We start from the raw sequence: 57,671 nt of genomic DNA on the forward strand, positions 1-57,671 counted from the left end.
GTTCACTCGAGTCCACGAAAGCGGTTCAGCAGAATTTCGGCGCGTGGCGGCGGGGATGGAAGCTGATGCTGCAGCTATATGTGAGGCAATCAGTAGCCGCTGGAGTAATGGTGTTGTCGAAGGTCATGTAAATCGCCTGAAGATGCTAAAACGCCAGATGTATGGTAGAGCCGGATTTGAACTACTCAGGCAGAGGGTCATGAGTCCACTGGCATGAAAATCTCCACCCAAGTTGCGGAAGAGCCACTTTTCATCCGTCGTTGACAAATAGCCGTTCAAAGTTGCACGAGGAATCTTTATGGATTTGTGGTTGCTCGCGAATGACGAAAGCTGTCTGCGCCATCAGGCCTTCTGGCATAGCTGGCAGGGGCCGCTTGTTGAAAGGCAACAAAGTAACAACATCACTCTGACTGATGTGTTGGAAGGCGTACATGCATATCTGCAAGGGCATCTTGATGACTTTGAAATACAGGAAGCCTTTGTCACCAAAGAATTACCGCTAAAGCTCGCACAGTTGCGTGAACGCTGGGAGCGTTACGTGGTACTCAATGCTGAATTGGCAGCAAGAGGGCGCGGGGGATTTGAACGTAATCGCCGTGATGATTAGCCTCCTTTGGGCTGAAAGATTTGCGCATGTGCAAATCACCGGAGCACACGCTAATAAGTCGTTCAGAAAGTGAGCTCCAAGCCACTCTGAAAATTACCCGTACCATGCTGCAGAACGGCATTGACCGTAATAGCGTCATAAAGACTGAAGACGACCTGGCGCAGATCCACCACTAATCCCCCTCTCCTGGACTCCTTGTCCGGCCATCACCGAATATTGGAGGGGCAGGGAGGTACCATATTCTGGGGCTCAGCCTACCCCCAATATCTTTATTCCCCCGCAACGTTCCCCGTCACTGTCAGCTCTCATAACCATCGAGATAAACCGCTGAAATGGTGTCAGCCAGCAGCCTGGATTTTTTTGGGGTAAGGTCTTTGCTGCGGTAATCGGTACCCGCAAATTGAGTTGTGCCCCGGAGTGAGTTTAAAAATTCCTGGCTGTGAAACTGCTGAAGGCGTTGTTGCACATCACTCCATGATTTTCCTGTCGCTTTATCTTTAGCTCCCATATCCCAGAACTGCCGAAAAAAAGCACCATCATTCGTGTTGTGTCGGCCTTCTGGGTGGAAAAGTTAGGATCAAAACCGTCATCTGATGCATAAACGTAATGCCGGGTATGTTGTTCCATACTGCCCTTTGGCGTGCAGGCTGTCAGGACCGTTGCCGCTGTCAGCAGGGCGATAAGATACAGTGTGCTACCGGAACGACTCATGAGTGTCTCCTTACCTTTATATCTTTTTACTCAGTGAGTTATATAACCGCTGACTATCTTATCATCAGTTTCCAACTGTGTTTAGTGGCTGAGCCGTACCAGAATCACCTGTTTTTCTGCTGTAGTGCCGGTCTCATCCTGCAGTGACTCCCGTTCTGCCTGCATTCCTTATTTACCGTATGTCCGGCTCAGTTAACCGGATTCAAATTCCCGGTATCCCTCTCGTCCGGACCGGTAGCAGACAAGCCCTGGCCTCCTGTAACAATAAAACGGTGAACTCAATCTGACCGTCATTTTCAGCAACTCCATACCCTCCCCAACGGGGCTCATATCATGGTCCCGGAAAACGGTAACGTCTGGCCGGTTTTGCGGTATCTGGCGGGACTGTCGAATTGTGAGTAGTTGTTTTTTGATCGTTTTCACAAAAATGAAAATCCACAGGGTTGACAGGGAAAACGCAGCGGCGTAATTTTTATGCTGTATATAAAACCAGTAATTATATATGCAGTACTTATTTTTAACTGATTGTTTTTAATGTCAAAGAGGATTTTATAATGGAAACAGCTGTAGCGTACTATAAAGATGGTGTTCCTTATGATGATAAGGGGCAGGTAATCATTACTCTTTTGAATGATAATCCAGACGGGAGTGGCTCTGGCAGCGGTGGTGGAACTGGAGGTAGCAACAGTGAAAGTTCTGCAGCCATTCATGCCACAGCTAAATGGTCTACTGCTCAATTGAAGAAAACGCAGGCAGAACAAGCTGCCCGGCCGTGCTTGCTGGAACTACATTAGGTATCTGGGGGATTGCTATTTATTGATATATTTACGTCTGGATAACGTAAATGATTGCGGTATACAGGCCAGGCAGTCAGGTTTTCAGCCGTGCCTGTTCCTGCAGCAGTTCCAGATGATATGCAGCAATAGCGTTTACCACCCCTGCCGTCATCCGTGCGTCAGCGATCGCTGAGTGTGCCTGCCCTTCCCAGTTCAGTCCGGTCTGGCTGGCAGCACAGGCCAGTGAAATAGTGCCATAGCGGTTGGAGGCTCCATAATATCCTGCAGCCAGCTCCATCACACAATATACCGTCAGTTCTTCCAGCCAGTCAGCCGGATCGCTATGTGCGGCAGCAGTCTTTTTCAGAATGCGGATGTCGAACCGGGCATTAAAGATAATTACTGGTCGGTCCCCGATTGCATGACGCAGTTGCCGCACCACATCAGTCCATGATGGTGCTCCGCAGAGTGCCTGCTCACTGATACCATGCACGGCGGCGGCCTGCGTCCCGATGACGACCGTGGGCTTCAGTCTGGTTTCAAATACCACCTGACCGACCGCATATCTCGGCCATGAAGGCTGGTATCTCAGTCCATTCTGGTCGTCGGATCGAAAAAGGAGAGTGGGAAAACAACAGTGTTCGGCACTGGCGCACACGCAAAGCTTCCTCTGGAAGCTATGTGGGACAGCATGCTTGTTCCTCTGTTGAAAGAGAGGCCGGCTCTGACACCAACAACTCTGCTGGAGATGCTACAGGATAAATATCCCGGCCAGTATCCCAACAGCCTTCGAAGAACAATGCAACGGCGGGTTCGCGAATGGAAGCTACAGTATAGTGCAGAGCAGGAGGTCATGTTCCGCCAGCGACATCAGCCCGGTCTGCGAGGCCTGTCGGACTTTACTGAACTGAAAGGTGTAGTTGTCACCATCGTCGGTAAGTTGTATCACTTCCGTCTGGAATGGAGCCACTGGAGCTGGATGCGGGTTGTGCTGGGTGGTAAGAGCTTCTCTGCTCTGGCTGAAGGTCTGCAGGAAGCCCTCGGACAACTGGGCGGAGATGGACGCCGCGAGCTGACTGAGCGTTATACTGCTATCTGTCAGCACTACGGAATGCAGGGCGTACATAATAATTCCGGTCGGGGCCACGAAAATGGCTCGGTTGAAAGTGCCCACGGGCATCTGAAAAGGCGTATCTGTCAGGCGCTGATACTGCGGGGCAGTAACGACTTCAGCACCATAGAAGAATATCAGGCCTTCATCACTCAGCAGGTTATGCGGCACAACCGTAACAATCATGATCTGATCAAGGAAGAACGTCTTCATCTGAAACCGCTGCCGCTTCGTCGCAGTGCTGACTGTGAGGGTTAGCCGCAGCAGTACCATCAATGTGAAGCACATCGTCTACAGCGTACCTTCCCGGCTTGTAGGTCAACTGTTACGGGTCCGGTTATGGGACGATCGTCTGAGCCGTTACGTTGGCAGCAGCGAGGTCATGAGCTGCCCTCGTGTCAGACCAGAAAAAGGGAAGACGCGGGCCCGTCGTATCGACTTCCGACATGTGATCGACAGTCTGGCAAAAAAGCCCGGTGCGTTCTGCCATGCAACGCTGAGAAATGACATCCTGCCAGACGATGAATTGCGGAGGCTGTGGCGTCGCTTATGTAATCATCTGGAGTCCGACATGGCAGGAAGGCTGATGGTACATGCCCTGAAACTGGCTGCAGGATACGACGATATCTCAGTCGTGGCAAAAGGTATGGAGCAGATGTTGAATCCCCCGGGAAACGTGGATCTGCACCGGCTGATGCGCTTCCTGGGTATAAAGGAAAAGGCGTTGCCAGTAGTCAATGTGATACAGCATAACCTGAGCAGTTATGAGCAACTACTGCGTGGCAAGGGAGGTTCGCAGTGAGCAATATCCATCACCTTGAACGCAGCCTGCGTAAACTACGCCTGACACGAGTTGGAGCTGAATGGCACGCTCTGGAAAAACGAGCGCTGGCAGAAGGCCATACGCATCAGCGTATTGCTGGCTGTATTTCGAGTTATAAGGGCCATCTTCGTACCCTTCTTTCGACGCAATAACTTTCAGCCTTGCGCTAGCACACGCTGAACTACCCGCATTACCATTACTGCAGGCAGCAATAACCTCCTTATCACTGGCAATATCTTTTTCAAGCAATGCATCATATTTCTGCTGTACCTTTTCACGTTCTGCCGGATCTTTACTGTTTTTAAGCGTCTGTTTTGCTATCTCAAGTTCTGTCTTTTCAGACACGCTCAGGTAGTTATTCTCAACTAAAGCCCTTTGCCCTAAAAAGATATAACAAAACCCAACAAAAACCTAATATGCCCCCCCCCCAGACCACCCAACTGAGCAGCATAAACAATATCGCTCCACAAAACTTCAAAAATCCCGCTTTGAAACCATGCTAACGCTACAAACGTTAGTTTAGTTATTATGGCCGCTAAGATCATGCCAATAAAACACAATAAGAGAATTGAACTGCATATAATAAACTTACCTATTACCACTCGAAAAGAATATTTCATTTCTTGAGTTCCTCAGATACTTTATCTGTTACTTTTCCACCTAGCTCGGATCCTATAGAACCGCCAATATCTCCAGCAGTTCCAGGAATATTGCTCGGTTTCATGCCTTCTCGAATGATATCGTTACGATTTACTTCAGCATATTTTATCCATGTTGGATCGTACTTAGGATCCCAGCCATTTGTCACCCATTTTCCTACAGCATTCGTAATCTTATCTGTCCCCTAAGTAATACCTTTACCGATACCATACCCAGCAGCAGAACCGATACCATTTGAAATTGCACCAGACAGAGGATCTTTGTTGCCGATCCAGTTACCCAGCGCACCACCTGCAGCATTCCAGCCCACAGTCCCCGCCAGGCCATTACCCATGCTGAACACATTCCCCCAGCCTGCAATGGCTGCGTTTGCCGGATCTACAGTACCATCAGCCAGATAACTGATACCAGCATTCGCACTTGCTCCAAGTCCCCACATTACCTGAGCACTACCGGGGAGTAGTGCCACAGTACCTGTTGCCAAAGCCAGCCCTACAGCATCCCTCTCATTCATTGCTTTCTGGCAGGCGGCACCGGAAGAGTTTTCTGTACATGTCGCCATGTCGATACCATGCTGGCGTATCCACGCAGCATGAGCATATTCACTACCGCCAAGTAAATTATTCTCAACAACAAATCAACGATAAAAACGATTTAATATCAATATGATGAATAATAATCGTGACAACCATAAAAATATTAACCTTAGTTTTATTTTTAGGTTGAAAAAAAGCTCTCTTACAAAAATAATTTTTGTCTTACCATATTCCAGATTAGAAAAAAAACGACAGTGTATAAAAAATAAAACAACACCTAAAAACCATACTATATCGACCAAGTAATTCTTAACAAGTGGATTACGATTATGATCAAAAGCCAATCCAAATATAAAAACACAGATAACCGATAGTGCAGAGGCATTTGCTCTCATGTCAGAACTAAAAAATATATAATCAAAAAACAAAAAAGAGTCCCGGGCAAATTTTACACCACCGAGATCTTTATATATAAACAAAGCAAATAGCACTGTGAAGGAAAATATTGACAGCGCAAGCATCAATAAAAATAGTAAACTATAAAAATTATTTAAAATCATATCGATAAACCTCACTTGTTGAAGTGCCATTAACGTCAACGCCTTTAATTTCAGTTGCACTCCAACCCCAACTTGGGCCAAAACCAAAAGTGAAACTAACACCATCTTTACCCGTAGAAAGCCCCACTGCACCAACGCCAAAACCACCATTTATCGAATAATCGTTATCATTTGAATTTATTAATCCCGGGAAATACGGGCCAAAGGATAATCCGATCGAGGCTCCGCCATGAGCACCTATACTATAAATATCCCCTTGATTAACTGAAATATGATTGTCATCTATAGTTCCGCTTAAAGTATAACCCCGGATAAAGCTAACATCACCGCCAGCCTGAACTACCGGGTGTACTTTATATGTTGTCCCCCAAGAAGGCCCTTCACCAATAGCTATACGATTCATCCCTTCTTGAACCTGCTCCGGTGTCAGATTATTGTCCTGAGCATACTGATTCCACGAGGCTACGGCCTGTCCGTAATCCTGTGTTCCTGATGGCAGGATATTGTTCCAGCCATCACTGAGTGAGTTATTCTCAACAGCATTCTTCCCGCTTTGTGCTCCCACTGCTGCTGATGCGGTGCTGTTTCCGGTAAGACCGCAGGCCAGCCCTGCTGACACAGTTGCCAGCGTACTTATCGTCTGCTTCTGCTCTTCACTGAGGTCTGACTGCTTCACGCCAGGATACAGCATTCCGGTAATCGCTCTGGCTGCCAGCTCTCCCGTTGCTGCGCCTGCTGCACCGGCAGCGACATTATTACCCTGCATTGCCGCCACTGCGCCGCCCAGAATGGCGTGAGCAATGGCGTTTACTGCCGGGTCTTTTTCTGTTGATTTCAGCAGATGTGCCAGTTCCGGTGCTGAAGCTCCGGCCAGAGCACCTGCTAAATTACCCCCCGCCAGCCCCTGAAGCGCCGCTGTCGCGGCCTGGATACCCCGCTGAATTTCACTGCCGGTACCATACTTCGCCATTTCATTCCTGTAAGCCTGCGTGTCACGCAGTTTCGCAAGATATTCCTGGCGTTGTTTCTCTGTTGCATTAGCAGGAAGTGTTTCGCTGGTTGCTTCCTTCGCGGCCTTCAACGCATTCAGTTCTCCCTGTGTACGCGCAATATCCGCCACCTGACTGCCTATGTCACTGATAAGCCCCACTGTCTGCAGACGCCTCTGCTCCTTCTCCTTGTCAAATATCGGGCTGATACTGTCATTAGCGTGCGCAGGGTCACGGCTCAGGTTCGCCAGATTCTGCTTCTGATTGTCCCTGTCCCGGATGGTGATTGTGCCATCTGCCACTGCGGCCTGAGTCGTTCCTTCCGCATGTCCGCTGTGACCTCCGGCGGATATCATGCCACCCGGCATGTTACCCTGAAATTTATCCCCGAAGCTGCCACCACCGCTCAGACTGATTCCACTGTGACTGACTTTATAATCCGCTTCGTTGTGAAGGTCACTGAACCCCAGCGTTCCGGTATCCAGGTGGTTTTTATCCGGTGTGGCAGTGGAGGCAATCACCGCACCATCCAGTTGGGTATGTCTGCCCACTGTAATGTCGAAGCCACCATCACCGGCAAACATTCCGGTTTGTTCAGCAACGGAGTCAAAGCGGCTCTTCATCTTATCCCGGGAGGCAGCGATGTAACCTGAGCCGGTCATGGAGCCAAAGGTAAAACTGCCGCCGGCAGCCACGCTGGTCTGTTTACTGTCGTACTTACTGGTGTCCTGCTGGCTGCTTATCAGCAGGTCGTGGCCCACATCGGCGATAATCCTGTTGCCGTTGACCTGAGCACCGTTCAGTACCGTATCCCGACCACTGTTGATGGTGACGGTTTTACCGCTGTCTGTTGTGGTTTCAGTCCACTCAGTACCGTTACCTTTCTCGCTGCCTTTTGCCGCATTAACGCCGGCAAAGACGCTGATACCGGCACCGTTACCACCGGCACCGATACTGACACCCACGCCACCGCCACTGCTGCTGTTCCTGCCCGTTGTTTTTTGTGTGTTTGCGGCGCCACTCAACAGAATATCATTCGCGGCATCCAGGCTTGTGTTACCACCGGCCTTAAGCTGGCTTCCGGCAATCACAATATCTCCGCGGTTATCGCCCCTGTTTTTACCGGTTGCGACAACAGACAGATTATTCCCGGCATTCAGCGTACTGCCGGATACTGTGTCACTTTCAGAATGTTGTTGTGATTTCGATTTCTGGGTGGTGAGCGACAGGCTGACTCCCATCGCATTCGGGTCACCGGTTGCGGAGGCCATTGTCGCAGCCTGTCCGGCCTGCACACCAGACAGCGCTGTCTTTGTGGCCTGCAGGGCTTTCAGACGGCTGTCACTGCTCTCCTTCGTCTCCTGTGCACTGGTAACCGCATTATTGATGGCACTGCCCACCGTGCCGGAAAGGGCAACCGTCAGCCCGCTTTTCTTCTGCTCAAATTTTTCGTCCACAGTACGACGGTCATGCCCCGGGTCAACCACCACACTGTCACCGGTAATGCTGATATCCCGGTTCGCAATCACATCCGAACCGCTGATATGAGCCTGTTTGCCCGCGGTAATACTGACATTACCGGCAGTGGAGCCGATGGTACTGGCACTCTGACTCTGCGTTGTCCCGGCTTCGCGGCGGTCGTGCGATGTCTTACTGCTGCCAATGGTGAAACCAATACCGCCGGTACCCGTCAGACCGGATTTCTTCGTTTCCTTAAAGCGCCAGGACGTATCTGTACTGGTGGCAGCAAGAACATCAACATGATTACCCGCCGCCAGTGACACATCCCGGCTCAGCCACCACATCCGAACCCTCTACCGTCAGGTTATCGCCGGCGTTAACGGTCACGCGATTCCCCGACAGCAGAGAGCCCTTCTCACGGGTGACGCTGTCTTCCGTGATGGTCCGGGTGGTCTGATGGCTGAGGAGACGGTTGCGGGTTTCCCCTGATTCACTGTAGTGATAATCACTTTCCGTGGCAGTACCCAGTACGATGTCATGACCGGCATTCACACGGATATCGCCCTTTGCCGTTACAGCAGTCGCAACTGAGGTGATATCCCGTCCGGCAGTAACCGTGATGTCACCGCCACTGGTCATGTCTGTTCCCTGCTGCCGGACCGAATCATGAACCGTCTTCATGCTGAAAGTGCTGTCGTGGTCACCTGCGCCTGTGGACTCCGCAGCCATGTTCACATCCCGTCCGGCGCGGATATCCATACTGTTTTCAGCCGTAATACCGGCAGCCTGGCTGTTCACATCACGACCGGCGGAAAGCATCAGACTGTTCCCGGCAGTGACCGTGGGGGCCACGGCATGAGTTTCATACCACCCGGACCCGCCATAGCGACGACGTTCTCCGGCCTGTATCGCGTTCATGTTCAGGTCATTACCGGCGGACAGTAACACGCTGTCACCGGCAGAAACGGCGGCACCGGTGATACTGATATCCCCGGCTGCGCCCATAAACAGTGAGTCCGTTGCCCTGACAGCAGCCAGCGGACCGGTATCCGTTCCGCTGAAATGGTTATATCCGTTGTTCATCGCCCACTGTTCTGTCCGGGTTAGGTTACTGATGTTTCCGGTGGCGCTTTCCAGGGATACGGTTTTACCGCTGATGACTGAGCTGATATTGCTGATATCCCCGATGGCCTTCAGGTTCAGTGCACCACCGGCGTTTATCAGTCCGGCATTCAGGTTGTCGATACTACCTGTGCTGTCGAGCAGGAGGTCATTCTGTGCGTTGATGCTGCCGCCGCTGTTGGTAATATTGCCACCCGCAAGCTGCACGTTGTTCCCGCTGATAACGCTGCCATTATGAAGGGTGATATCTTCCGGAGACAGATACAGTTTCGGAACCATGACTGTCTGTCCGTTGATGGTGACGGACTCCCACCACAGTATGCTTCTGGTCAGTTGTGCAACCTGCCCGGCGGTCAGCGACACACCAAAGGTCAGTCCGAGCGCTTTCTGTTGTGCTGCCGCGCTGTCCATCAGGTATTTCATCTGCGTCAGGTCAGAGCCTGTGCCGTTGATATAACGTGAGCCCGTCTGGTTCAGTATGACGTTACTGACATACCGGGTATCAAAAGCCGCATCCCCCAGAAAGCGGTAATCTTTTTCCGGTTTCAGGCCAAGACGGTCAAGAATGTACGATGAGCCCAGAAACTGTTTTTCATCGATATACACCGGGTCTGTTTCACGTGGTGCCTCTCCGGGTTGCATCCTGAGCAGGTCATAAAGTCCGGCAAACAGACTGCTGTCCACCTTTCCGAAACCATCCAGTTTCGGGTTCACCGTAATCAGATACGGACTGTCCGGGTCCGTGGACGGGACAAAATAACCATTGTTACCGGATGGCAGGGGATAGCTGCTTACACTTGCCCCGTACAGCGACAGCGCACCCGGGATATCCTTCAGCGTATCCGGCAGCGCGTCATTCCATACAGGGCCGGTTATCCCGGTACCGCTTTCATTCAGCAGGGCTTCACCGCTCACCCCCTGACTGACCGTCGGTGGTGTCAGGGAGTTCAGCGAAGGCACCGTTATCGTGTTACCTGAACCACCTGCCCGGGGCATGACAGTGGTATTACCGGTGTCAGTGGCAAAGCTGGCAGACACATCACCGGCAGCGCTGATAACCGCACGGTACTGACCTACCGGAGAGGTGCCACTGGCTTCTGTCGCATCCGGCGAGACCTGGCGATAGACCCTGTACCATGGCTCAGTAAACCACGCTTTGGGGAGTGAGTCGGAGGCAAGCCGCCAGACCGTTTCCTTTCCGGTGGTCCCCTCCTGCCAGCCCTGATTGTTCAGTGTGTCGCCACTCAGGGTCATACTGCCACCGGCGAGAATAAACGATGCCTCATTATCCAGTCGTCCTGCACGGATATGCATATCAGCGCCGCCGGATATCCTGGCAGCATGGCCGGTGGCACTGACTGTCACCGTATCCGTATCTCCCGTACGGATACGGTATTCATCAGGTACCGTGGCACCCTTACCCCAGTACACGGCCAGATATTCCACACCATCATGCCGGACAACACCCCACCACCGGTTATTTTCCGGAACCGGTGAAATCACCCCGCGGCTGCTGCCCGGAATGACCTCATGGCTGGCCGAAATGGCATCCCATGAATTCAGCAGATGCGCCGTATTCATGGTGATATCGCCACGCATGGTTTCAATATTACCGGAACGGTTAATGATTTCGCTGTTTGCCGTCCCGCTGCTGTCCTTCTGTACCCACAGACTGTTGTCGGCCAGGATATCACCATGCTGGTTATGCAGACGGTCTGTAAACAGCTTCAGGTTATTCCCCGCATAAATCAGCGCACTGTTCAGCAGGGTACCGGCCACCCGGAGACAGCATGGCTGCCGGAGACGAAAATGCGGGGATAAAAAAACCAGAAAAAACGGAGAGGGAGAGATAGCATATCCACGGAGAGCCGCGCCGGAACATATCACAACAGGGGACAGACAACGCACGGGATAAAAGGGACGTTTTCGTCAGAATGTTGTTCTGCCGGCGCTGCATGTTCTCCCCGTATTCTGGCCTGTGTGATGCCAGTGTAAATTCATGTCAAAAAGTGTCAGCGAGAAAATTTACACCTGAAAAAGTCTGTCATGAAACAGTTTTATGACAAGACATCAAAAAAATGTCAAAAACGTGATCTTTCTTCAGCTTTTCAGAATATTGAGTACCAGGAAGTCAATATCAATTCTGGGACACATATGCATTTACCATTAAAACCGGGCACAACAAGCTGTTCAGTCTCAATCCATACCCCGTGTTTTATCAATATCAGAATAAGAATATCTGCGGATAAATAAAAAAGGAATGTCGAGGGAGCTTACCGCAGAGGGCTCTCCACCTCACAAGCCATTTACAAAAATGATACCGGCATATCTTTGGTCCCTGTCACAACCAGACATTGACAATCCAATATAACCCCAAATATATTTCGGGTAAGAAGTCTGGGATTTATACAGATATACTGTCTGTTATTACTATTTAATTATATAATTGTATTGCATACATAAGAGGCACTAATGAAACGTTATATAAAATGGTTTGCCATCACAATTTTTATCAGTATGTTGAGTGCCTGTGTCCGTACGGCCCCAGTGCAACAGATAAGCACCACTGTCAGTGTGGGTCATACTCAGGAGCAGGTTAAAAATGCCATTTTGAAAGCAGGTGCGCAGCGCAAGTGGATTATGACGCAAGTGTCCCCTGGAGTTATTAAAGCTCGCTATCAAACACGAAATCACGTTGCAGAGGTTCGTATTACATATACAGCTACCTACTATAACATCAAATATGACAGTAGCCTGAATCTGCAGGCTTCTGATGGAAAAATTCATAAAAACTATAACCGCTGGGTGCGTAACCTGGATAAAGATATACAGGTTAACTTATCTACAGGAGCAACGTTATAGTGATGCTGATATCGGGCTGGAATGGCCCGATAGTATTTAACTTTCTCTATAAGAATGGTTATATATGTACGAACAGGACACGCTCAGCGCACTGGATGCCATCACCGAAGCACAGCGGATTGCCTTTGCTCCTATGCTTTTCCAGGCAGCTTTGTGCCTGCGCAATGCAGGAATATTAGATTATTTGGATCAACAGGGTAAACAGGGAGCTCCCCTTAATGCGATTACTGAGCACACAGTCCTGAATGAATATGCCGTGGGTGTGTTACTGGATATGGGCTTAAGCGGGCGAATTATTACCTGTAAAGAGGGAATTTATTACCTGGCGAAAATCGGTCATTACCTCCTGCATGACACTATGACTCGCGTGAATATGGATTTCACCCAGGATGTCTGTTACCAGGGGCTCTTCTTCCTTGCCGATTCACTCAATGAAGGAAAACCTTCCGGGTTAAAAGTATTTGGCGACTGGCCGACGATATATCCGGCACTTTCGCAATTACCAGACGCCGCACGTGATAGCTGGTTTGCGTTTGATCATTACTATTCAGATGGCGCATTTAACGCCGCACTGCCTTATGTATTCGCCAACAACCCCACAACCTTGTACGATGTGGGTGGCAATACGGGTAAGTGGGCTTTGCGCTGCTGCAAATTCAATGAAAACATCGCCGTTACGTTATTAGATCTGCCACAACAAATCGTACTGGCGAAAGAAAATATCGCGAATGCAGGTTTTTCTGATCGCATAGATTTCCATGCGGTGGATATGCTAAGCGATGCACCATTACCAGGCGAGGCTGATATCTGGTGGATGAGCCAATTTTTAGACTGTTTTTCACCCGAACAAATAATTAGCATACTCAGCAAAATTGCCAGCGTAATGAAGCCTGGCGCAAAACTTTGCATCATGGAGTTGTTCTGGGATGCACAGCGGTTTGAAGCGACATCGTTTAGCCTGAATGCATCCTCACTTTATTTTACCTGCATGGCAAACGGTAACAGCCGTTTCTATAGTGCAGAGAAATTTTACGACTATCTGAATAAAGCAGGATTCCAGGTAGCAGAGCGTCACAATAATTTAGGCGTTGGGCATACACTTTTGATATGCCAAAAGAAATAATCGTCACTTAATAATTTTGGTTTACCGCGGGCGCGCGTTGATGAAATTTGCATTAAATATTACCAACTGGCAGGCACTGGCGCCTGGACTTAGCGATGTGCAGCAATGGCAAGCATGGTCGCGCCAGCCGTGGGCGATTGACCCTGCCGCGCCGTTGGCAAAATTAAGTGAACTGCCAATGATGACCGCTCGTCGTCTCAGTTCAGGCAGCAAACTGGCTGTTGAATGCGGTCTGACAATGCTACGCCGCCATCAGCCAGACGCTGTTTTGTATACCAGTCGTCATGGCGAACTGGAGCGCAATTACCGCATTGTTCATGCACTGGCAACCGAACAGGCGCTTTCTCCGACGGACTTCGCGCTTTCCGTACACAACTCTTCCGTGGGTAACCTGACCATTGTGGCCAAACAGCCGATCGTTTCGTCATCGCTTTCGGCTGGTCGCGACAGTTTCCAGCAAGGTTTGTGTGAAGTGCTTAGCCTGCTACAAGCGGGATACCAGCGCGTGTTGATGGTCGATTTTGATGGCTTTCTACCTGAGTTTTATCACCCGCAACTGCCCGCAGAAATGCCTACCTGGCCGTACGCCGTCGCGCTGGTGATTGAAGCTGGCGATGACTGGCAATGTGAAACGCAGCAAGCCATTGCGGTAAATGAAACAACACTGCCGCAAAGCATGTTGTTTTTACAGCACTATTTACAAAATGCAGATGCTTTTTCACTGCCTGGCGAGCGCGTGCAATGGCGCTGGAGCCGCAGATGAGTAAGCTGATGTCGCGCCTGGGATGGGCATGGCGACTGGTCATGACCGGGTTATGTTTTGTCCTGTTTGGTCTCGGCGGCCTGCTGCTTTCAGTCGTGTGGTTTAACATATTGTTAGTTTTAGTGTGGGATACTTCCCGCCGCCGTCGTTTGGCACGTCGCAGCATTGCCGCCAGTTTTCGCCTGTTTTTAACTGTCGCGAAAGGGCTTGGCGTGCTGGATTATCGTATTGATGGCGCTGAAATTTTACGTCAGGAACGCGGTTGCCTCGTCGTAGCCAATCATCCCACGCTGATCGATTACGTGCTGCTGGCATCAGTCATGCCAGAAACTGACTGCCTGGTGAAAAGCGCGCTGTTAAAAAATCCTTTTCTTGGCGGCGTCGTGCGAGCGGCAGATTATTTAATCAACAGCGAAGCAGAAACCCTGTTACCCCGCTGCCAACAGCGACTGGCACAGGGTGACACTATCCTGATTTTCCCCGAAGGCACACGAACGAAGCCCGGTGAAAAAATGACGTTACAGCGCGGTGCAGCGAATATTGCCGTGCGCTGCACCAGCGATTTACGCATCGTGACGATCGGCTGTAGCGAGCATCTGCTGGATAAACAAAGTAAGTGGTATGACGTCCCGCCTGCCAGGCCGTTTTTTACGGTTGAAGTCCATGGGCGGGTAGAAATCAATAAATTTTACGATGCAACTTCACAAGAGCCGACGCTGGCTGCAAGACAGTTAAACCGGCATCTTTTGCTTCAATTACAGCAAGGTTGTTTACCTCTATCAGGAATAAATAATGCAAGCGCTTTATCTGGAAATTAAAAACCTCATCATCAGCACCCTCAATCTGGACGACTTGACTCCTGATGATATTGATATCAATGCGCCACTGTTTGGCGACGGTTTAGGGCTGGACTCTATCGATGCACTGGAACTGGGACTGGCAGTAAAAAATGAGTACGGCATCGTGCTCTCTGCGGAAAGCGAAGAAATGCGTCAGCACTTTTTCTCCGTCGCCACTCTGGCCTCTTTCATTGCTGCGCAACGTGCCTGAGGAAAACCATCATGACAGACCAACAAACCATTTATCAGGAAGTCTCAGCCCTGCTGGTTAAGCTGTTTGAAATCGATCCGCAGGACATCAAACCTGAAGCGCGACTGTACGAAGATCTGGAACTGGACAGCATCGACGCCGTTGACATGATTGTGCACCTGCAAAAGAAAACCGGTAAGAAAATCAAGCCGGAAGAGTTTAAAGCAGTGCGTACAGTCCAGGATGTTGTCGAGGCTGTAGAACGCCTGCTACAAGAAGGCTAATTTGATGTCGGGCATTCGCTCGCTACCGATGATTAAGTTGCTGACCGGATTATTGCTGCTCGTCTGGCCTTTTTTAATCTGGCTAGGTTTGGTGCATAACAGCCTGCACTGGCTGTTGCCGCTGATGGCGCTGTTGCTTTTATTGCGCCTGCGCCAGCCCCGTCGCCAGACGGGGCCGCTCCAGGTCGTCACAAAAATCGTTGCTGTTGTGGGCATTGTATTGTGTGTCTCCAGTTTTCTGTTGAAAACGTACCAGTTACTGCTGTTTTACCCGGTAGTGGTTAACGCAGTCATGCTGGCGGTTTTTGGCGGTTCGCTGCGGTCGACAATGCCGATAGTTGAGCGGCTGGCACGTTTGCAGGAGCCAGACCTCCCGGAAAAGGCCGTGCGATATACCCGCCGCGTAACGCAGGTCTGGTGCCTGTTTTTTATTTTCAATGGCAGTATTGCGTTATTTACCACCTTGTATGGCAACATGCCCTTGTGGACAGCCTGGAACGGTATCATTGCTTACCTTCTGATAGGTTTCCTGACTGCAGGGGAATGGCTGATACGTCGTAAGATGATCAAACGGAAAACACCATGAATCAGACTCTCTCTCTTTCACAGTGGTTGACAGCCTCTCGCCCTGTAACAACTCCTGTTGCCTGGCTTGGGGAATATACCTGGACACTGGGGCATCTGCGGCATGATGTAGCGCTTTTGATCGACCATTTACGCGACCAGCCAGGCAATCGCTGGGCACTTTGTTTTGAAAACAGCTATCTTTTTATTGTAGCGTTGTTGGCCACGCTACACTCAGGTAAAATCCCGGTAATCCCGGGCCATAATCGCGCCGCTTTGTTAAATGTACAACGCTCCTTGTTTGATTGCGTCCTGAGTGATAAAAGGCTGGGCTGGAACGGTCCACAGTTTGTTGTAAGCACATCTCACCAGATGACGACCAGCACGATAGCCTTTGATGATATTGCTTCTGACGCGTTTATTGAACTTTTCACATCGGGTTCAACCGGACAACCAAAACAAATTGCAAAACCTCTTATCAGCCTTGATCAAGAAGCAAACATGCTGGCAACTCACTTTGCAGACCGACTACTGGGCTGTCGTTTTGTAGCATCCGTGATGCCTCAGCACCTGTATGGGCTGACTTTCCGTATTTTTTTACCCATGGCACTTGGCCTGCCATTGCATGCCGCAATGCTCTGGTATTCTGAGCAACTTGCCGCATTAAGCCATACCTACCGCTATGCCTTTGTCAGCAGCCCGGCGTTCCTTAAGCGACTCGACCTTCATCTGACGCCTCCCCCAGTGGAAATGATTCTCTCTGCCGGCGGTATGCTACCATGGCAGGATGTAGAGAAAACTTCCACCTGGCTGAATATATGGCCCGATGAAATCTATGGTAGTACCGAAACAGGTATTCTCGCATGGCGTTACCGTCAACAGGATAATATCCCCTGGTTTACTTTTTCTGATGTTCATCTTTCACAGGAAAGTGAGGGGGTTCGTGTCTTTTCGCCACTAATCCCTGCTGAAGGATTGGTGCTTGACGATATGTTGCAATTCAATGAAAACGGTCAGTTCCACCTGATCGGACGACGTGGTCGAGTGGTAAAAATAGAGGAGAAGCGGATATCACTGGTTGAAATCGAACAACGACTTCTGGCACTTGACGGTATTATGGATGTCGCTGCAATACCATTAATACGCAATGGTCGCCAGGCTATCGGTGTCGTGGTTGTACCAAATAAAGAGGCCCGTCAAATATGGCAATGCTCCGGAGGGAAAACTCTGGAGTTGTCCTGGCGCAAAGCACTATTACCATGGCTTGAACCTGTTGCAGTACCTCGTTACTGGCGCATTATTGATGAAATACCAGTAAACAATATGAATAAGCGTGTCTATGCGCAATTACAGGAGTTATTTCATGATACGCCATGAAATTGAGCGCCATCTGGTTCAACCGCAGGAGATGGAAATCGTTCTATACCTTGACCCGATGCTCTACTGGTTTAATGGTCATTTTGCCGTACAGCCTCTGTTACCAGGCGTGGCCCAGTTGGACTGGGTAATGCATTATGCTACCACGCTGCTTGCTCCGGGCTGGCGTTTTCGTAGTATCCAGAATGTTAAATTTCTGGCGCCACTTATACCTGAGACGACTGTTACCCTGCAATTAACATGGCAGGAAACAAGTCAGGTACTCACTTTCTGCTATCAGCGTCACGACGGTGACGCCCGCCACACCGCCAGTAGCGGGAAGATCCGCCTATGTCGGTAAACTTTTCTCCCTGCGTGTTGATCCCCTGCTACAACCACGGCGCGATGATGCCGGGCGTGCTGGCGCGTCTTAAGCCATTTAATCTGCCCTGTATTGTGGTGGATGACGGCAGCGATGCCGCCACGCAACAGCAACTGGATAATCTGGTTAGCGAACAGCCTGGCGTGACCTTAATTCGCCTGGCAGAAAACGCAGGTAAAGGCGCAGCGGTGATGCGTGGCTTGCAGGCAGCGGCAGACGCAGGGTTCAGCCATGCGGTGCAAGTGGATGCTGACGGTCAACATGCGATTGAAGATATCCCCAAACTGCTGGCACTCGCTGAACAACACCCTGCGGCGCTGATCTCCGGTCAGCCAATTTACGATGACTCCATTCCCCGCTCACGGCTGTACGGGCGCTGGATCACCCACGTCTGGGTATGGATCGAAACGCTCTCCCTGCAACTGAAAGACAGCATGTGCGGTTTTCGCGTTTATCCGGTTGCGCCGACGCTGCAACTGGCAAAACGCGCCACCATCGGCAAGCGGATGGATTTCGACACCGAAGTGATGGTGCGCCTCTACTGGCAGGGAAATACCAGCTATTTCGTGCCGACCCGCGTCACCTATCCGCTGGACGGGCTTTCGCATTTTGATGCCCTGAAAGATAACGTCCGCATCTCGCTCATGCACACGCGTCTGTTTTTCGGCATGTTGCCGCGTATTCCTTCACTGCTGATGTGCCACTCTTCCAGCCACTGGGCGCGGCAGAGTGAAGTTAAAGGGTTATGGGGAATGCGCCTGATGCTGCTGGTCTGGCGTCTGCTGGGAAGAACGGCGTTTACCGCGCTGCTTTACCCGGTGGTGGGCGTCTACTGGCTCACCGCTGCTCGTGCGCGTAAAGCGTCGCAAGACTGGCTCGCCCGTGTGCGCCAACAACAACCACAGGCAGCAAAAATCAACAGCTATCAGCACTTTCTACGTTTCGGTAATGCCATGCTCGACAAAATCGCCAGCTGGCGCGGCGAGCTACAACTGGGGCGTGATGTGCTGTTTGCGCCAGGCGCAGAAGCGGCGCTTGACGTCCGCGATCCGCGCGGCAAATTGCTGCTGGCCTCGCATCTTGGCGATGTGGAAGTGTGCCGGGCGCTGGCAAAAATTCAGGGCTACAAAACCATTAACGCGCTGGTGTTTAGCGAAAACGCCCAACGCTTTAAACAGATAATGCAGGAGATGGCTCCTCAGGCAGGCATTAACCTGATGCCGGTAACAGATATCGGCCCGGAAACCGCCATCCTGCTGAAAGAGAAGCTGGATAACGGCGAATGGGTGGCGATTGTCGGTGACCGCATCGCCGTCAACCCGCAACGCGGCGGCGACTGGCGCGTCTGCTGGAGTCCGTTTATGGGCCAGCCTGCGCCTTTCCCACAGGGGCCGTTTATTCTCGCGTCTATTTTGCGCTGCCCGGTGAATCTGATTTTCGCCCTACGCCAGCACGGCAAGCTGCATATTCACTGCGAAACCTTTGCCGACCCGCTGCTGTTGCCGCGTGGCGAACGCCAACAGGCGCTGCAAAACGCTATCGACCACTACGCCGCGCGTCTGGAACATTACGCGCTCCAGTCGCCCCTCGACTGGTTTAATTTTTTCGATTTCTGGCAACTGCCGGAAATTCAGGACAAGGAGTAAAGGGTGCTTAACGATCCCCGATTTACCGCTGAAGTCGAGCTGACCATTCCCTTTCACGACGTCGATATGATGGGCGTGGCCTGGCACGGTAACTATTTTCGCTACTTTGAAGTGGCCCGCGAGGCGCTGCTCAACCAGTTCAATTACGGCTATCGGCAGATGAAAGAGTCCGGTTATTTGTGGCCAGTGGTCGATGCGCGGGTGAAATATCGCCACGCCCTCACCTTTGAGCAACGCATCCGCGTGCGTGCGCATATCGAAGAGTTCGAAAACCGTCTGCGGATTGGCTATCAGATTTTCGATGCCGAAACGGGCAAACGCGCCACCACCGGATACACCATTCAGGTCGCGGTCGACGAGCAAAGTCGCGAACTGTGCTTTGTCAGCCCCGATATTCTGTTTGAACGCATGGGAGTCAAACCATGAAATTTTTACCGCTGCTGGCGCTGCTGATTAGCCCGTTTGTGAGCGCCCTGACCCTGGACGATCTTCAGCAACGCTTTACCGAACAACCGGTGATCCGCGCCCATTTTGATCAAACCCGGACGATTAAAGATCTGCCGCAGCCGCTGCGATCTCAGGGTCAGATGTTGATCGCCCGCGACCAGGGGTTATTGTGGGATCAAACCTCACCGTTCCCCATGCAGCTATTGCTGGATGATAAACGCATGGTGCAGGTGATCAACGGTCAGCCGCCGCAAATCATCACGGCAGAAAACAACCCGCAGATGTTCCAGTTTAACCACCTGCTGCGCGCGCTGTTCCAGGCCGATCGCAAAGTGCTGGAACAAAACTTCCGCGTCGAATTTGCTGACAAAGGCGAAGGCCGCTGGACGCTGCGCCTGACGCCGACCACCACGCCGCTGGATAAAATTTTCAACACCATCGATCTCGCCGGGAAAACCTATCTGGAGAGCATTCAACTTAATGATAAACAGGGCGATCGCACCGATATTGCTCTTACCCAACATCAACTGACGCCAGCGCAACTGACCGATGACGAACACCAACGTTTTGCCGCCCAGTAAACGCCCCGCGCTGTTATGGGGGCTAGTCTGCCTGGTCATGGCGGCGGCGTTGCTGATCCTGCTGCCGCAATCACGGCTGAACAGTAGCGTGCTGGCTATGTTACCCAAACAGGTGATGGGCGATATTCCCCCAGCGCTGAATGACGGCTTTATGCAGCGTCTGGACCGCCAACTGGTGTGGCTGGTCAGCCCCGGTAAAGAGGCTAATCCCAGGGTCGCTCAGGAGTGGCTGACGCTGCTGCAAAAATCCGCTGCGCTCGGCGACGTTAAAGGACCAATGGATGCCGCCAGCCAGCAATCGTGGGGAGCGTTTTTCTGGCAGCACCGCAACGGCCTGATTGACCCCGACACCCGCGCCCGCCTGCAAAACGGCGGCGAAGCGCAGGCGCAGTGGATCCTCTCCCAGCTTTATTCCGCATTCTCCGGGGTAAGCGGCAAGGAGCTGCAAAACGATCCGCTGATGTTAATGCGCGGCTCGCAGCTGGCGATGGCGAAAAACGGCCAGCGTTTGCGGCTGATGGACGGCTGGCTGGTGACGCAGGATCCCCAGGGCAACTACTGGTATCTGCTGCACGGTGAACTGGCGGGATCGTCGTTTGATATGCAGCAAACCCACCAGCTCATCACGACCCTGAATACGCTGGAAAAGGATCTGAAAACGCGTTACCCACAGGCGCAGTTGCTCTCGCGCGGCACGGTATTTTACAGCGATTACGCCAGTCAACAGGCGAAGCAGGATATCTCAACCCTGGGCGTGGCAACGCTGCTGGGGGTGATATTACTGATTGTGGCGGTGTTCCGCTCTTTGCGCCCATTGTTGCTTTGCGTGATTTCCATCGGCATCGGCGCGCTGGCGGGAACGGTCGCCACTTTATTGATTTTCGGTGAATTACACCTGATGACGCTGGTGATGAGCATGAGCGTTATCGGCATTTCCGCTGACTACACGCTCTATTATCTCACCGAGCGGATGGTGCACGGCAACGACGTTTCGCCGTGGCAAAGCCTGGCGAAAGTACGCAATGCCCTGCTGCTGGCGCTGCTCACCACCGTGGCGGCATATCTGATTATGATGCTCGCCCCCTTCCCCGGTATCCGCCAGATGGCGATTTTTGCCGCCATCGGGTTGAGCGCCTCCTGTCTGACCGTCCTGTTCTGGCATCCGTGGCTGTGCCGTGGCCTGCCGGTGCGTCCGGTTCCGGCGATGGCGCTGATGCTACGCTGGCTGGCAGCGTGGCGGCGCAATAAAAAACTGTCGCGGGGTCTGTCCGTCGCGCTGGCGCTGTTTTCGCTGGCGGGGATGTCAATGCTACGCGTCGATGACGATATCTCGCAGTTACAGGCGCTGCCGCAGCATATTCTGGCGCAGGAGAAAGCCATTACCGCCCTGACCGGGCAGAGCGTCGATCAAAAATGGTTCGTGGTTTACGGCGACTCCCCACAGCAAACATTACGGCGACTGGAGAAATTTACCACCTCGCTGGAGAAGGCGAAAAAAGACGGGCTTATCAGCAAATACCGCACCATTCCACTGAACTCCCTTGCGCGGCAGGAGGAAGATTTACATCTGCTGACAACAGCGGCCCCGACAGTAACAAAAGCACTGCAAAATGCCGGGCTGACAACAGTGAACCCGGATCTCAACGCCATGCCGGTGAAGGTTGATGAATGGCTGGCAAGCCCCGCCAGTGAAGGCTGGCGTCTGCTGTGGCTGACGCTGGAAAATGGCGCAAGCGGCGTGCTGGTGCCGGTTGAAGGGGTTAAAAATAGCGCGGCGCTACAGGAAATCTCCAGCTATTACCCTTGTGGCATTGCCTGGGTTGATCGCAAAAACACCTTTGATGAATTGTTCGCACTTTACCGTTATGTGTTAACCGGCTTGTTGCTGGTGGCGCTGGCAGTAATTGCCTGCGGCGCAGTGGCCCGCCTCGGCTGGCGCAAAGGGTTTATCAGCCTGGTGCCTTCGGTGCTTTCGCTGGGCTGCGGTCTGGCTGTGCTGGCGATTAGCGGGCAGGCGGTGAATCTCTTTTCGCTGCTGGCGCTGGTGCTGGTGCTTGGCATCGGCATCAATTACACGCTGTTTTTCAGTAATCCGCGCGGTACACCGTTAACTTCCCTACTGGCGATCACGCTGGCAATGCTCACCACCTTGCTGACGCTGGGAATGCTGGTATTCAGCGCCACCCAGGCCATCAGCAGTTTTGGCATTGTGCTGGTGAGCGGTATTTTCACCGCCTTCCTGCTTTCGCCGCTGGCGATGCCCGATAAAAAGAGAACAAAAAAATGATCAAATCCACATTCTGGCGAGCGCTCGCCCTGACCGCTACGCTTATCCTCACTGGCTGTAGCCACTCGCAACCGGAACAGGAAGGCCGCCCGCAGGCGTGGCTGCAACCTGGTACGCTCATCACGCTGCCTGCGCCGGGGATTTCACCCGCAGTCAATTCCCAGCAACTGTTGACCGGCAGCTTCAACGGCAAAACCCAGTCTCTGCTAGTGATGCTTAATGCCGAAGATCAGAAAATCACCCTTGCCGGGCTGTCGTCGGTCGGCATTCGCCTGTTTCTGGTGACCTACGATGCAAAAGGGCTACGCGCCGAGCAATCCATCGTCGTCCCACAGTTACCGCCCGCAAGTCAGGTACTGGCTGACGTGATGCTCAGCCACTGGCCGATTAGCGCCTGGCAACCGCAACTTCCCACAGGCTGGACGCTTCGCGACAACGGCGACAAACGCGAGCTGCGTAACGCCAGCGGCAAACTGGTCACGGAAATCACCTATCTGAATCGCCAGGGAAAACGCGTGCCAATCAGCATTGAGCAGCATGTCTTTAAATACCACATCACCATTCAATACTTAGGTGACTGATATGATTTATATTTCCGCCGTCGGCATGATCAACGCCCTGGGAAATAACCTTGACGAAATCGCAACCAACCTGACTCGCGGTGTTGCTCCCGGAATGCGCCCGCGCGCAGGCTGGTTGCAGGGGCATCCGCAGGCGGTCCTGGCTGGCGTGGATGGCGAGCTTCCGCTTATCCCGGAAAAATTCGCTGCGCACCGCTCGCGCAACAATCAGATCCTGCTGGCGGCGCTGGCGCAGCTCCAGCCGCAGGTTGATGACGCTATAGCGAAATATGGTCGCGAGCGCATCGCGATTGTACTTGGCACCAGCACCTCCGGCCTGCATGAAGGCGACACGCACGTTAACCTGCGCACCCACGGGCAGCCGAGCACCACATGGCACTACGCGCAACAGGAACTCGGCGATCCGTCGCGTTTTCTCAGCCACTGGCTGGCGCTCGACGGCCCGGCCTATACCCTTTCAACCGCCTGCTCTTCCAGCGCCAGAGCGATAATCAGCGGGCGCAGGCTTATCGAAGCGGGGCTGGTCGATGCCGCCATTGTGGGTGGCGCAGACACCCTGAGCCGGATGCCGATTAACGGTTTTCACAGCCTCGAATCGCTGTCGCCAACCTTATGTCAGCCGTTTGGTCGTGACCGCGCAGGTATCACCATTGGTGAAGGGGCGGGGCTAATGCTGCTGACCCGGGAACCGCAGCCCATCGCGTTGCTGGGCGTTGGTGAATCGAGCGACGCTTACCATATTTCAGCCCCGCATCCGCAGGGCGAAGGAGCGATCCGCGCTATTAATCAGGCGCTGACCGATGCGCAGCTTACGCCGGATGACGTCGGCTATATCAACCTGCACGGCACCGCCACACAGCTCAACGACCAGATTGAATCAATGGTGGTTAACGCCCTGTTTGGCGAACGCGTACCGTGCAGCTCCACCAAACATTTGACCGGACACACGCTGGGCGCAGCGGGCATTACCGAGGCAGCAATTAGTATGTTGATTTTACAGCGTGATTTACCGCTGCCCGCTCAGGACTTCAGTCTGTCGCCGCGCGATCCCACGCTGCCACCGTGTGGCATTATCGAAAAACCGCAGCCGCTGGCACGTCCGGTGATCCTGTCCAATTCCTTCGCCTTTGGCGGCAATAACGCCAGCATTCTGCTCGGGAGGGTTTCGTGAGCCACTATTTATCCCCCGGCGCTTATCTGCCCCACGACGCGCCCATGTTACTGCTGGAAGACGTGGTGAGCGTCAGCGATGACAGCGCGGTGTGCCGCGTGACGGTTTCGCCCAGTAGCGTACTGGCACCGTTTCTCGACCCGGACGGCAATCTCCCTGGCTGGTTTGCCCTTGAACTGATGGCGCAAACCGTCGGCGTCTGGTCTGGCTGGCATCGCCACCAGCAGGGCAAAAACAGTATTGAGTTAGGGATGATACTGGGCGCGCGTGAATTGCTTTGCACCGCTGGCATTCTGCCCGCAGGCCAGACGCTGACTATTACCGTCAAGCTGCTGATGCAGGACGATCGCTTCGGCAGTTTTGAGTGCAGCATCAACGACGGCGAGGCGACGGGCCGCATTAACACCTTCCAGCCGACCGCGGAAGAACTTACCACCCTGTTTCAACAAGGAGCGTCCTGATGAGTCGTTCAGTTCTGGTTACCGGTGCCAGCAAAGGCATTGGTCGCGCCATCGCCTGCCAACTGGCGGCAGACGGCTTTAACATTGGCGTTCACTATCACCGTGACGCCGCGGGCGCTCAGGAAACGCTGAACGCCATTGTCGCCAACGGGGGTAACGGGCGTTTGCTCAGTTTCGACGTCGCAAACCGCGAACAGTGTCGGGAAGTGCTGGAGCACGAGATCGCGCAACATGGTGCCTGGTACGGCGTGGTCAGTAACGCCGGGATCGCCCGCGATGCCGCTTTTCCGGCTTTAAGCAATGACGACTGGGATGCGGTGATCCACACCAACCTCGACAGTTTCTACAACGTCATTCAGCCGTGCATTATGCCGATGATCGGCGCACGCCAGGGTGGGCGCATCATCACGCTGTCCTCGGTTTCCGGCGTAATGGGCAATCGCGGCCAGGTGAACTACAGCGCTGCCAAAGCCGGAATTATCGGCGCAACAAAAGCACTGGCTATCGAACTCGCGAAGCGCAAAATCACCGTCAATTGCATCGCGCCAGGGCTTATTGATACCGGGATGATCGAAATGGAAGAGAGCGCTCTGAAAGAGGCAATGTCGATGATCCCCATGAAACGCATGGGCCAAGCGGAAGAAGTTGCCGGGCTTGCCAGCTATTTAATGTCTGATATTGCGGGTTACGTCACCCGCCAGGTTATTTCCATCAATGGAGGGATGTTATGACACGTCGCGTAGTGATTACAGGAATGGGCGGCGTGACTGCCTTTGGTGAAAACTGGCAGGACGTTTCTGCACGCTTACTGGCGTATGAAAATGCGGTGCGCAAAATGCCGGAGTGGCAGGTTTACGACGGCCTGCACACCCTGCTTGGCGCGCCTGTTGATGATTTCACGCTGCCGGAGCACTACACCCGCAAGCGTATCCGTGCGATGGGCCGCGTGTCGCAAATGTCGACCCGTGCCAGCGAGCTGGCGTTAGAGCAGGCAGGGTTGATTGGCGATCCGATATTAACCAGCGGCGAAACGGGCATTGCATACGGCTCATCGACCGGCAGTACCGGCCCGGTAAGCGAGTTCGCCACCATGCTGACGGAAAAGCACACGAACAACATCACTGGCACCACCTATGTGCAGATGATGCCGCACACTACTGCCGTTAACACCGGGCTGTTTTTTGGACTGCGCGGGCGGGTGATTCCGACCTCCAGCGCCTGCACGTCAGGTAGTCAGGCTATCGGCTACGCGTGGGAAGCCATTCGCCATGGTTATCAAACGGTGATGGTTGCCGGTGGTGCCGAAGAGTTATGCCCTTCAGAAGCAGCGGTATTTGATACGCTTTTTGCCACCAGCCAGCACAATGATGCGCCGAAAACCACACCTTCACCGTTCGATGAAAACCGCGACGGGCTGGTGATTGGTGAAGGCGCAGGTACGCTCATCCTCGAAGAACTGGAGCACGCCAAAGCGCGCGGCGCGACCATTTACGGTGAAATCGTCGGCTTTGCGACTAACTGCGACGCGGCACATATTACCCAGCCACAGCGCGAAACCATGCAGTATTGTATGGAGCAATCGCTGAAAATCGCCGGGTTAAGTGCACAAGATATCGGCTATATTTCAGCGCATGGTACGGCGACCGATCGCGGTGATATGGCAGAAAGTCTGGCGACAGCAACCATTTACGGTGATAATGTGCCGGTCTCCTCGCTGAAAAGTTATTTTGGTCATACGCTTGGTGCCTGTGGCGCGCTCGAAGCCTGGATGAGTCTGCAAATGATGCGCGAAGGTTGGTTTGCGCCTACGCTAAACCTGAATAAACCAGACCCGAACTGTGGCGCGCTGGATTACATCATGCATGAAGCCCGAAAGGTTGATTGTGAGTTTTTGCAGAGTAACAACTTTGCCTTTGGCGGCATTAATACATCCATCATCATTAAGCGCTGGCCCTGAGTTATACAACCACATGGACATCCCATGTGGTGATTCTTCAAAAAATCTGAATCAATGAATATGAACCTCATCCACATTCAACCATTCTTTTGTTTACCATCTGGTTGTCGCCCCCCTCCAAAAAGCAAATTCTCTTACGCATACTGGAGAGTATTCCGTATAAAGATTCAGCTGGCAAAACTTTATCAGCCTGTAAAAACTAACGGAAGAGTCGATATTTCTCCCGTCCATCACCGGATGATTGTTGCAATAACCCATAGCATCAGAGACTGAACAGCAGTTTTTAAAGCAACGTATTGCTCTGATGTATCAGGCCGGGCAACCCGAAAAAAAACTTTCCACCCGACATTGTCCGCCAGCACTTATCACCCGCCAGGTCTGTTGCAGTAAATCCACCAGTTGTGAACATGCTTCATCACCTGTCACACTGGCTCGCGGATGGCAAATGCTCGTCTGGCTGAGCAGCAACAGGCATCGTATTGTTGCTCCTCCATGTAGTTGTTCCCGCAACCAGCGTAATACCAGCGGCGATGATGGACTGGTCGTGTGATTACGCTCAGTAATACGTTCATAAAAGGAAGTACAGAATGCATGAATCTGTTGCCCGTTGATATTTCCTTCTGCCGAATGGAGTGTGAAGTGGACTGCCAGCAGATGCGTCCAGTGGTCCACCGCCTGCTGAACAAAACGCCGGATGTCTCCCTGCTCTGAAAATAACGCTTCGGTTATTTGCACGAAATACTACTCCTTCAGACTCTGTTAAGTTTTGTTTGTTAAATCGGTGCAGACCTGCAGGAAAGCACGCAAGCACCGGCACAGTACGATATAAACATCCGGTACCGGGGATACGAATGGAATGACGAATACGCCAGAAAAGGGATAACAACCTTCCTCAGAATGGTGAAATCATTCGCTATGGCGAAGTTATCGGTTACGCGGTACGCGATGTCGCCAAAGGCAGCTGGATCGACAAATCCACGGTCACGCTGCCGAAAGCGCCGCCGCTTAACCCCCTGCCTCGGGCGACCAAAGTGCCGGAGCCGCTGCCGCCGCTGGAAGATTACACCTTTGAAGGTTACCGCAACGCCGACGGCAGCGTGGGCACCAAAAACCTGTTGGGTATTACCACCAGCGTGCACTGCATGGCAGACGTTGTGAACTACGTGGTTAAAATTATCGAACGCAACCTGCTGCCGAAATACCCGAGCATCGACGGAGTGGTCGACTTGAACCACCTCTACGGCTGTGGCGTAGCGATTAATGCACCGACCGCCGTGGTGCCAATTCGCACCATCCATAATATTGCGCTGAACCCAAACTTCGGTGGCGAAGTGATGGTGGTGGGTCTCGGTTGCGAAAAGCTACAGCCATAGCGCCTGCAGAAAGGAACGGAAGATGTGCAGAGCATCCCGGTCGACAGAGCCAGCATCGTACGCCTACAGGACGAACAGCACGTTGGCTTTAAATCAATGGTCGACGATATCCTGCAGGCTGCCGCACACCATCTGGAAAAACTCAACCAGGCCAGCGCGTCACCTGCCCGGCCTCCGAGCTGGTGGTGGGCATGCACTGCGGTGGCAGCGACGCGTTCTCCGGCGTTACCGCTAACCCCGCTGTCGGCTACGCCTCTGACCTGCTGGTGCGCTGCGGCGCAACGGTGATGTTCTCCGAAGTCACTGATGTACACGACGCCATTCATCTGTTAACGCCGCGCGCCATCAATGAAGAAGTGGGCAGGTGTCTGCTCGAAGAGATGGCCTGATACGATAACTATCCCGATATGGGCAAAACCGACCGCAGCGCCAACCCTTCGCGGGGCAACAAAAAGGGCGGCCTCGCCAACGTGGTAAAGAAGGCACTCGGCTCCATTGCTAAATCGGGTAAAACCGCAATTGCTGAAGTGCTGTCGCCCGGTCAACACCCGACTAAACGCGGATTAATTTACGCCGCGACGCCAGCCAGCGATTTTATCTGTGGCACGCAACAGGTGGCTTCGGGTATCACCGTGCAAGTGTTTACGACCGGCCGTGGTACGCCGTACGGCCTGATGGCGGTACCCGTCATTAAAATGGCGACCCGCACCGGGCAGGCGAACCGCTGGTTTGATTTAATGGATATTAACGCGGGCACTATCGCTACCGGCGAAGAGACCATTGAAGAGGTGGGCTGGAAGTTGTTCCACTTTATTCTCGACGTCGCCAGCGGGAAGAAGAAAACCTTCTCGGATCAATGGGGATTGCATAACCAGCTGGCAGTGTTTAACCCGGCACCGGTGGTCTGATATTCTCTTCATACATCAAGTTGTATTATGCCCGATAACGCTTGTTTATCGGGCATAGTGAATCACAGCGAAGACGCGAGCTCCCCGACCAGAATCACTTCAACCCCAGCCTTTCGCAGGCCTTCCAGACTATCCGCAGGAATGCCTTCATCAACAATGATCATGTCGATACGTTGAGTATCAATGATCTTATGTAAACTGGAACGATTGAACTTACTGGAATCGGTGACCACGATGATCCGTTCCGCAACTTCGCACATCCGACGGTTTAAACGGGCTTCATCTTCATTATGCGTGCTGATGCCGCACTCCAGATCGATCGCATCTACACCAAGAAACAGCATATCGAAGTGGTAATTTTGCAGCGATTGCTCAGCCTGATCACCGTAAAAAGATTGCGACTGACGGCGTCGTGCTATCGCAGATCAACGCGCCACCATAGGCACGCACAGCGATCCCCTGCTTTTCCAGAAACGCCAGATCGTTGCGGATCGTCACAGTAGATACGCCATACAATGCCGACAGATCGTTAACCTGCTCACTCCCTTGCTGTCGCAGACGCTGAATGATCTGTTCTCGTCGCTCGCTGGTGCCTGTCACTCGCTTCTCACCTGAAGCGTCGGTATTACTCATAGTAAGTCCTTTCGTAAAACTTTCGTTTCATTTCGTTTTGCCTATTAACGCCTTTCTATTAAGCAAATGCAAGCCCACACTGCCCATTGGCGCAAGCTACTCTCGTTTTAGTGACTTTCATTATGTTTCTTTTGTGAATCAGATCAGAAAACCCGCAACTTTCGTTTTGTTTTTATCTCACCATGACGCAGTATAAACTGAAACAAAACGAAAGATTAATATCGCAGTAATCGGAACTGGAGAGGCAAGTGAAACATCTGACAGAAATGGTGAGGCAGCACAAAGCGGGCAAAACAAATGGGATTTATGCCGTTTGTTCCGCACATCCGCTGGTGCTGGAAGCTGCAATCCGCTACGCCAGTGCAAACCAAACGCCGTTACTGATTGAAGCAACCTCCAATCAGGTGGACCAGTTCAGCGGTTATACCGGAATGACGCCCGCCGATTTTCGCGGCTTTGTTTGTCAGCTCGCCGACTCGTTGAATTTCCCCCAGGATGCGCTGATTCTGGGTGGTGATCATCTGCGACCAAAATCGCTGGTCGATAGCGAAACGCTTATCGTGGTGTACATCTCCAGCCACCCTTACACGCGCCAGTACGACCTGGGTCTGCTGACAGAACTGCGCCGCGATCGTCAGGCAATGCGCGTGATCGCAATTGCGGTGGAAACGGATGCCATCATCGAAGCGGGCCCGCATATCCTGTTGCCTCCTTCCCGTTCGTTTATCGACATGGAACAGGCGTTCTGCTTCCTGATGTACGCCCAGGTCTTTGCGCTGGCTCAGTCGATTCATGTTGGCAATACGCCAGATCTCCCCTCTGCCAGCGGCACGATTAACCGTGTGGTGCAAGGTGTGATTATTCATCCATAGCGGGCTTAAGAGGCTCCCCTTATGAGCATTATCTCAACGAAATATCTTCTGCAGGATGCGCAGGCCAACGCCTACGCCGTACCGACGTTTAACATCCACAACGCCGAAACGATCCAGGCGATCCTCGAAGTGTGCAGCGAAATGCGCTCGCCCGTGCTCCTCGCGGGGCCCCCCCGGCTCGTTCAAACATATTGCCCTGGAAGAGATCTACGCCCTGTGCAGTGCGTATTCGATCACTTACGACATGCCGCTAGCACTGCATCTCGATCATCACGAATCGTTGGATGACATTCGCCGTAAGGTTCACGCCGGCGTACGCAGCGCGATGATCGATGCTTGATGCGCATAGCGTGCAGGTGATCATCGGAGCGCAGGTACAGAGCGTCAAAACCGGCATTGAAGCCTTAATTTAACAGGAGGAGTGATGTTTGATTTCGACAAAATCATTGAGCGTCAAAGTGATAAGTGCCGTAAATGGGACCATGCCTTTGTTTGCTCGCGTTTCGGTGACGTCCCGGAGTCCTTTATCCCCCTGTGGATAGCCGATATGGATTTCACCTCACCGCCTGCGGTGATTGACGGTTTCCGGCGCATCGTGGAGCACGGCACCTTTGGTTATACCTGGTGCTTTGACGAATTCTACGACGCAGTCATCGCCTTCCAGCGCAAACGTCATCAGGTTGAGGTGGAAAAATCGTGGATCACGTTGACCTACGGCACGGTATCCACGCTGCACTACACGATTCAGGCGTACTGCAAACCGGGTGACAGCGTGATGATGAACACGCCGGTCTACGATCCTTTTGCGATGGCGGCACAGCGCCAGGGCGTGCAGGTACTGGCTAACCCGCTGCGCGTGGAGGAAAACCGCTATCAGCTTGATTTTAATCTGATAGAAGAACAGCTCAAAACCTACCGTCCAACGCTGTGGTTCTTCTGCTCGCCGCATAACCCGTCCGGCAGGATCTGGCGCGAGGAAGAAATACGCCAGGTGTCCGATCTCTGTCAACGCTACGGCACGATTCTGGTGGTCGATGAGGTTCACGCTGAACACATTCTGGATGGCAAATTCGTCAGTTGTCTCACCTCTGGCTGTGCCGCCCAGGACAACCTGATCGTGCTCACATCGCCCAACAAAGCGTTAAAGCTGGGCGGGCTGAAAACCTCCTACTCCATGATTCCAGACGACTCGCTGCGCCAGCGCTTCCGCCAGCAGCTTGAGAAGAACTCCATTACCTCGCCCAATTTGTTCGGGGTATGGGGAATCATTCTGGCCTATCAACACGGTCTGCCCTGGCTCGACGCGCTGAACGATTATCTGCAAGGCAACGCCCGGTATCTGGCGGATGCCCTCCAGACCCACTTCCCGGCGTGGAAGATGATGACCCCGGAATCGTCGTATCTGGCGTGGATAGACGTAAGCGCGGATGAGAGTAGCGCAACGCAGCTAACCCAACATTTCGCACGGCAAGCAGGCGTGGTCATAGAAGACGGCAGCCACTATGTACAAAACGGTGAAAACTACCTACAGATTAATTTTGGCTCTCAGCGCTACTGGCTGGAGCGATCCACCAACCGAATGCAGTAACATTACAGATAAGGATCTTACACCAATGAAGAAAGTGCTCACTCTCTCACTACTGGCTCTGTGTGTGTCTCATAGTGCAGTAGCAGCAAACTATACGTTCAATAACGATAATATTGCCCTCTCGTTTGATGATACAAACTCGACGATTGTGCTGAAGGACCGTAGAACTAACCATCCGATCACACCACAGGAATTGTTCTTTCTGACACTACCGGATGAGACAAAAATCCACACCGCAGATTTCAAAATCAAGCACATCAAAAAACAGGACAATGCGATTGTCATCGACTTTACGCGCCCAGATTTTAACGTAACAGTGCAGTTGAACCTTGTGAAGGGAAAATATGCCAGCATCGACTACACTATTGCCGCCGTTGGGCAACCACGAGACGTCGCCAAGATTACCTTCTTCCCGACCAAAAAACAGTTTCAGGCTCCTTACGTAGACGGCGCAATCACTAGCTCACCGATCATTGCGGACTCGTTCTTTATCCTGCCGAATAAACCGATCGTGAATACCTACGCCTATGAAGCAACAACCAATCTCAACGTAGAACTGAAAACTCCAATTCAGCCAGAGACGCCGGTTAGCTTTACCACCTGGTTCGGTACTTTCCCGGAAACCAGCCAGTTGCGACGCAGTGTGAACCAGTTTATTAATGCCGTACGTCCACGTCCGTACAAGCCTTATTTGCATTACAACAGTTGGATGGATATCGGCTTTTTCACTCCGTACACCGAACAGGATGTTCTGGGACGCATGGACGAATGGAACAAGGAATTCATTAGCGGCCGCGGAGTGGCGTTAGACGCTTTTCTGCTGGACGATGGCTGGGACGATCTTACCGGACGCTGGTTATTTGGCCCGGCATTCAGCAACGGTTTTAGCAAAGTACGAGAGAAAGCCGATAGCCTGCACAGCTCCGTTGGGCTATGGCTTTCACCGTGGGGGGGTTACAATAAGCCGCGCGACGTTCGCGTTTCGCATGCAAAAGAGTATGGGTTCGAAACCGTGGACGGCAAGCTGGCGCTTTCGGGAGCGAACTACTTTAAAAACTTCAATGAGCAGATCATTAATCTTATCAAAAATGAACACATTACCTCGTTTAAACTCGACGGAATGGGGAACGCCAGTTCACATATAAAGGGTAGCCCGTTCGCCTCGGATTTTGATGCGTCAATAGCTCTGCTGCACAATATGCGCAGAGCAAACCCGAATCTATTTATCAACCTGACCACCGGCACCAACGCCAGCCCGTCCTGGTTGTTCTATGCTGATTCTATCTGGCGTCAGGGGGATGATATAAACCTGTATGGCCCCGGCACGCCGGTGCAGCAGTGGATAACATATCGTGATGCCGAGACATACCGCTCTATTGTACGTAAAGGCCCGCTATTCCCGCTGAACTCGCTGATGTACCACGGGATAGTCAGCGCCGAGAATGCCTATTACGGGTTAGAGAAGGTGCAAACGGACAGCGACTTTGCCGATCAGGTCTGGAGCTACTTCGCGACCGGCACCCAGCTGCAGGAGCTGTATATTACCCCGTCCATGCTGAACAAGGTGAAGTGGGATACGCTGGCGAAGGCTGCAAAATGGTCGAAGGAAAATGCCAGCGTGCTGGTTGATACCCACTGGATTGGCGGCGACCCAACGGCGCTTGCCGTGTACGGCTGGGCATCCTGGAGCAAAGACAAAGCCATTCTCGGTTTGCGCAACCCATCGGATAAGCCACAGACCTACTATCTGGATTTGGCGAAGGATTTCGAAATACCGGCAGGAAACGCGGCGCAGTTTAGTCTGAAAGCGGTATACGGCAGCAATAAAACAGTGCCCGTTGAGTATAAAAACGCGACGGTGATTACGTTGCAGCCGCTGGAAACGCTGGTGTTTGAGGCGGTGACCATTAACTAAACGCTTGTCCCAATAAGTAGACCGGGTAAGGCGCAAGCGCCACCCGGCAAAACCGGCAGCAGGGGCTTAGTCCCCCTGCTGTTCCTGCGCATACTTATACAACGCATTCTTCTTCACTCCGTGGATTTCTGCTGCCAACGCCGCCGCTTGCTTCAACGGCACCTCAGCCTACAACAGCGCCAGCGTACGCAGCGCATCGGCGGGCAGTTCGTCATCCTGGGCTTTATGGCCTTCAATAATCAGCACCATCTCGCCTTTGCTAGGGTTTTCATCTTCTTTGATCCACGCCAGCAGTTCGCCGACCGACGTGCCGTGGATGGTTCCCAGGCGGGTGTTCATCACATAACGGTACAGGGCATCATTCAGCGGAGCCATTAACTGGCAGCATGCGTCCACCCAGTTGGAGAATAATGCACGGCTCAGCTTGACGCCCTGACGGGCAAAAAAGAGCCAGCCCGTAGTTGTTGTTCAGAACATTACAGCTGAGAACATATCCCTGGCAGGATACTGTTCAGTCGTGGTCGGCCCCGGTTGCTTTTTTCGGAAAGCCTGCTACGCCTCAGAATAATACCGTGTTCTTTCTGATCCTGTTTAGCCAGGTAGCTAAGGGCGTAACGTAAGTCGTCTACCGCAGATTTATCACTATAGTGAATCACGTGATCGATACGCACCGGGTATTTGTCTTTAGCCCGGCAAAGGTGAAAATAACCCTCCCCTTCCGTGATCCGCCTCCAGATATCCCCCAGTTGCCTGGATATCTGATAAGAGTTCTTGTGACGTTGCCCATCCAGATAGCCGATAAAATGAATATGAAGCCCTTTGTCTGGTGTATATTCCATTACCCAGTAATATCCTGCCAACATCGTCTGGGTTTCGCTAAGTAAACGGTATATTTCAATACACATACTGTGCTTACAGGAATGCCCGAAACTGGGCGTGTCTTTCCTGTAGGCAAAATCAATTCTGAAAGGTAACAGTTTAGAAAAACGTTGAAACAGACCTTCCATGTGTTCATTCACATCTTTCAGAATCGTGAAATTCATTTCGTAATTGGGGTTAGCATTATACATTTTATAGTCCTTACTTTATAAAACTCACAGGAAGAGGAAATTACGTAAATGCTGAGGATACAGAAACGTCGTACCACGGCATTAATAAACTGGGTAACCAGTATGCAGACAACCTGATAAAACTGTTTCGTATTACCTCATTACAGTAATGGGGGTAATACTTCAGAATACAGTGAGGCTCTCTTAAACAGAGGACCAGTAAGAATTACAATGGCAAAAACACACCTCAATATAATTGAGTTTAAGAAAGCACCATTCAATCACTTACAGGAAGTAATCTGATCTTCACAAAAGTCAGCTATCGAATAGCCACAGGCAACATCGCTATTAGTATTGCCGTACCATTAAGTAAAAACAGAGACTCTGCAGAGAGAGCCTACAGATATTTAACCTCACAATAAGAAGATTATTTCATACAGAAAAGATTATATTTACCCATACTTATAAACTGTAACGGAGCTATAACGTACGAACTAAAGACAATATACTCTAATAGTGTTCTGGTACGTAACTAGTGTTAAATACAAACCAGACATACATTCAGTGGATTAACTTTTTCAATATTACGCTATGAGTGTAGTAACATAATTTACACATAACTAAACCCCATACACCACCACACTGTAGTATATGGGGATAGACGCATTACGCACATACAGAATACCCAGCATAAAGAGGAGTGACATTACGATAAAAAGAGACAACATAACAGATAACATAACTCCCATTAATAATACTAATTAACCTAAATTATTTATTGAACACGAAAACAATGAAGGTCCCACCTCACCTCAGACTAAAGCCGACAATATCCTGAGCAACACTCTATCCAATAGTAAATAGTGGTTACACCAGTTATATTTACTGACTGACCTGTACCAGAGTTTTCTAATACAACGCTGACATGGTAAAGGCATTAGTCTCCTCCGCAAGTAGCAGAGGAGATTATATGTTACTCAACGATTAAGTCATTAAGAGGTCAAAGTTAGGTGCGACACACAACGTTTTTCCCTCAATAACCGGTACAACTCTGTTTTGTTCATACAGTAAATCCAGTAACCAGTTGATTTTATCCTTTTTCCGGAAACGGTTCGGACCACGCTGTAAAATGTCATTTTTTTTCATACAGGGGATCCCCTTCTCAATGCAATAGCTTTTTATCCAGTTGAAAAGTTCAAGCTCCTCTGGAATGAGTCGCATAGTCTCGTTTTGAGCAGTGTTGTCAAAAGTTAACGGATTAGACAACCGCATATACTCATTACCGTACCATATTGCTAATTCTCTCCCCATTTCTGCAGTGTAAGGGGAAATGTCCCCCTCCTCACTGCTCAAATGGTGAAGAAGTCCTGCCAGTCTTGCCATATACTCTGCATTTTTGGCAGCATATTCCCGACAATGTCTTAAAGGCCCCAATCCCCCCAGCTTCGATTCCACATCGTTGTAATAATCCGTCCAGATTCTGGCAGCCTGAGGAGAAAAGTGAAGGCAACGTCGTTCACCACTCATAGCCAGACTTTCATCAATAAGTTCATTGATCCTCTTATCAAATAACTCCTGATACTGTGATGAATAATTATCTCCGGTTATTATCCTTGTCCCCTGCGTTGATGTTGGTTGACACATCAAAAACCTTGCATGATGTCCTGACGTTTTCACAAGTTCTTTTTTTCGCGTACAAAAACCTTTGTGGTAAACATCAGGCTGAATCATCGCCGACATCGTCAGTCTTGGCTCCTTCAAATTAATTCCGGGAGATGATTTCCTGTCGATGAAAAGAGAACCTCCATCCCACAAAGTGTTAATAATTCCCAGTTTACTCATGGCCCGGCTGTCAAAAATTACCCCCCCTTCACTGGATACAAGAGCAAAAGAACGATTGCTATCGGAGTAATATTTTAACATTCCCTCTATCGTTGTCTCATTAAAAATTGTTCGACGTATCTGCGGCGGAACAGGAGACTTATTCAGATGCGTTTCAAGCTCTGATTCTGTTGCCTTGTAATCTTTACCGGCACGAATCTCTTTATGAAATTTTGATTCCAGCGCTTTTTGTTTTTGCTCCCATATTTCCTTTTCTGTACTGTAATTCTCAACCAGTTTCGCGTATTCTTCCGCCAGGGCTTCATCCCTGAGATAAAATGCTTTCATAAACACTTTATCCACGGTCGTTTTCCTTTCACCGGAATCAGCCAGAATCAGAGAGTAAAGATTAACAGGCCCACGTAAATTTCCAGGTCTGCACACGTCAACCTGATTCTGACAGGCAATTGAGGTCGCTGTTAATGCGGATGTTGCCACCATAGCCAAAGGTGCCTGTGTATTTTTTTGAGTTTCAATTATTGCATTTCTCACCAGCGGTGGTAGTGCATATATCGGATAAGGATTTTCTGGTGCAAGTAAGCACATAAAAGCCTCTCTTTTCATTAATGGGTTAGTAAAATAGCAGCAACTCCCGCTACAATAGCGAAAATAGCTGCTATTCAGACCTGATGCTCTGAGAAATACAGAGCATTTGTAGATCTTATGTTTAATAAACCGATAAGGTTAATTCAGTGCAGACTGTATTATTTACCACGAAATATCATTCATATTTCTCATTCTTAATACCTCCAGAAATTATTTCACTAATACCTTTCCCCCGGTCTTTTCCCTTTCTCCAGAACCATAGTGTAAATATTAACGGCCCCACGTAAATTTCCGGGACTGCATACGTCAACCTGATTCTGACAGGCAATTGACATCGCTGTTAATACTGACATTGCAACCAGAGTCAGAGGTACTTGTTTATTGTATTGAGCTTTAATTATTGCCTTCCCTATCATTGATGGTCACGCATATACTGAATACGGCATATCCGGTTTGATGTAAGACATAAATGCTTCCTTTTTCGTAATACGTTTCGGTTATAGCAGCAATTACCGCTACAATAGCGACAATAGCTGCTCTTTCAACAATGAATGCTGGAAATTCTGTTTATCAATTAAACTTCTGGCTAAATTGTTCTTATGCTTCTTTTTCCTCCTGAGGTGATCACGTGATGACAAAAACTTATCTGCTCATGGTCATATCTGAAGAAAGCGTATGTCGCACTTCGTCATTAACACCTTTGACTGCTGATCTGGCAGGTACAGTATGTAAAGTAAGCCATTCGTCAATAGCTGATGAACGCCAGCCCACAGAACCACTACCAAGACGTACCGGCCTGGGGAAGGTTGCATCGTAGTATTTCGATAACGGATTCATTTTTTCGTAAATTGTCGAACGAGATATACCTAACAATTGGCTCAGTTCAGGCATCCGTAAGATGCGTGAAGGAGTCCAGCAGTATCCGGATTGATCTGGCATTTTATCCCCCATAGTGTGGTGAACTGTCGTTACAGTTTGTATTCCCCGGGTAAATTTGTCTGCGTAAAAAAGTGGGCTGAGCAAAAAGACAATAAATAATTAAAAATCAATACGATAGAAAACAACAGCATTATTGTTATTTTACTTTCCCCTTATCGCTGTCGATTCTCATTATCATTCATTGGTAAAAAAACAGCAAAAGAGGCCCTGGTAATGACTCCAGTCAGTAGTACAGTGTTTTCGATAAATGAACCAATGGCTTTTCGTGAATTTCCAGGGAGCGTGAAAAGCAAATCGTTTTCCGGGCTGGTCGTTTGATGTGAGTACGAAGTGTCAGATTGTTGCGCTCAATGCGCCGGGTAAATATCTTGCCGACAAGATGCTTATCCTGTGGCATTTCTCTGGTATAACTGCTCCGGTTGTCTCTGGTTATCATGCCTGTGGAGAATGGCTTCAGGAGTTCCGGCAACTCACGACATGTTTCATCAGTGCGAGGACCAAAAGTGTAAGCCAGCACACCTCCAGATTTGGTGGTATACGCATACCAGTGCCACTGCTGACGAGCTTTGTTTTCGACAAAACTCCATTGTTCATCAAGTTCGCAGATAAGCGTCACATCGGCACTGGCGACTGGAGATGTGGTTACTTTGCGTGGTGAGCGTTTTATAAAGTGAGAATGACGGTGTTGATATCCACCTTCAGCGTTCTGGAGCTATCGCGAACCCCGGCTCCGTTATGAACCATTTCAACAATTTGCTCTTTAATGCCTGGTTTTCGGGTTTCGTAGATGTAATTCAGTTGAAATACACACGTTTGCAGGATTAGCACTGGAAACGCTCATGATCTGAGGTGCTGTGATCATAATGGTACACTTTATAGGAATTACAGCGGGGAGAATGTACTGTAACTGTTGCCATATGGTCTCCAGATACCAATAGAATACCACATTAATCTATCGTCAGAAGGCATCACCGGGGCCTTCTGACATAATCTGTTAATACGTGTACTATTACCCTGTTCAGAAAATATTGATTCAAAAATGAAAACCAGTTAACAGAAAAGCAAAATGATATAATGTTAAAATTTTATATAGTGCAATAAAAGGAGAATGTTATGTATAATTTTATCACTATAATGTATGATGTCTTTTCATATTTTGGTGTTCTGGCTAAAAACCAGAATACCCGTGACATCCGAAATATTAAAAATTTTTCCTCACATCAACATTCACTGGGCGACATGTTTGATGAATTAATAAACATTATTGATAAAGAACAAGTATTGAGTACAGAACAACGAAAAGTTATATTTAGGAGATATGAAGATCTCTATGTTAAGCTAATGCACTATTCTGTTTTTACAGACAAAACACATCAAATAATAAAACAAAAATATTTTAATGACATTGTACCAATGATTCTCGCACTCGACATCAGGAACACATATCGCCCGGATAATGAGATGGCATTTTACTATCATATTCATTCTTTTCTCACTCAGATACCGGATAATGAGGATGATATATATCATGCTGCAAGGACATATCAGCGAAATTACGTTAAGTTATGTTTATCCGGATACACACCAGCGAATGCGCATTTCAAATATATCTTTGATGGCGTATATGAATTCATTCGTAATATTCGCAAAAACAGTACACCAGGAAAAACAAAACTTACCGCAACTATCAACACATGCAAAGAAACCTGTAAACATCTGCTTTATTTAAGTAATGAAGACAAGGAAAAAATAATTTCTGACTTAGATAAAATTCAAGTTGCATGTTATTATCTCACTATATTACTGGCTTTCGAAAGACGAACTTCATTAACAAGCGCCCTGGCAACTTTATATAAAATGCTGATAAGCGAAAGAGAAGTTTCAGAATATGAATGCCAGTTATTATATTTAACCAACCCAATAGATGTAATGAATACACTGAACAAATACATATATTACTTTCCTAATGAGAACTCACCATTTTATACACTGAAAATTGACAGTGCATTATCGTGGGAGGCCATTGACGCAATACGAGACTATAGTATTTCTGATATTTATCTTTATCCTGAACAAAAAACAATAAATTGTGTCGTTGAGATTGAAAACATTGTCTTTGGCGGTTACATTTATACATTGAACAACGGCGTCACATTACAAAACATAGAAAACACTTTAAAAGATTCTTCATGCCATTATGTCTTAAATGGCTATACGGAATTTGTTAACTGTTTGATACAACTTACTTCAGGAAAGACTGAAAGTGTTCATCGCACCATCAATAAACTGAACTATGAGAAATTACCTTTTGGATTTATCATTGCCGCGTTTGCTATACTAAAGATAGCATTTAAAATAAAATTCAGTAAAAATCATGTAAATATCCGAGCATTATTAAATGACATCAATTATTTTATGACTTATCAGGGCGAGTCCATTAACCTTATTTCACTGGATCACGAATACCCAGAGTCCTGTCTTCAAAATGACACAAACACATATTTATTAGGAAGAGTAATATTTCTGTATAACTCAATGATTTATAAGTTCATAAACTGTCAGGAACATGAAACCAATAACATTCACTCAGCTATGATAAATAACCTATTACAGGAAGTTGATATAGCCCTTGGTAAAATAAATAACATTATAGACAGCAGAAACATATCAGCCCCCCATGAACTGGCAAATATTCTTACCCGCGAAAAAATACTTACAGCACGGGAAAAAAAAGGAAACCTGATAAGCCTGTTTGATGGATTCACTTTATTCCATTGTGTTGGAATGATAACCTTTCTTATCCATTATCTCAGAACACCTGAAGAAAAAGTTGAAAATATATTTATGTTATATGGTGCAGATAAAAACAATAAACTACGCAGAAGACTGATTTATGACGCACTAGGAATAATTCAGTCTCAGCAGGAGTGAAACGTTAAAACAGGCAAATTGTTTTTTATAAACAGGAGATTGTTGAGTAATCCCCTGTTTATAAAAATACGCTTTCCTGACGATCTGATAATTATCAGCTCAATACATTTGACATAAAAGCGGTTCCTTAATTACTACTGCCACGATCACATATCAAATCATGATCGTACAATATACATTTTCACTATTATTTATTCACAATTTGAGACATCACATAATCCGCCCATGCCTGCATCATCGGTACACGCTGCTCCAGTAGATCAGTACGATGATATGCCGCCTCAACCTTATTTTTCAGCGTATGAGCGAGCGCCCTTTCCGCCAGATCCCGCGAATACCCCTGTTCACTACACCAGTCCCTGAATGTTGAGCGAAAACCATGTGCTGTGGCAACTCGCCCCGGAATGTCACTGACGGCTTTCTTTTTACGCAGAAAACTTGTCAACACCATATCGGAAAGGATCTGCTGCTTTCTGGGTGAAGGGAACACCAGTTCATCATGCAGGCCACGTATATTTTCCAGAATGTAAATAGCCTGCCGGGATAAAGGAACACGATGCTGTAGCCTAGCTTTCATTCTTTCTGCAGGTATAGTCCATACCCGCTTATGAAAATCAATTTCAGCCCAGCGCATTCCCCTGGCTTCGCCCGAGCGAGTTGCTGTAAGTATCACCATTAATAACAGTGCGCGGGTAACATTATAAGGTTCATCACTATACACACTGGTCGCCACAAAAAGCGGTAACTGCCTCCAGGGCATTGCGGGTTGGTGTTCATCACGTCCTCTTGTCTGCTGAGGAAGCAAATGGTCAACCACATCAACAGGATTTGCCACACAAAAACCGTGCGCCCATCCCCACTGCATAACAACATGAATGCGCTGTTTAACCCGGCTTGCCGTTTCTGACAAGGTTAACCAGACTGGACGCAGTGTTTCTGCCACGTCCGCAGCCGTAATCGAATCCAGCGTTTTTGCTCCCAGTTGAGGAAACGCGTAATTCTCAAGCGTCGATAACCACTGCCTTACATGCTTTGGATTTTCCCATCCAGGAGACAGTTCTGCATGTACACGCCTGGCTGCATCGGCAAATGTTGGGATAACGACTTTCTCAGATTCAGCCTTTTTAATCTCCAGAGGATCATCACCTGCAGCAAGTTGCTCTCGCATTATCCGGGCAGTACGTGCAGCTTCAGCAATACTGACCTCTGGGTAAGTTCCCAATCCAGCATTACGTCTTTTTTGTGTCACCGGACTTACATAACGAAAAACCCATTTCCCCCGCCCCTTTACTGAAGAAGGATGAAGGGTCAGTCCGGTAATTCCCCCATGGGGCAATGGTTTGTCATCAGGTTTGATATGTCTTGCTTTCGTATCCGTCAATACTGCCATACGCTAATTCCCGTCACTCTGGTATGCCATCCAGTATGCCATTAGTCTCTCGCTTCACTAAGAATACATTAGATAATATCGGACAACAAAAAGTGTAATACATTGTTTATAATGAAATTATATAACCCCCCTGGATTAAGTCAGATTTATTTCAGGCGGTCCCCCTCACCGCCATATTTAAAGAAGAGCTCGTACGAAAGTACGAGCTTTTTTTTCGTATATTGCATAGACCGGGGGGATGAGAAGCCCCAGGCGGAGGTCGACAACTAGCGACAGACTCATTCATCATCCTTGCGGTTGATAAGAATTTCTGCCTCTTTTACTACCACCTTATTACGCCCGGTCTCTTTCGCCTCGTAAAGTGCGTTATCAGCCAGTTGATAGATCTCCTTAGGGTTTAACTCATTTTTCTGCGTTACAACAGCGCCAATACTAATCGTCACTTTTTGTGGTATGGCGTATTCAGGATTATCACCAGTTAAACGCTCAACATTTTCCCGAATCCTTTCCGCTAAAGCTTTCGCACGTTCAGTATCGATGTCCGTCAGCAAGACGCCAAACTCTTCGCCGCCGACGCGCGCAAAAAGGTCATCTGGCCGTATGCTTTTCCCAATGATACTCACCACTGTTTTTATCACCTGATCGCCAACCGGATGCCCCCAGGTGTCGTTGACTTTTTTGAAGTGGTCGATATCCATAATCATGACGCAATAAGGCGTTTTTTTGGCCGATGCTGATTGAACTGTCAGTTCATTAAAAAAATAATTTCTGTTAAATATATTGGTTAAGGAATCGCGATGTGCAATGTCCTTTGTTACTCGTAGCGCACTGAATATATGGCACATAAATATTACCATAACGGTTAACTTACTGACTACTTCAATAGTGCGACTAATATACCAAATGGACACGCTATACCTGCTCATAAATAAAAGAGAGACATTGTACAGTACGGCACAAAAAGCAATCACCGTCACTCCATTCCAGATATCACAGCGTAAACCATTAAAGTATAGATTAACTGAAAGCAAGGTTAACCACATGAAAATCATTATGGTAACATATGAGGCTTTCCAAACCACCTGATCATTTTCATTGGTTAACTCGGCAATGTGTAAATTGTAGCTCTCATAATGACTAGAAAGTATGTGAGCAACTATCGGCCCCCCAACAACAAAAAACAAACTTATGCACAAAGTCATTTTTTTGGAAAATAAATTGCGCTGTTTTGTGTTTTCACTAACTTTATTCACCAATGCCAGAAATATTAATATGCACAAACTCATCTGACGAAACAAATAATAGATTGCAATGTCATTTTGAACAACACTGCTTGTCAAACGCCCCTCAATAATTTGCTGAATGATAATGACGGTTTTAATAAAGTAAATCAAACAACTTAGAAAAGCCAAACTAAGTATACAGTTTGAAAATTGCCTACGGTCATAAATGAAATACAACTGCATAAAAATAAATGCAACAGTATCGATAAAAAATAAAGCAATCATAACCATCAGATAGGTTGATCGTGGAACAACTTCCTCAACGGTTGGCTGATTGAACCAACTATTAACCAAAACCAATGCAAGCCCAAACAATAAGCTCACTAATACAGTACTACTAATTCCCAAATAGTCTTTTTCCATAAAGCTACACCAACCTGTAGGTTGTAGATCCCTTTTTATTATTAATAGATATAAGAACTGTACTGTTGTCAATATGAAAATCCACCCACAAACAATACCGATGATGATAGTTGCAGAATGCAATTATTATCACTTTAATGCTTTATATATTTTTTGCTGCAAGGCAGGCTTGCAAATACTTATAAAGGATTATAATAAAATCATTATAAAGCATTAATTAATAGATACATTAGGAATAACAATTAAATTCGTGAGTGCAGTAGCGCTGCCTTTCATCAGGACTTTCGAAAAATCCGAAATTATGCATCGGAATTTACTGATTTAATTATTTTAATCCTAATTTATTTTGAAAAAGGCATTGGGATTTATGCCGTATTCCTGAAGATCCTCATCATTGGAATGGATTTTCGGGCGAGAAAAGGATTTTATATGGACAATCTGCTCATCATTTCTTCTTCTCATCATCAACAATTCACGTGTCTCTTCCGCGTTTAATAACGGATTATGAGATGCAAAAATATCTTTCTTTTCAGTTACCTGTAATTAGATATAGAGAGAGATTTTGGCAATACATGGAGTAATACAGGATGTATTCAAGTAGCAGAAAAAGGTGCCCGAAAACCAAATGGGCTTTGAAACTTCTTACTGCCGCATTTTTAGCAGCGAGTCCCGCGGCGAAGAGTGCTGTTAATAACGCCTATGATGCATTAATTATCGAAGCTCGCAAGGGAAATACTCAGCCAGCTTTGTTATGGTTTGCACAAAAATCAGCACTCAGTAATAACCAAATTGCTGACTGGTTACAGATTGCCTTATGGGCCGGGCAAGATAAACAGGTTATTACCGTTTACAACCGCTACCGTCATCAGCAATTACCAGCGCGTGGTTATGCAGCTGTCGCCGTCGCTTATCGTAACCTGCAACAATGGCAAAACTCGCTTACACTGTGGCAAAAGGCACTCTCTCTGGAGTCGCAAAATAAGGATTATCAACGGGGACAAATTTTAACCCTGGCAGATGCGGGTCACTATGATTCTGCGCTGGTTAAACTTAAGCAGCTTAACTCTGGAGCACCGGACAAAGCTAATTTACTCGCAGAAGCCTATATCTATAAACTGGCGGGGCGGCATGAGGATGAATTACGGGCGATGACAGGGTCATTACCTGAAAATGCCTTAACGCAACAATATCCCACAGAATACGTGCAGGCATTACGGAATAATCAACTTGCTGCCGCGATTGACGATGCCAATTTAACGCCAGATATTCGCGCTGATATTCATGCCGAACTGGTCAGACTGTCGTTTATGCCTACGCGCAGTGAAAGTGAACGTTATGCCATTGCCGATCGCGCCCTCGCCCAATACGCTGCATTAGAAATTCTGTGGCATGATAACTCAGACCGCACTGCCCAGTACCAGCGTATTCAGGTTGATCATCTTGGCGCGTTATTAACTCGCGATCGTTATAAAGACGTTATTTCTCACTATCAGCGTTTAAAAAATACGAGGCAAATTATTCCGCCCTGGGCGCAATATTGGGTTGCGTCGGCTTATCTCAAAGAACAGCAGCCAAAAAAAGCACAGTCAATAATGACAGAGCTCTTTTATCACAAGGAGACCATTGCCCCGGATTTATCCGATGAAGAACTTGCGGATCTCTTTTACAGCCACCTGGAGAGTGAAAATTATCCCGGCGCGCTAACTGTCACCCAACATACCATTAATACTTCGCCGCCTTTCCTTCGGTTAATGGGCACGCCTACGAGCATCCCGAATGATACCTGGTTACAGGGGCATTCGTTTCTCTCAACCGTAGCAAAATATAGTAATGATCTTCCTCAGGCTGAAATGATAGCCAGAGAGCTTGCTTATAACGCACCAGGAAATCAGGGACTGCGCATTGATTACGCGAGTGTGTTACAAGCCCGCGGTTGGCATCGTGCAGCAGAAAATGAATTAAAAAAAGCAGAAGTGATCGAGCCACGTAATATTAATCTGGAGGTTGAACAAGCATGGACAGCATTAACGTTACAAGAATGGCAGCAGGCAGCTGTCTTAACGCACGATGTTGTCGAACGTGAACCGCAAGATCCCGGCGTTGTACGTTTAAAACGTGCGGTTGATGTACATAATCTTGCAGAGCTTCGTATAGCTGGTTCAACAGGAATTGATGCCGAAGGCCCGGATAGTGGTAAACATGATGTCGACTTAACCACCATCGTTTATTCACCACCGCTGAAGGATAACTGGCGCGGTTTTGCTGGATTCGGTTATGCCGATGGACAATTTAGCGAAGGAAAAGGGATTGTTCGCGACTGGCTGGCGGGTGTTGAGTGGCGGTCACGTAATATCTGGCTCGAGGCGGAGTACGCTGAACGCGTTTTCAATCATGAGCATAAACCCGGCGCGCGCCTGTCTGGCTGGTATGATTTTAATGATAACTGGCGTATTGGTTCGCAACTGGAACGCCTCTCTCACCGCGTTCCATTACGGGCAATGAAAAATGGTGTTACAGGCAACAGTGCTCAGGCTTATGTTCGCTGGTATCAAAATGAGCGGCGTAAGTACGGTGTCTCCTGGGCTTTCACTGATTTTTCCGACAGTAACCAGCGTCAGGAAGTCTCACTTGAGGGTCAGGAACGCATCTGGTCTTCACCATATTTGATTGTCGATTTCCTACCCAATCTGTATTACGAACAAAATACAGAACACGACACTCCATACTACAACCCTATAAAAACGTTCGATATTGTTCCGGCATTTGAGGCAAGTCATTTGTTATGGCGAAGCTATGAAAATAGCTGGGAGCAAATCTTCAGCGCAGGTGTTGGTGCCTCCTGGCAAAAACATTATGGCACGGATGTCGTCACCCAACTCGGCTACGGGCAACGTATTAGCTGGAATGACGTGATTGATGCTGGCGCAACGCTACGCTGGGAAAAACGACCTTATGACGGTGACAGAGAACACAACTTATACGTTGAATTCGATATGACATTCAGATTTTAAGGATAAATATGTTACGTAATGGAAATAAATATATCCTGATGCTGGTGAGTATAATTATGCTCACTGCGTGCATTAGCCAGTCAAGAACATCATTTATACCGCCACAGGATCGCGAATCTTTACTCGCCGAGCAACCGTGGCCGCATAATGGTTTTGTGGCGATTTCATGGCATAACGTTGAAGACGAAGCTGCCGACCAGCGTTTTATGTCAGTGCGGACATCAGCACTGCGTGAACAATTTGCCTGGCTGCGCGAGAACGGTTATCAACCGGTCAGTATTGCTCAAATTCGTGAAGCACATCGAGGAGGAAAACCGCTACCGGAAAAAGCAGTAGTGCTGACTTTTGATGACGGCTACCAGAGTTTTTATACCCGCGTCTTCCCAATTCTTCAGGCCTTCCAGTGGCCTGCTGTATGGGCCCCCGTCGGCAGTTGGGTCGATACGCCAGCGGATGAACAAGTAAAATTTGGCGATGAGATGGTCGATCGAGAATATTTTGCCACGTGGCAACAAGTGCGAGAAGTTGCGCGTTCCCGGCTCGTTGAGGTCGCTTCTCATACATGGAATTCTCACTACGGTATTCAGGCTAATGCCACCGGCAGCTTATTGCCTGTATATGTAAATCGTGCATATTTTACTGACCACGCACGGTATGAAACCGCAGCAGAATACCGGGAAAGAATTCGTCTGGATGCTGTAAAAATGACGGAATACCTGCGTACAAAGGCTAAGGTAAATCCACACGTTTTTGTTTGGCCTTATGGCGAAGCGAATGGCATAGCGATAGAGGAATTAAAAAAACTCGGTTATGACATGTTCTTCACCCTTGAATCAGGTTTGGCAAATGCGTCACAATTGGATTCCATTCCGCGAGTATTAATCGCCAATAATCCCTCATTAAAAGAGTTTGCCCAGCAAATTATTACCGTACAGGAAAAATCACCACAACGGATAATGCATATCGATCTTGATTACGTTTATGACGAAAACCACCAGCAAATGGATCGCAATATTGATGTGCTAATTCAGCGGGTGAAAGATATGCAAATATCAACCGTGTATTTGCAGGCATTTGCTGATCCCGATGGTGATGGGCTGGTCAAAGAGGTCTGGTTTCCAAATCGTTTGCTACCAATGAAAGCAGATATTTTTAGTCGGGTTGCCTGGCAATTACGTACCCGCTCAGGTGTAAACATCTATGCGTGGATGCCGGTATTAAGCTGGGATTTAGATCCCACATTAACGCGAGTAAAATACTTACCGACTGGGGAGAAAAAAGCACAAATTCATCCTGAACAATATCGCCGTCTCTCTCCTTTCGATGACAGAGTCAGAGCACAAGTTGGCATGTTATATGAAGATCTTGCCGGACATGCTGCTTTTGATGGCATATTGTTCCACGATGATGCTTTGCTTTCAGATTATGAAGATGCCAGTGCACCGGCTATCACGGCTTATCAGCAAGCAGGCTTTAGCGGGAGTCTGAGCGAAATTCGACAAAACCCGGAGCAATTTAAACAGTGGACCCGTTTTAAAAGTCGTGCGTTAACTGACTTCACTTTAGAACTTAGTGCGCGCGTAAAAGCCATTCGCGGTCCACATGTTAAAACTGCACGAAATATTTTTGCACTTCCGGTAATACAACCTGAAAGTGAAGCGTGGTTTGCACAGAATTATGCTGATTTCCTAAAAAGCTATGACTGGACCGCTATTATGGCTATGCCTTATATGGAAGGTGTCGCAGAAAAATCGGCTGACCAATGGTTAATACAATTGACCAATCAAATTAAAAACATCCCTCAGGCTAAAGACAAATCTATTTTAGAATTACAGGCACAAAACTGGCAGAAAAATGGTCAGCATCAGGCTATTTCTTCGCAACAACTCGCTCACTGGATGAGCCTATTACAACTGAATGGAGGGAAAAACTATGGTTATTATCCCGACAATTTTCTGCATAACCAACCTGAAATAGACGTTATTCGTCCTGAGTTTTCAACAGCCTGGTATCCGAAAAATGATTAATCGCATCGTATCGTTTTTTATATTATGTCTGGTGTTATGCATCCCCCTATGCGTAGCGTACTTTCACTCTGGTGAACTGATGATGAGGTTCGTTTTCTTCTGGCCGTTTTTTATGTCTATTATGTGGATTGTTGGCGGCGTCTATTTCTGGGTCTATCGTGAACGCCACTGGCCGTGGGGAGAAAACGCACCAGCCCCCCAGTTGAAAGATAATCCGTCTATCTCCATTATCATTCCCTGTTTTAATGAGGAGAAAAACGTTGAGGAAACCATACACGCCGCTTTAGCACAGCGTTATGAGAACATTGAAGTTATTGCCGTAAATGACGGTTCAACAGACAAAACCCGTGCCATCCTGGATCGCATGGCTGCACAAATTCCCCACCTGCGGGTCATTCATCTGGCGCAAAACCAGGGGAAAGCCATTGCGCTTAAAACCGGAGCTGCCGCGGCGAAAAGTGAATATCTGGTGTGCATTGATGGCGATGCGTTATTAGACCGCGATGCGGCGGCATATATTGTGGAACCGATGTTGTACAACCCGCGTGTGGGTGCCGTAACCGGTAATCCTCGTATTCGAACACGTTCTACCCTGGTGGGTAAAATTCAGGTTGGCGAGTATTCCTCAATTATTGGTTTGATCAAGCGAACCCAGCGTATCTATGGAAACGTATTTACCGTTTCCGGTGTTATTGCCGCATTTCGTCGCAGCGCCCTGGCAGAAGTGGGTTACTGGAGTGACGATATGATCACCGAAGATATTGATATTAGCTGGAAGCTGCAGTTGAATCAGTGGGCGATTTTTTACGAGCCACGGGCGCTGTGCTGGATATTAATGCCTGAAACGTTAAAAGGGCTGTGGAAACAGCGCCTGCGCTGGGCTCAGGGCGGTGCAGAAGTATTCCTCAAAAATATGACAAGGTTGTGGCGCAAAGAAAACTTTCGAATGTGGCCGCTGTTTTTTGAATACTGCCTGACGACAATATGGGCCTTCACTTGCCTGGTCGGTTTCATTATTTACGCAGTCCAACTTGCCGGTGTACCGTTAAATATTGAATTGACACATATCGCTGCGACACATACTGCCGGAATATTATTGTGTACGTTATGTTTACTGCAATTTATTGTCAGCCTGATGATCGAGAATCGCTATGAGCATAATCTGACTTCATCGCTTTTCTGGATTATTTGGTTCCCGGTTATTTTCTGGATGCTGAGTCTGGCAACGACATTGGTATCATTTACACGAGTCATGTTGATGCCTAAAAAGCAACGCGCCCGTTGGGTAAGTCCCGATCGCGGGATTCTGAGAGGTTAATATGAACAATTTAATTATTACGACCCGACAATCGCCAGTACGTTTAATGGTTGATTATGTTGCCACAACCATCTTATGGACATTATTTGCTTTGTTCATATTCTTATTCGCAATGGATCTGCTGACGGGTTATTACTGGCAAAGCGAGGCCAGAAGCCGACTTCAGTTCTATTTTTTGCTGGCAGTGGCGAATGCCGTCGTGTTAATTGTCTGGGCGCTGTACAATAAGCTACGTTTTCAAAAACAGCAGCATCATGCAGCCTACCAATATACGCCGCAAGAATATGCTGAGAGCTTAGCAATACCTGATGAGCTCTATCAGCAACTACAAAAAAGCCACAGGATGAGCGTACACTTCACCAGCCAGGGGCAAATAAAAATGGTGGTTTCAGAAAAAGCGCTAGTCCGGGCGTAAACACCCAAAACAAAGCCCGGTTCGCCCGGGCTCTGCGCCGATAATACACTTAACTGTATGCATGTAGCGTACGTTGGCAAAGTGCCGAACGTACGCAATCCTCTTTACCGAATCGGACGATCCCGACCATTTCATCTTCTTCGAAACGTTCCAGCGCGTCACTTAATCCGGAGCGCACGCCGCGAGGCAAATCGCATTGCGTGATATCACCGTTGACGATAACCGTCACGTTCTCCCCGAGGCGGGTTAAAAACATTTTCATTTGCGCGGCAGTCACATTCTGCGCCTCGTCAAGAATGACGACTGCATTTTCAAAGGTACGTCCACGCATATAGGCGAACGGCGCAATTTCCACCTTCCCTATTTCCGGTCGCAGGCAGTACTGCATAAAGGAAGCCCCTAAGCGCCGGACCAGCACGTCGTAGACCGGACGAAAATAGGGAGCAAACTTTTCTGCGATATCTCCAGGTAAGAAGCCAAGATCTTCATCGGCTTGCAGAACTGGACGGGTGACGATAATCCTGTCGACATCCTTATGTATCAGGGCCTCTGCCGCTTTTGCTGCGCTGATCCAGGTTTTTCCGCACCCGGCTTCGCCCGTGGCGAATATCAGCTGCTTACTCTCAATAGCCTTCAGATAGTGCAATTGCGCTTCATTTCGCGCGAGGATGGGCGAGGTATCGCGACTGTCGCGGGCCATACCAATGGCTTCTACGCCGCTCATCTGCACAAGCGAGGTGACCGATTCTTCTTCACGCTGCTTATGGCTGCGCGAATCCCGTCTCAGCACACGTTTTGCCTCGCGACGAGCTTTGATCACTGCTTTTTGTCTTCCCATGGAGAGCACCTTGAGTTGTTTGTATTCATCACACGCGCCGTTGGCAGCGCGATTATGCGCACGAACATCAGAGGGTTGGCTTCCTTGTAAGCCATAGTTTGCTTTTGGATAAAATGCCGAAAAACGGCTACGCACACCGTTTGCGGCGTCGGTAACACGAGTAAAGAGAGGAAGTGAGAAAAATACAGAGTGACGAAGTTGCTACCGGAGGAGAAATCTCCGCAAGTGGTGGAGCGTTGCTTAACAAAACATTGTCCAGAACAGGACGTTACCATCCGCGATCTCCATAGTGACTGACTATCACTGCCGGGAACTTCCGCTGCTACTTAATAATTACAACAGATCTCGCATTCATTGCAACAATATATTCACTTATATTTAACTATAAAACACCATTTCAGTGACATTAGTTTCTACTGGAAAGATGACAGAGTGATGACAGTGATGAAAAAAGCTGTGTGCTTTCAGCAGGATTCGCAGTACTGGTAAAAGCTTGCCGGATGCGGCGTGAACGCCTTATCCGGCCTACCGACCCGCACCGATTGTAGGCATGATAAGACGCGCAAGCGTCGCATCAGTGTACGAACGCCTGGTGCGGCGTAAACGCCTTATCCGCCTAAAAACATTAAACCCGCAATAATGCGCTTCCGAGATAATCGTTCGCGTCCTTCACACCCGGCAGCGCAAAGAAATAGCCGCCACCGATAGGTTTGACATATTCCTCCAGCGCCTCGCCATTCAACCTTTTTTGTACTGTCAGGAAGCCCTTTTCCAGATCGTGTTGGTAGCAGACAAACAGTAGCCCCATATCGAGTTGCCCGGAATTGGTGACGCCCAACGAATAACTGTAGCCACGACGCAGCATCAGGCTGGACTCGCTCTCCGCCGTGCGGGGATTCGCCAGCCGGATATGGCTGTCCAGCGCAATCACCTTCCCTTCCGGATCGCTAGCGTAATCGGGAACATCATGCTCATGCAGCATGCCCAGCGGCGCACCGGTTTGCTTATCACGACCAAATATCGTCTGCTGCTCTTTCAGCGGCGTTCTGTCCCAAAATTCCACTCGAAACTGAATCAAGCGTACTGCCTGATAGCTGCCACCGATTGTCCACGCAGGCTCCTGCTGATCTGCCGTCACCCACACCACTTTTTGCATCAACTTATCATTCTGGCTATCGGGATTGGCGGTGCCGTCTTTAAAGCCCAGCAAATTTATCGGCGTCTCTTTGCCTTTACTACGCGCTGCGTGGTCGGAAATAAACCCTTCCCGCTTCCAGCGCACGCTGAGCAAATCCGGCGTGTGTTTGATGATATCGCGCAGCGCATGGATCACCGTGTCCTGGGTGTTGGCGCAAATTTGTAGCAACACATCACCATGACATAACGCCGCATCCAGCGAGTCGTTAGGGAAACGCGTCATCTTCTGCAACTTTTTTGGCATCTGTGGCGCAAGGCCAAAGCGCTCATCAAACAATGAGTGACCCACCGATAACGTGATGGTGAGATTATCGGGCGCAATGTAGCCGCCAAGAATGCCGGAATCGAGTGGTGGCAGGCGCGGATTTGGCGTTTCTGGTGCCGCTCCGCCCTGAGTCAGAAAAGCAAAACGCTGAGTCAACAAGCGAAACAACCGTTCAAGATCGGCTTTATCGCTGGCAAGCACATCAAACGCCACCAGCATCATTGCAGCCTGTTGTGGTGTCAGGATCCCTGCCTGATGCTCACCATAAAACGGCTGTTTCTCATTGCGTGCATCCGGTGAAAGCGTACCCGGCGCACTTTGCGTTTTTTGTGCATGAGCGACCGGACAACTTCCCGCCAGCGCCAGCGCACCAATCCCTTTCAGTAAACGTCGGCGTGACGGTTCATTCACGCCGTTTTCATCTTCATACTGCATAACGCTTAGTCCAGCCCCAGCACACCGCGAAGTTGCGCCAGATCTTCCGCCAGCGCAGTAATCGGTCCTTTCAGTGCATTCCGGTCAGCATCGGTCAGTTTGTCGTAATTTTCAAAACCGTCTTTAGTACGGTATTTCGCCAGAATGGTATCGACCTTTTTGAAGTTGGCATCGACTTTTGCCAGCAGTTCCGGATTCGCTTTTTGTAGTTGTGGACGCAGCAGATCGACAATTTTCTGCGAGCCTTCAACGTTAGCCTGGAAATCCCACAGATCGGTGTGGCTGTAGCGATCTTCTTCACCGCTGATTTTGCTGGCCGCCACTTCCTCAATCAGTCCGGCTGCACCGCCGACCACTTTTGAAGGAGGGAAAGCCAGTTCACTGATGCGTTTTTGCAAATCGACCACATCGGTATAAAGCTGGTCAGCATACTTATCCATCCCTTTGGTGGTGTTATCGCCAAACAATGCTTTTTCCAGACGGTGGAAACCGGTGAATTTTGGATCGGCGGCTTTTTGCTCGTAATCATCTTCACGGGCGTCAATGCTGCCATCCAGATCGGAGAACAGTTCAGCAATCGGTTCAATGCGCTCATAGTGCTGGCGCGTCGGCGCATACAGTGCTTTCGCTTTTTCGATATCGCCTGCTTTAATAGCGTCGGTAAAGGCTTTGGTGTCGGTCACCAGTTGCGTGGTTTCCGCCATGACATACGCTTTATATGCAGTAATTGCACCACCAAGACTTAACAGCGCATCACTTTGCGCCGCATCCGCCGTTGCTTCACCTTTGACGATCAACTTCCCTTTCGGGTTAGTCAGCAGACCGCAGGTCATATCGTATTCGCCAGGCTGTAAATTCGCCGTCATTTTCTGGCTAAAACCAGGGGCGATATTTTCCCGCTCTTCCACCACCATCACGCCTTTGAGGATCTCCCACTCCAGCGCCTTCTGGCTGTGGTTCTGAATAATGAACTGTGTTTTCCCGGCGTTAACCGTAATGATCATCGGCTCGCACTGCTTATCCGTCACGGTCACTTTGACTTGCGGAATATCAGCGGCGTTAGCCATAAAAGCAGAAGAGAACAGCGCAGCCACGCTCAACTGCAATGCGTTACGGCGGAAGTTAATGGTCATGACGAGACTATCCCTTTAAAGTATGTTGTAACTAAGCAAGAGTTTGCGTCGTATTTGCTACATGGAGCGGGACGCAGTCGCCCCTGCGCGTGGTGGCAGAACAAATGCCACCAGCGCCGGGATGAGATAAATAAACCAGACGGCGACTTCGCTGACGCTCGGTGCTTCCTGATAGCCAAAAATCCCTTCCATCAGTGTGCCAAACAGCGAGTGAGTTGAGAGCACCGCGCTCATATCGAAGGCGATTTCCTGAAAGTGGTTCCACAATCCGGCTTCATGAAATGCGCGAATGGCACCAGCTGCCAGCCCTGCGGCGACGAAGAGAATAAACAGACTGGTCCATTTAAAAAATGCACCAAGATTGAGGCGAATACCGCCCCAGTAGAGCAGGAAGCCAAGCACCACGGCTGTAGCAAGACCAAGCATTGCACCCAGCGGCGGCCAGATCCCGACATCTTGTTGAAATGCCGCCAGCAGGAAAAAGACCGACTCCAGCCCTTCCCTTGCAACGGCAAAAAAGACCATCATCACCAGCGCCCAGCCATGATGATTTCCACGCTGCAATGCGCTATCGACCGCCTGCTCCAGTTGTACTTTGACGTTGCGCGACACTTTGCGCATCCAGAAAACCATCCAGGTAAGGATCACCACGGCGATCACCGCCACAATGCCTTCAAACAGTTCCTGTTCTTTTTGCGGAAATTCGCCGGTGGTTTCGTTAATGAAGATACCCAAGCCCAGACACAACGCAGCGGCAAGCAACACGCCAATCCACATTACACCAATCCATCGGCCTCGCTGGGTACGCTTAAGATAGCTGGCAATCAAACTGACAATCAGCGCGGCTTCAAGTCCTTCGCGCAATATAATGAGAAACGGAACAAACATGCCACCCACCCTTAAACGTTTTTCTGAGTCAATCTATGCAAAGAAAAGTAAATCGCAGTGATAGCGATTATCATTACGATGAAGAAAAATACAAGTGGAATGTAGTGATAATGATGAGAAGATGTAAAAATATTTTGAGAAAAAACGCAGAGGGCAATCACTGATTGCCCTCTGCCTGCTTCCGGTTATGACGTGAAATTTTCGGTAAAACGCCTTCCCTTACCCTTCCTGCAACCGTGACGGCGGAGCCGAATGATAGTGCGCATCGGCCTCGGCAAAGCGTTTTTGCATCGCCGCTGATGGCGCTTTACCCAGCAAACTAAACACTACAATCCCGATACTGCCGAAGATAAAGCCCGGAATAATTTCGTACAGACCCAGCCAGCCGAACTGTTTCCAGACGATAACCGTCAGCGCACCGATGATCATCCCCGCCAGCGCACCGTTGCGCGTCATGCGTGACCACATCACCGAGAACAGCACCACCGGACCAAACGCTGCGCCAAAGCCTGCCCACGCGTAGCTCACTAAGCCCAGCACGCGGTTTTCCGGGTTTGCCGCCAGCGCAATCGCCACCAGCGCCACCACCAGCACCATCACTCGCCCTACCCACACCAGCTCTTTCTGGCTGGCCTGTTTACGCAGAAACGCTTTGTATAAATCTTCGGTAATCGCACTGGAACATACCAGCAGCTGGCAACTTAACGTTGACATTACCGCCGCCAGAATCGCCGACAGCAAAATCCCGGCAATCCACGGGTTAAACAGAATTTGTGCCAGTTCAATAAACACGCGCTCGGCGTTCTGGTTTACCGCACCTGCTACCGCCGGGTGCTCGTTAAAGTAAGCGATACCAAAGAAGCCGACAGCCACCGCCCCTGCCAGGCAGAGGATCATCCAGGTCATACTAATACGACGCGCATGGACAATGCTGTGGTGAGAATCTGCCGCCATAAAACGCGCCAGGATGTGCGGCTGCCCGAAGTAACCCAGCCCCCAACCCATCAGCGAGATAATGGCGACAAAATTCAACCCTTTGAGCATATCCACGTTTTCAATGCTCTTTTGTTTGATTACTTCCAGCGAGTCACCAAAGCCACCGACACTGATAATGACGATAACTGGCGTCAGGATCAGGGCAAAAATCATCAGACTGGCCTGTACAGTGTCAGTCCAGCTCACCGCGAGGAAACCGCCAATAAAGGTGTAAAGGATCGTCGCCGCAGCCCCCGCCCACAGAGCCGTTTCGTAGCTCATGCCAAAGGTACTTTCAAACAGACGCGCGCCTGCCACAATGCCTGAAGCGCAATAAATGGTGAAGAACAGCAAAATAACCAGCGCGGAGATAATGCGCAAAATGCGGCTTTTATCTTCAAAGCGCCCGGTGAAATAATCCGGCAATGTTAAGGCGTTATTGTTGTATTCGGTATGCACACGCAACCGCCCGGCCACCAGCTTCCAGTTGATCCACGCGCCTAATGTCAGACCAATGGCGATCCAGCTTTCGGAAATCCCGGAAAGAAAAACAGCGCCTGGCAACCCCATTAACAGCCAGCCGCTCATATCCGACGCACCCGCCGATAATGCCGTCACGAATGGCCCAAGACTACGACCGCCCAGAAT

General features: G+C 49.4%; 40 protein-coding genes and 19 pseudogenes (2 of these 59 running past the window's edge). 35 read left to right on the plus strand and 24 right to left on the minus strand.

Annotated elements, in window-relative coordinates; all coding sequences use genetic code 11:
- From HBM92_RS15260 to HBM92_RS25415, 3 pseudogenes are all read left to right on the plus strand, one after another.
- Positions 1-217: pseudogene (locus HBM92_RS15260) on the plus strand (ISL3 family transposase) (it extends 1,404 nt beyond the left edge of the window).
- A 54-nt stretch (positions 218-271) separates the two neighbouring features.
- Positions 272-607, plus strand: a pseudogene (locus HBM92_RS15265) (hypothetical protein); the annotation flags it as partial.
- A 59-nt stretch (positions 608-666) separates the two neighbouring features.
- Positions 667-783: pseudogene (locus HBM92_RS25415) on the plus strand (hypothetical protein); the annotation flags it as partial.
- Between the two features lie 122 nt (positions 784-905).
- Here HBM92_RS25415 and HBM92_RS15270 read toward each other — a convergent pair.
- Positions 906-1,318: pseudogene (locus tag HBM92_RS15270) on the minus strand (Exc2 family lipoprotein).
- Positions 1,319-1,872: 554 nt separating this feature from the next.
- Between HBM92_RS15270 and HBM92_RS15275 the strand changes: the two are divergent.
- Positions 1,873-2,088, plus strand: a pseudogene (locus HBM92_RS15275) (hypothetical protein); the annotation flags it as partial.
- Positions 2,089-2,188: 100 nt separating this feature from the next.
- Here the strand turns inward: HBM92_RS15275 and HBM92_RS15280 are convergent.
- Positions 2,189-2,656 (minus strand): annotated as a pseudogene (locus tag HBM92_RS15280) (3'-5' exonuclease); the annotation flags it as partial.
- Between HBM92_RS15280 and HBM92_RS15285 the strand changes: the two are divergent.
- Both HBM92_RS15285 and HBM92_RS25420 read left to right on the plus strand, forming a co-directional pair.
- Positions 2,656-4,007, plus strand: a pseudogene (locus HBM92_RS15285) (IS21 family transposase); the annotation flags it as partial. The pseudogenes HBM92_RS15280 and HBM92_RS15285 overlap by 1 nt on opposite strands.
- Positions 4,004-4,120, plus strand: a pseudogene (locus HBM92_RS25420) (ATP-binding protein); the annotation flags it as partial. The pseudogenes HBM92_RS15285 and HBM92_RS25420, both read left to right, overlap by 4 nt.
- Here the strand turns inward: HBM92_RS25420 and HBM92_RS25875 are convergent.
- The 6 genes and pseudogenes from HBM92_RS25875 to HBM92_RS25695 form a co-directional block, all read right to left on the minus strand.
- Positions 4,086-4,394, minus strand: a pseudogene (locus HBM92_RS25875) (DUF6862 domain-containing protein); the annotation flags it as partial. The pseudogenes HBM92_RS25420 and HBM92_RS25875 sit on opposite strands and share 35 nt — an antisense overlap.
- 250 nt (positions 4,395-4,644) lie before the next feature.
- Positions 4,645-4,836 carry a hypothetical protein gene (locus HBM92_RS15295; protein ID WP_000181305.1) on the minus strand — a complete coding sequence of 64 codons (192 nt, stop codon included), beginning with the start codon at positions 4,834-4,836 and terminating at the stop codon, positions 4,645-4,647.
- Between the two features lie 36 nt (positions 4,837-4,872).
- The gene (locus tag HBM92_RS15300; RefSeq protein ID WP_001313590.1) at positions 4,873-5,250 is read right to left on the minus strand and encodes a hypothetical protein; all 378 of its coding nucleotides are present in this window, start codon (positions 5,248-5,250) and stop codon (positions 4,873-4,875) included.
- 75 nt (positions 5,251-5,325) lie between these two features.
- Entirely contained in the window at positions 5,326-5,814 is a 489-nt protein-coding gene (locus HBM92_RS15305; RefSeq protein WP_001207945.1) for a hypothetical protein, read from the minus strand.
- Positions 5,771-11,141: pseudogene (locus HBM92_RS15310) on the minus strand (hemagglutinin repeat-containing protein); the annotation flags it as partial. The pseudogene HBM92_RS15310 and the gene HBM92_RS15305, both read right to left, overlap by 44 nt.
- Positions 11,113-11,313, minus strand: a pseudogene (locus HBM92_RS25695) (ShlB/FhaC/HecB family hemolysin secretion/activation protein); the annotation flags it as partial. The pseudogenes HBM92_RS25695 and HBM92_RS15310, both read right to left, overlap by 29 nt.
- 515 nt (positions 11,314-11,828) lie before the next feature.
- Here HBM92_RS25695 and HBM92_RS15315 point away from each other — a divergent pair.
- The 18 genes from HBM92_RS15315 (at position 11,829) to HBM92_RS15400 (ending at position 26,850) form a co-directional block, all read left to right on the plus strand.
- Positions 11,829-12,218 (plus strand): hypothetical protein, encoded by a 390-nt coding sequence (locus HBM92_RS15315; protein ID WP_000833175.1) that lies wholly within the window; start codon positions 11,829-11,831, stop codon positions 12,216-12,218.
- A 64-nt stretch (positions 12,219-12,282) separates the two neighbouring features.
- Positions 12,283-13,341, plus strand: a complete 1,059-nt coding sequence (locus HBM92_RS15320) for a methyltransferase (protein ID WP_000273204.1) — start codon at positions 12,283-12,285, stop codon at positions 13,339-13,341.
- Between the two features lie 40 nt (positions 13,342-13,381).
- Positions 13,382-14,104, plus strand: a complete 723-nt coding sequence (locus tag HBM92_RS15325) for a beta-ketoacyl synthase chain length factor (RefSeq protein ID WP_001304723.1) — start codon at positions 13,382-13,384, stop codon at positions 14,102-14,104.
- Positions 14,101-14,922 carry a lysophospholipid acyltransferase family protein gene (locus HBM92_RS15330; RefSeq protein WP_001443202.1) on the plus strand — a complete coding sequence of 274 codons (822 nt, stop codon included), beginning with the start codon at positions 14,101-14,103 and terminating at the stop codon, positions 14,920-14,922. Before HBM92_RS15325 ends, HBM92_RS15330 begins: the two co-directional genes overlap by 4 nt.
- Entirely contained in the window at positions 14,897-15,154 is a 258-nt protein-coding gene (locus HBM92_RS15335) for a phosphopantetheine-binding protein (RefSeq protein ID WP_001148680.1), read from the plus strand. Before HBM92_RS15330 ends, HBM92_RS15335 begins: the two co-directional genes overlap by 26 nt.
- An 11-nt stretch (positions 15,155-15,165) precedes the next feature.
- The gene (locus HBM92_RS15340; protein ID WP_000132059.1) at positions 15,166-15,417 is read left to right on the plus strand and encodes an acyl carrier protein; all 252 of its coding nucleotides are present in this window, start codon (positions 15,166-15,168) and stop codon (positions 15,415-15,417) included.
- A 4-nt stretch (positions 15,418-15,421) separates the two neighbouring features.
- Positions 15,422-16,003, plus strand: a complete 582-nt coding sequence (locus HBM92_RS15345) for a hypothetical protein (RefSeq protein ID WP_001350104.1) — start codon at positions 15,422-15,424, stop codon at positions 16,001-16,003.
- A complete protein-coding gene (locus HBM92_RS15350; RefSeq protein ID WP_001077063.1) occupies positions 16,000-17,358 on the plus strand; it encodes an acyl-CoA synthetase in 1,359 nt (452 codons plus the stop codon). Before HBM92_RS15345 ends, HBM92_RS15350 begins: the two co-directional genes overlap by 4 nt.
- The gene (locus tag HBM92_RS15355) at positions 17,345-17,698 is read left to right on the plus strand and encodes a hypothetical protein (protein WP_001304725.1); all 354 of its coding nucleotides are present in this window, start codon (positions 17,345-17,347) and stop codon (positions 17,696-17,698) included. Before HBM92_RS15350 ends, HBM92_RS15355 begins: the two co-directional genes overlap by 14 nt.
- Positions 17,689-19,365: a glycosyltransferase family 2 protein gene (locus tag HBM92_RS15360; RefSeq protein ID WP_000115634.1), complete on the plus strand. Its 1,677-nt coding sequence runs from the start codon at positions 17,689-17,691 to the stop codon at positions 19,363-19,365. The genes HBM92_RS15355 and HBM92_RS15360 overlap by 10 nt, the downstream gene beginning before the upstream one ends.
- Positions 19,366-19,368: 3 nt before the next feature.
- A complete protein-coding gene (locus HBM92_RS15365; RefSeq protein ID WP_000930891.1) occupies positions 19,369-19,791 on the plus strand; it encodes an acyl-CoA thioesterase in 423 nt (140 codons plus the stop codon).
- Positions 19,788-20,393 (plus strand): LolA family protein, encoded by a 606-nt coding sequence (locus HBM92_RS15370; RefSeq protein ID WP_000670561.1) that lies wholly within the window; start codon positions 19,788-19,790, stop codon positions 20,391-20,393. Before HBM92_RS15365 ends, HBM92_RS15370 begins: the two co-directional genes overlap by 4 nt.
- On the plus strand, positions 20,362-22,680 hold the full coding sequence (locus HBM92_RS15375) for an MMPL family transporter (RefSeq protein ID WP_000185758.1): 2,319 nt from the start codon (positions 20,362-20,364) through the stop codon (positions 22,678-22,680). The genes HBM92_RS15370 and HBM92_RS15375 overlap by 32 nt, the downstream gene beginning before the upstream one ends.
- Entirely contained in the window at positions 22,677-23,261 is a 585-nt protein-coding gene (locus HBM92_RS15380) for a DUF3261 domain-containing protein (RefSeq protein WP_000597705.1), read from the plus strand. Before HBM92_RS15375 ends, HBM92_RS15380 begins: the two co-directional genes overlap by 4 nt.
- Position 23,262: 1 nt before the next feature.
- The gene (locus HBM92_RS15385) at positions 23,263-24,432 is read left to right on the plus strand and encodes a beta-ketoacyl-[acyl-carrier-protein] synthase family protein (RefSeq protein ID WP_001304728.1); all 1,170 of its coding nucleotides are present in this window, start codon (positions 23,263-23,265) and stop codon (positions 24,430-24,432) included.
- Entirely contained in the window at positions 24,429-24,893 is a 465-nt protein-coding gene (locus HBM92_RS15390) for a 3-hydroxy-fatty acyl-ACP dehydratase (RefSeq protein WP_000020248.1), read from the plus strand. The genes HBM92_RS15385 and HBM92_RS15390 overlap by 4 nt, the downstream gene beginning before the upstream one ends.
- Positions 24,893-25,624: a 3-ketoacyl-ACP reductase FabG2 gene (locus tag HBM92_RS15395; RefSeq protein WP_000091661.1), complete on the plus strand. Its 732-nt coding sequence runs from the start codon at positions 24,893-24,895 to the stop codon at positions 25,622-25,624. The genes HBM92_RS15390 and HBM92_RS15395 overlap by 1 nt, the downstream gene beginning before the upstream one ends.
- Positions 25,621-26,850 (plus strand): beta-ketoacyl-ACP synthase, encoded by a 1,230-nt coding sequence (locus HBM92_RS15400; protein ID WP_000198473.1) that lies wholly within the window; start codon positions 25,621-25,623, stop codon positions 26,848-26,850. The genes HBM92_RS15395 and HBM92_RS15400 overlap by 4 nt, the downstream gene beginning before the upstream one ends.
- 230 nt (positions 26,851-27,080) lie before the next feature.
- Here the strand turns inward: HBM92_RS15400 and HBM92_RS25425 are convergent.
- Positions 27,081-27,585 (minus strand): annotated as a pseudogene (locus HBM92_RS25425) (hypothetical protein).
- Between the two features lie 149 nt (positions 27,586-27,734).
- Here HBM92_RS25425 and garD point away from each other — a divergent pair.
- A pseudogene (gene garD / locus HBM92_RS15410) lies at positions 27,735-29,131 on the plus strand (galactarate dehydratase); the annotation flags it as partial.
- Between the two features lie 62 nt (positions 29,132-29,193).
- Here the strand turns inward: garD and HBM92_RS15415 are convergent.
- A pseudogene (locus tag HBM92_RS15415) lies at positions 29,194-29,764 on the minus strand (DeoR family transcriptional regulator).
- A gap of 248 nt (positions 29,765-30,012) precedes the next feature.
- Between HBM92_RS15415 and HBM92_RS25880 the strand changes: the two are divergent.
- The 5 genes and pseudogenes from HBM92_RS25880 (at position 30,013) to HBM92_RS15435 (ending at position 34,139) form a co-directional block, all read left to right on the plus strand.
- A complete protein-coding gene (locus HBM92_RS25880; RefSeq protein ID WP_001350167.1) occupies positions 30,013-30,636 on the plus strand; it encodes a class II D-tagatose-bisphosphate aldolase non-catalytic subunit in 624 nt (207 codons plus the stop codon).
- A gap of 21 nt (positions 30,637-30,657) precedes the next feature.
- A pseudogene (locus tag HBM92_RS15425) lies at positions 30,658-30,970 on the plus strand (class II fructose-bisphosphate aldolase); the annotation flags it as partial.
- Positions 30,969-31,049: pseudogene (locus tag HBM92_RS25885) on the plus strand (PTS maltose transporter subunit IIBC); the annotation flags it as partial. The pseudogenes HBM92_RS15425 and HBM92_RS25885, both read left to right, overlap by 2 nt.
- 11 nt (positions 31,050-31,060) lie before the next feature.
- Entirely contained in the window at positions 31,061-32,224 is a 1,164-nt protein-coding gene (locus HBM92_RS15430; RefSeq protein ID WP_000459225.1) for a MalY/PatB family protein, read from the plus strand.
- A gap of 25 nt (positions 32,225-32,249) precedes the next feature.
- The gene (locus HBM92_RS15435; protein ID WP_001304738.1) at positions 32,250-34,139 is read left to right on the plus strand and encodes an enterotoxin; all 1,890 of its coding nucleotides are present in this window, start codon (positions 32,250-32,252) and stop codon (positions 34,137-34,139) included.
- A gap of 66 nt (positions 34,140-34,205) precedes the next feature.
- On the opposite strand, the pseudogene HBM92_RS25100 reads toward HBM92_RS15435, so the two are convergent.
- The 7 genes and pseudogenes from HBM92_RS25100 to HBM92_RS15465 all read right to left on the minus strand — a co-directional run.
- Positions 34,206-34,466, minus strand: a pseudogene (locus HBM92_RS25100) (16S rRNA methyltransferase); the annotation flags it as partial.
- Positions 34,467-34,583: pseudogene (locus HBM92_RS25890) on the minus strand (transposase); the annotation flags it as partial. It lies immediately after the preceding pseudogene.
- Between the two features lie 32 nt (positions 34,584-34,615).
- Positions 34,616-35,209, minus strand: a complete 594-nt coding sequence (locus tag HBM92_RS15445; RefSeq protein ID WP_000282102.1) for an inovirus-type Gp2 protein — start codon at positions 35,207-35,209, stop codon at positions 34,616-34,618.
- Positions 35,210-36,172: 963 nt separating this feature from the next.
- Positions 36,173-37,615 (minus strand): YfjI family protein, encoded by a 1,443-nt coding sequence (locus HBM92_RS15450; protein WP_000335707.1) that lies wholly within the window; start codon positions 37,613-37,615, stop codon positions 36,173-36,175.
- A 218-nt stretch (positions 37,616-37,833) separates the two neighbouring features.
- Positions 37,834-38,031 carry a DUF3987 domain-containing protein gene (locus HBM92_RS25700; protein WP_000579535.1) on the minus strand — a complete coding sequence of 66 codons (198 nt, stop codon included), beginning with the start codon at positions 38,029-38,031 and terminating at the stop codon, positions 37,834-37,836.
- A gap of 226 nt (positions 38,032-38,257) precedes the next feature.
- Entirely contained in the window at positions 38,258-38,554 is a 297-nt protein-coding gene (locus tag HBM92_RS15460) for a helix-turn-helix transcriptional regulator (RefSeq protein ID WP_014639577.1), read from the minus strand.
- Positions 38,555-38,777: 223 nt separating this feature from the next.
- Positions 38,778-39,471: pseudogene (locus tag HBM92_RS15465) on the minus strand (IS1 family transposase).
- A 196-nt stretch (positions 39,472-39,667) separates the two neighbouring features.
- On the opposite strand from HBM92_RS15465, the gene HBM92_RS15470 reads away from it, so the two are divergent.
- Positions 39,668-41,485, plus strand: a complete 1,818-nt coding sequence (locus tag HBM92_RS15470) for a hypothetical protein (RefSeq protein WP_000282220.1) — start codon at positions 39,668-39,670, stop codon at positions 41,483-41,485.
- A 187-nt stretch (positions 41,486-41,672) separates the two neighbouring features.
- Here the strand turns inward: HBM92_RS15470 and HBM92_RS15475 are convergent, their stop codons facing one another.
- Both HBM92_RS15475 and HBM92_RS15480 read right to left on the minus strand, forming a co-directional pair.
- Complete coding sequence (locus tag HBM92_RS15475) at positions 41,673-42,875, minus strand: tyrosine-type recombinase/integrase (RefSeq protein ID WP_000279878.1); 1,203 nt, start codon at positions 42,873-42,875, stop codon at positions 41,673-41,675.
- Between the two features lie 278 nt (positions 42,876-43,153).
- Complete coding sequence (locus HBM92_RS15480) at positions 43,154-44,521, minus strand: GGDEF domain-containing protein (RefSeq protein WP_000409832.1); 1,368 nt, start codon at positions 44,519-44,521, stop codon at positions 43,154-43,156.
- Between the two features lie 587 nt (positions 44,522-45,108).
- On the opposite strand from HBM92_RS15480, the gene pgaA reads away from it, so the two are divergent.
- The 4 genes from pgaA to pgaD are packed head-to-tail and all read left to right on the plus strand — an operon-like array spanning position 45,109 to position 51,292.
- Positions 45,109-47,532, plus strand: coding sequence for a poly-beta-1,6 N-acetyl-D-glucosamine export porin PgaA (pgaA, locus tag HBM92_RS15485; RefSeq protein ID WP_000287440.1), 2,424 nt, complete (start codon positions 45,109-45,111; stop codon positions 47,530-47,532).
- Positions 47,533-47,540: 8 nt separating this feature from the next.
- Positions 47,541-49,559, plus strand: coding sequence for a poly-beta-1,6-N-acetyl-D-glucosamine N-deacetylase PgaB (pgaB, locus tag HBM92_RS15490; RefSeq protein ID WP_000945536.1), 2,019 nt, complete (start codon positions 47,541-47,543; stop codon positions 49,557-49,559).
- Positions 49,552-50,877: a poly-beta-1,6-N-acetyl-D-glucosamine synthase gene (gene pgaC, locus HBM92_RS15495; RefSeq protein WP_000610446.1), complete on the plus strand. Its 1,326-nt coding sequence runs from the start codon at positions 49,552-49,554 to the stop codon at positions 50,875-50,877. The genes pgaB and pgaC overlap by 8 nt, the downstream gene beginning before the upstream one ends.
- 1 nt (position 50,878) lies before the next feature.
- The gene (gene pgaD, locus HBM92_RS15500; RefSeq protein ID WP_001061099.1) at positions 50,879-51,292 is read left to right on the plus strand and encodes a poly-beta-1,6-N-acetyl-D-glucosamine biosynthesis protein PgaD; all 414 of its coding nucleotides are present in this window, start codon (positions 50,879-50,881) and stop codon (positions 51,290-51,292) included.
- 49 nt (positions 51,293-51,341) lie between these two features.
- On the opposite strand, the gene phoH is transcribed toward pgaD, so the two are convergent.
- From phoH to putP, 5 genes are all read right to left on the minus strand, one after another.
- A complete protein-coding gene (phoH, locus tag HBM92_RS15505; RefSeq protein ID WP_000533536.1) occupies positions 51,342-52,130 on the minus strand; it encodes a phosphate starvation-inducible protein PhoH in 789 nt (262 codons plus the stop codon).
- A gap of 625 nt (positions 52,131-52,755) precedes the next feature.
- Complete coding sequence (efeB, locus tag HBM92_RS15510) at positions 52,756-54,027, minus strand: iron uptake transporter deferrochelatase/peroxidase subunit (RefSeq protein ID WP_001199135.1); 1,272 nt, start codon at positions 54,025-54,027, stop codon at positions 52,756-52,758.
- Between the two features lie 5 nt (positions 54,028-54,032).
- Complete coding sequence (efeO, locus tag HBM92_RS15515; protein ID WP_000154372.1) at positions 54,033-55,160, minus strand: iron uptake system protein EfeO; 1,128 nt, start codon at positions 55,158-55,160, stop codon at positions 54,033-54,035.
- A gap of 57 nt (positions 55,161-55,217) precedes the next feature.
- Complete coding sequence (gene efeU, locus HBM92_RS15520; RefSeq protein WP_000497928.1) at positions 55,218-56,048, minus strand: iron uptake transporter permease EfeU; 831 nt, start codon at positions 56,046-56,048, stop codon at positions 55,218-55,220.
- Positions 56,049-56,267: 219 nt separating this feature from the next.
- Positions 56,268-57,671 carry the 3' portion of a sodium/proline symporter PutP gene (gene putP / locus HBM92_RS15525; protein ID WP_001018494.1) on the minus strand. Its footprint extends 105 nt past the window's final position, so the window shows 1,404 of its 1,509 coding nt (coding positions 106-1,509); its start codon lies off the right edge, out of view — the gene reads right to left on this strand; the stop codon is at positions 56,268-56,270.

The organism is Escherichia sp. E.sYA108, from assembly GCF_011754335.1.
Taxonomy (GTDB): domain Bacteria; phylum Pseudomonadota; class Gammaproteobacteria; order Enterobacterales; family Enterobacteriaceae; genus Escherichia; species Escherichia coli.

What these genes read in the sequence shown, in the direction of transcription:
- HBM92_RS15470 (WP_000282220.1), top strand. Translation starts at nt 39,668, where the DNA reads ATGTATAATTTTATCACTATAATGTATGATGTCTTTTCATATTTTGGT.
- pgaA (WP_000287440.1), top strand. Translation starts at nt 45,109, where the DNA reads ATGTATTCAAGTAGCAGAAAAAGGTGCCCGAAAACCAAATGGGCTTTG.
- HBM92_RS15370 (WP_000670561.1), top strand. Translation starts at nt 19,788, where the DNA reads ATGAAATTTTTACCGCTGCTGGCGCTGCTGATTAGCCCGTTTGTGAGC.
- HBM92_RS15300 (WP_001313590.1), bottom strand. Translation starts at nt 5,250, where the DNA reads ATGGCGACATGTACAGAAAACTCTTCCGGTGCCGCCTGCCAGAAAGCA.
- HBM92_RS15305 (WP_001207945.1), bottom strand. Translation starts at nt 5,814, where the DNA reads ATGGCACTTCAACAAGTGAGGTTTATCGATATGATTTTAAATAATTTT.
- HBM92_RS15375 (WP_000185758.1), top strand. Translation starts at nt 20,362, where the DNA reads ATGACGAACACCAACGTTTTGCCGCCCAGTAAACGCCCCGCGCTGTTA.
- HBM92_RS15430 (WP_000459225.1), top strand. Translation starts at nt 31,061, where the DNA reads ATGTTTGATTTCGACAAAATCATTGAGCGTCAAAGTGATAAGTGCCGT.
- HBM92_RS15445 (WP_000282102.1), bottom strand. Translation starts at nt 35,209, where the DNA reads ATGTATAATGCTAACCCCAATTACGAAATGAATTTCACGATTCTGAAA.
- pgaC (WP_000610446.1), top strand. Translation starts at nt 49,552, where the DNA reads ATGATTAATCGCATCGTATCGTTTTTTATATTATGTCTGGTGTTATGC.
- HBM92_RS15350 (WP_001077063.1), top strand. Translation starts at nt 16,000, where the DNA reads ATGAATCAGACTCTCTCTCTTTCACAGTGGTTGACAGCCTCTCGCCCT.
- HBM92_RS15355 (WP_001304725.1), top strand. Translation starts at nt 17,345, where the DNA reads ATGATACGCCATGAAATTGAGCGCCATCTGGTTCAACCGCAGGAGATG.
- HBM92_RS15315 (WP_000833175.1), top strand. Translation starts at nt 11,829, where the DNA reads ATGAAACGTTATATAAAATGGTTTGCCATCACAATTTTTATCAGTATG.
- HBM92_RS15345 (WP_001350104.1), top strand. Translation starts at nt 15,422, where the DNA reads ATGTCGGGCATTCGCTCGCTACCGATGATTAAGTTGCTGACCGGATTA.
- HBM92_RS15330 (WP_001443202.1), top strand. Translation starts at nt 14,101, where the DNA reads ATGAGTAAGCTGATGTCGCGCCTGGGATGGGCATGGCGACTGGTCATG.
- HBM92_RS15335 (WP_001148680.1), top strand. Translation starts at nt 14,897, where the DNA reads ATGCAAGCGCTTTATCTGGAAATTAAAAACCTCATCATCAGCACCCTC.
- HBM92_RS25700 (WP_000579535.1), bottom strand. Translation starts at nt 38,031, where the DNA reads ATGATAGGGAAGGCAATAATTAAAGCTCAATACAATAAACAAGTACCT.
- HBM92_RS15460 (WP_014639577.1), bottom strand. Translation starts at nt 38,554, where the DNA reads ATGCCAGATCAATCCGGATACTGCTGGACTCCTTCACGCATCTTACGG.
- HBM92_RS15325 (WP_001304723.1), top strand. Translation starts at nt 13,382, where the DNA reads ATGAAATTTGCATTAAATATTACCAACTGGCAGGCACTGGCGCCTGGA.
- HBM92_RS15395 (WP_000091661.1), top strand. Translation starts at nt 24,893, where the DNA reads ATGAGTCGTTCAGTTCTGGTTACCGGTGCCAGCAAAGGCATTGGTCGC.
- efeU (WP_000497928.1), bottom strand. Translation starts at nt 56,048, where the DNA reads ATGTTTGTTCCGTTTCTCATTATATTGCGCGAAGGACTTGAAGCCGCG.
- HBM92_RS15320 (WP_000273204.1), top strand. Translation starts at nt 12,283, where the DNA reads ATGTACGAACAGGACACGCTCAGCGCACTGGATGCCATCACCGAAGCA.
- HBM92_RS15475 (WP_000279878.1), bottom strand. Translation starts at nt 42,875, where the DNA reads ATGGCAGTATTGACGGATACGAAAGCAAGACATATCAAACCTGATGAC.
- HBM92_RS15385 (WP_001304728.1), top strand. Translation starts at nt 23,263, where the DNA reads ATGATTTATATTTCCGCCGTCGGCATGATCAACGCCCTGGGAAATAAC.
- HBM92_RS15360 (WP_000115634.1), top strand. Translation starts at nt 17,689, where the DNA reads ATGTCGGTAAACTTTTCTCCCTGCGTGTTGATCCCCTGCTACAACCAC.
- HBM92_RS15340 (WP_000132059.1), top strand. Translation starts at nt 15,166, where the DNA reads ATGACAGACCAACAAACCATTTATCAGGAAGTCTCAGCCCTGCTGGTT.
- HBM92_RS15380 (WP_000597705.1), top strand. Translation starts at nt 22,677, where the DNA reads ATGATCAAATCCACATTCTGGCGAGCGCTCGCCCTGACCGCTACGCTT.
- phoH (WP_000533536.1), bottom strand. Translation starts at nt 52,130, where the DNA reads ATGGGAAGACAAAAAGCAGTGATCAAAGCTCGTCGCGAGGCAAAACGT.
- pgaD (WP_001061099.1), top strand. Translation starts at nt 50,879, where the DNA reads ATGAACAATTTAATTATTACGACCCGACAATCGCCAGTACGTTTAATG.
- HBM92_RS15435 (WP_001304738.1), top strand. Translation starts at nt 32,250, where the DNA reads ATGAAGAAAGTGCTCACTCTCTCACTACTGGCTCTGTGTGTGTCTCAT.
- pgaB (WP_000945536.1), top strand. Translation starts at nt 47,541, where the DNA reads ATGTTACGTAATGGAAATAAATATATCCTGATGCTGGTGAGTATAATT.
- HBM92_RS15400 (WP_000198473.1), top strand. Translation starts at nt 25,621, where the DNA reads ATGACACGTCGCGTAGTGATTACAGGAATGGGCGGCGTGACTGCCTTT.
- efeB (WP_001199135.1), bottom strand. Translation starts at nt 54,027, where the DNA reads ATGCAGTATGAAGATGAAAACGGCGTGAATGAACCGTCACGCCGACGT.
- HBM92_RS15480 (WP_000409832.1), bottom strand. Translation starts at nt 44,521, where the DNA reads ATGGAAAAAGACTATTTGGGAATTAGTAGTACTGTATTAGTGAGCTTA.
- HBM92_RS15450 (WP_000335707.1), bottom strand. Translation starts at nt 37,615, where the DNA reads ATGTGCTTACTTGCACCAGAAAATCCTTATCCGATATATGCACTACCA.
- efeO (WP_000154372.1), bottom strand. Translation starts at nt 55,160, where the DNA reads ATGACCATTAACTTCCGCCGTAACGCATTGCAGTTGAGCGTGGCTGCG.